The following is a 40,387-nucleotide window of genomic DNA, read 5'->3' on the forward strand; positions in this document are numbered from 1 at the left end:
CTCATAGCGTTCTTGTTGATTAAATACGGAAATAAGTGTCAGTACCGCTTCCATATATTCAGGATCTAAAGCAATGGCTTCTCGTAAATAATTTTCGGCTTCTTCTGGCAGAGCATTTTTTAATGCCATTTTACCCGCAAATAAGAATAATGATTTATCGTATTCATCGCGCTTCAAGCCTTCTTTAATGGCTGCGTAAGCTTTTTTATTGTCCTCAGTCATGGCATAGCTTTCCGCTAGCAATAAATAAGCTGAGAAATAGTCAGGGTCTAATTCTTTTAAGTCCTCTAATTGCTTAATAGCCAACTCATATTTTTGCGATTGGAACGCAGCATATGCAGCACCAAATAAAGTATCTGGCTTCACTTCGTCATCTAGCGCTGCTAAATAATAGTCTAAGGCTGTTTCATAGGCAGCGCCCGCACGATATACCTCGGCTAATCGTTCGACAAGACTGACGCCTGCAAATTCCTCTTGTTGTTCATGTAATTCTTCGTAAAGGCGTGCTGCCTCTAGAAAACGTCCTGTCTCAAATAATAACTCTGCTTTAGCAAAATGTAGTAGTGGTTCATCAGGTAAGATGGCTAACGCCTCATTAATACGTTTTTCAGCCACTTCAAATAAACCTTGCATTTGATAATAATCGGCTAGCACTAGTAATGCTTGCGGGTATTCGGGGGCTGTATCTTCGACTGCTAATAACATGTCTAATGCCTCGTCCTCATCGCCAAGCTCCATTAAGACGTTGGCACGGTCAATTTTTATTTGTGCCTCCTCTGGGAATAAAAATTGCAGATGCTCCAGTACACGGTCCGCTTCTTTCATGTAACCATATTGCATAAAAACTTCCGCTAGTGCGTATATTTCCTCAGGTAATTCCTTCATTAAAAAGGATTCGAGAAGCTGGTCTATTAAAGCTAAATCCCCTTGCTCAAGTGCTTGCATCATTTCCGTCATTGCATTATTCACAGTCATTCACCTATTCTTTCATGTATATCTTTATGCTACAAAATATTTTCTTTTGAAACAAGAAAAAACTCCCCAAAAGGATTGGGGAGTCTAGTGTTGACTATTTCTTCACAGATTCAACATGCTCGAAAAACGATGGGTAGGAAACCGCGATGCACTCTGCATCATCTAATGTCACTGCTCCATCCGTTATTAACGCTGCCACAGCGCCCATCATACCGATACGGTGATCCCCGTATGTTTTCAAGCTTGCCCCATGTAATGGCGTAGGCCCTTCGATGATCATACCATCCTCAGTTGCTTCAATATGCGCCCCTAATTTTTTTAGTTCATCCACTACTGCAGTAATGCGATCCGTTTCTTTAACCTTGAGCTCCTCAGCATCTCTAATAATTGTTTTACCGTGTGCCTGTGTTGCTAAAAGTGCAAGAATGGGAATTTCGTCAATTAATCTCGGAATCATATTTCCTTCAATAATAGTTTCTTTTAAAGTAGACGTTTCAACTGAAATTGTTGCAGTTGGCTCAGATTGACCGTCCTCATTTGCTACTATTGTAATAGAGGCCCCCATGTTCTGAAGAACTTCTATGATACCGTCACGTGTTGGATTAACCCCCACATTTTCTAAAACAATTTTACTATCAGGGCAGATGGCACCCGCCACTAAGAAAAATGCAGCAGATGAAATATCGCCAGGCACAGACACATGTGTGCCTGAAAGTGTTTGTCCGCCTTCAAAAGTAATCACACCATCCGCAACAGTTATTTGCGCCCCAAATTGGCGTAGCATACGCTCAGTATGGTCTCGTGATACTTCTGTTTCACGCACAACGGTTGTCCCTTGCGCACGTAAACCAGCTAATAAAATAGCTGATTTCACTTGGGCACTCGCAACAGGCATTTGATAGTCAATAGCTTGTAGCTGTGTTCCTTGGATAGCAAGAGGTGTATACTGACCATCTGCACGGCCTGTAATATGAGCACCCATTTGACGTAATGGGTCAATAACACGTCGCATTGGGCGTTTACCAATAGAGGCATCTCCCGTCATCACGCTATGCACTTTTGAACCAGCTAAAATTCCGAGCATTAAACGTGTTGTTGTACCAGAGTTCCCAGTGTAAAGCACCTCACTAGGTTCCTGCCAAGCTTCCATACCTGCGCTTTCGATTGTGACATTTGTACCATCTACATCAATCTTCACACCAAGTTTGCGGAAACAATCAATAGTACTTAAACAATCTTCTCCAAGTAAAAAGCCTTCAACTGTTGTTTTCCCTGTTGCAATCGCCCCAAACATAACCGAACGATGTGAAACAGATTTATCACCAGGAATTGTTAATGTCCCTTGTAAAGACGGCTTGTTATACTGCAATACTTTTTCACTCATAATTATCTCTCGCCTCCGTATGAAGATAGAAAGCGCCGATACATCGACGCTTTCTTCATTATATTTAGCCGTTTAACGCCTCTTAGAAATAGACGAACTAATCTATGAAATATATGTTTCAAAATTTGCTCGCTTTTGAATACATGCTGCTGCACGTTCACGATCACTTTCACTTTGCAGACTTATCACAAGAATACCAAAGACATCTTCACGTGATTCTACAATTCGTAAATTTGTAATGCTGATTGCTTCTTCAGCGAGTAGGCCTGTTACCTCAGAAATTACCCCTGGATAGTCAGGAACATCCACATACAAGTCAAACGAAGTAAACATTGCTCCAGCACTAATTGGTAATTCATCACGTAGCTCTTTGGCAATAGCAAAATAACTTTCAATATCTGCTGAGCTACCATTTAATAGCAGTTCCTTCACACGATCCATTTCAGCTTGCCAGCCTTCTAACTGTGCTACTAATTCATCACGATTTTGCAGTGTAATATCGCGCCACAAAATAGGATTAGAGGATGCAATACGTGTCACATCTCTGAACCCCCCTGCTGCAAGTGAGCGTGTCATAGGATATTCACCATTTTCCTCACCTAGTTGATGCACTAGGGATGCTGCAATAACATGTGGAAAGTGACTAACTACAGCTGTCATATGATCGTGCTCACGCGCGGATACACTAACTACTTTTGCATGTGTAAATTTTAATAGGCTTTCTAGCTGAGCCATATTGATAATTTCTTCGCCTGCAAGTGGTGTCAGCATATAATAAGCATTTTCGAAAAGATGCGCTTTCGCAGCTAATACACCACTTTTATGAGAGCCTGCCATCGGGTGTCCACCGATAAACGTAATACCGAGCTCACGTAACTCACCAGCTTTTTGCATAATCATTTTTTTCGTACTACCTGTATCTGTTACAATAACTTTATTTTTTAATGGCCATGTTTTTAATTGCTCCATCCATTCAAGCGTAGCGTTGACAGGCGTTCCAAAAATAATGATATCTACCTCTGCTGCAACGTCTTTTGGGTCTGTCACAATGTCATGAACAATATTTAATGTTTTGGCATGCTGGCGAGTTTTTTCATCCATATCATAGCCAATAATTTTAGTTTCAGGTGCTTTTTGTAAAGCAAGAGCAATCGAGCCCCCAATTAAGCCTAAACCAATAACGAGCACTTTGCGTGTCATGCAAAAACCCCTTGTTCTTTTAACACTTCTTCAAGATGCGCTAATAATGCTGCATTTTGAGCTTCTGTACCAATAGTGACACGGATAAAACCTGGCGCACCTAGAGCATTACCACTTCGAATAATAAATCCACGCTTCATAAGCTCTTGGAAAACAACATCACTATCAGCATTCGTGTTAAAGAAAATAAAGTTTGTATCAGATGGGTAGTATTTCAAATTATGTTTTTCACAAAAATCAACGTATTGTTTTTTACCTATTTCATTTGCTGCACAGCAAGATTTTAAAAAGTCTTGATCACTTAATGCAATAGCAGCAACTGCTTGACTTAAAATCGTATTGTTAAATGGAGCACGTACTGGATCTAGTTTTGCAATTACTTCAGGTTGGCCAATTGCATAGCCTACTCGGAACGCGGCAAGACCGTATGCTTTAGAAAATGTGCGCATTAATAGTACATTTGGATACTCATCAATTAAAGGTAGAGTTTCGTTATGACCTGGGTGTGTCACGTATTCGATGTACGCTTCATCTAAAACGACAAGTACATCGCTTGGTACTTGCGCTAAAAATGCACGTAAATCTGTATCTGCAATAACGACACCAGTTGGATTATTCGGACTACATACCCACACAATCGAAGTCTGTTCATCAATTGCTGCTGCCATTGCGTTTAGATCGTGCGCGCCTTCAATACAAGGAATTTTACGAACTTCCGCACCTTCAATTTCAGCATTATGAACGTATTGGGAGAATGATGGATCTGCCATGACTGTATTCACACCTGGATACAACAGAGCACGAGTAAGAATTGCAATAATATCATCTGAACCATTTCCAAAAAGAAGCTGTGTTTCTTTGACACCTACATGGTTGGCCACAGCTGAACGTAAATTTTGTGCGTAGCCGTCTGGATAAATTGCATAGTTTACTGCATTCTTTTGTAAATATGCTGTTACCTTCGGTGAGCATCCAAATGGGTTTTCATTTGATGCTAACTTTACGACTTCTTGTAAGCCAAATTCACGTTGTACTTCTTCAATTGGTTTACCTGGCTTATATGCTTGCATACCGTCCAATTGTTGTTTCCATTTCATCTTAAACATCTCCTCTCATTATTTAGCTTGGGCTAAATCTGGTCTTAATTTCACTGCATCATTTAAATAAATGTGCTGCACATCTTTCTGCGCCATTTCCACATTCGCATGGATTAACACACGAATACATAATGGCAGGGCACCTGGTACGTCCATTTCATGCATACACATAACAGGGACATACTGCCAGCCGTCCATTAACCTTACAGCACGCGCTGGAAACGCCGATGTAATATCTGGTGTCGTTGAAATAACGATTGAAGCAATGTCGTCAATCTCTACATGGTTTGCTGCCACCACTTCACGTACTAATCTCGCTGTCTCATCCCATACAAGCTCTGGCTTGTCCAATTCAATTGTAATTGCACCTCTAAGTCCACGAATCATACAAGCACCTCCGCTAATAACTGTCGGAATTCAGCATCCACTTCTTTGCATTCTGCTAACTCAATTGGTCGCACAAAAGGTTTTCCAATTTCTTCAAGTAATACAAATTGTAGAACTCCGTATTCCGCTTTTTTATCTTTCAATAAATACTCTATTAATTGTTCAAATGAATAATCATTTACCGCTTCAAAAGGATAGCCGTTTTTCAGCGCAAATTGTAAAAATGCTGTTGTGAATTCACGATTTAACTTACCATATCGTTCACTTAATAATAGACAATACACAAGCCCAATCATCACTGCTTCACCATGTGCAACTTTTCCATAACCCGCCGCTGCTTCAATGGCATGACCATATGTATGTCCTAAATTTAAATATTTGCGCACTGATTGCTCTGTTTCATCCTCAGATACGATTTTCGCCTTTACTTCAATTCCAGCTTTTAAGTGATTGGCCAATTCCGTAGTGCTAAAACGGATAACAGACTCTGCATCCATTAGCTGTTGGAGCCACGCGGCATTCGATATCATCGCATGCTTAATGACCTCTGCAGTTCCAGAACGTACCTCGCGCTCAGATAAGCTTTCAATAAAGACAGTATCGTAAATTACGCCTTCTGGTTGATAGAAAGCCCCAATCATATTTTTGCCTAATGGATGGTTAATAGCGGTCTTTCCGCCAACTGCTGAGTCATGAGCTAAAATTGTAGTTGGTATTTGTATAAAAGGCACTCCACGCATATATGTAGCTGCAACAAAGCCTGTTAAATCACCAACTGCTCCTCCACCAAATGCAAAAACAAATGATTTTCGTGAACATTTTTGTTCAAGTAAAAAGGTTTGTGCGGCATTGTATTGTTCAAATGTTTTACAAGCCTCACCACCTGGTAGCACAAATACCTCAAATGGATACGGAAAATTCCCCTTGAAATATTCCCCTTGAGCAGCCCAAACATTGGCATCTGTAAAAACAATAATCTTATCTGCTTTTTGCAGTTTCTCATCAAACGTTTTAACTGCTTCGGCTAAAAAATTATGTCCAAGCACTACCTCATATTGATGTGATTTTGTTGCTACTGGTACACGCATATATTAAAACTCCTTTGCGTAACGGCGTTGTTCTTCAATTTGTGCTTTTAATTGCGGCAGTTGATCTCCATGGAATTGATCCATAATCGCGCTTGCAATTTCCCAGGCAATAACATGTTCAGCTACTACTGAAGCTGCTGGTACTGCACAGCTATCTGAACGTTCTACACTTGCTTTAAACGGTTCTTTTGTCTCAATATCAATACTTTGTAATGGTTTATACAATGTTGGAATTGGCTTCATCACACCTCGGACAACGATTGGCATGCCTGTAGTCATTCCGCCTTCTAGGCCGCCAAGTCGATTCGTAGCACGAGTATAGCCTTCTTCTTCCGACCAAATGATTTCGTCATGCACTTCTGAACCTTTACGACGAGCCATTTCAAAGCCAATACCAAATTCAACACCTTTAAAAGCATTAATAGACAACATGGCTGCCGCTAATTTTGCATCTAATTTCCGATCGTAATGAACATACGAACCAACACCAGCTGGCATGCCTTCAACGATTACTTCAACAACACCGCCAATAGAATCGCCTGCTTTTTTTGCTTCATCGATCGCCTCTACCATTTTTGCCGAAGCAACAGGATCTACACAGTAGCATGGATCAGCTTCGACAATTGTACGAATTTCATCTACAGTTTTTCCTTCAATGACAGATGTGTCTGCTTTAATACCAACGATTTCTGTTACATGTGACACAATTGATATACCGAGCTCATTTAATAAAGCTTTTGCAACAGCTCCCACTGCAACACGGACAGTTGTTTCACGCGCAGAAGAACGTTCTAAAACATTTCGTAAATCTCGATGTCCATATTTCATGCCACCTACTAAATCAGCATGGCCTGGACGTGGGCGTGAAATTTGACGTTTGATATCATCAGGATTAACATCCTCTGCTAAAGGTTCCGCCCCCATAATTTTCGTCCAATGCTTCCAGTCATCATTCGTGACAACGAGCGACACAGGAGAGCCGAGTGTTTGTCCGTGGCGAACACCACCTACTATTTCTACCGTATCCGTCTCAATTTGCATACGACGACCACGGCCATGACCTCCTTGGCGACGCTTTAAATCATGGTTAATTTTTTCTGCTGTAATTGGTAAAAGTGACGGTAAACCCTCAATTATTGTAGTTAATTGTGGTCCGTGTGATTCTCCTGCTGTTAAGTAACGCATAAACGCTTTCTCCCTTCAACTCGCTAAAGTATGTATTTTTCACTATAACATATATTCTCTAAAAAAACAGTCCTTTTGCAAATGTCATAGTACGTATTCATAAATCAATTAAGAATAGCATGCATAGCATTATATGCGAATATTCTGAACGATTTATTTAAAAAAAGAGGTATTTAGCTCACCATAAACGCCATATAATAAGTCCAAGATTTTTGAACGTGAAACCGTTTTACATTAATAAAAAATACGCTTTTGCTTATGCAAGCGAAAAGCGTACGGTCATCTATGTCTAGTGTCTTGGCAATTTATGTACGTGACAGTCATCTGTTGACTGTACGAAAGCTTTTCATCATTTAATTAATTATTTTTTTCTATAGAAGAATGTATCTTCTACTTCAAATTCATAACGTGATGGATTAAAAATTTGCTCCGTTGACCCTACAAATAAAATGCCATCTTGTCGCAATGCTTTACTAAAGTTCGCATATATTTGATCCTTGGCTTCTTCGGTAAAGTATATCATAACATTTCTGCACACAATTAGATCATAATTCGAATCGTAATGATCGTTAAGCAGATTATGCTTTTTAAATGTGACACAGCGCTTAATTTCATCTTTAACTCGGTAGAAGTTTCCTTCTTGCTCAAAATACTTTGCTTGAATATCTTTTGGCACCTCTGCTAATGAACGCTCTGGATAAACACCTAGCTTTGCCTTTTGAATGACATTTTCATCTAAATCAGTGGCGATTATTTGAATTTGCGATAACGGTACTAATTGCGATAATACCATTGCTAATGAGTATGGCTCTTCTCCAGTTGAACACGCAGCACTCCAAATTTTCAAACGCTTATTGGATTGTAGTAACTTAGGGAAAATTTTCTTTTGCAACACTTCCCAACGCTTTCCATTTCGATAAAACTCAGATACATTAATCGTCATTCGATCTAAAAACTCATTCATCAAATCACGATCTTGCTCGAGTGCTTTTAGAAAATCAACAAAATTACGATATCCCTTTTTCTCGTACAGTGAGGTTAATCGTCTTTTCATTTGCGCTTCTTTATATAACGCTAAATCTATCCCAGTTTTGCGCTTAATACCTTCAACAAATTGTACATAATCAGACATACGGTCATCTTCCCCTCTAGCGTCGTATTTCCATTATAGCGGAAAAATGCCTTTACTGAAATAGTCTTTCCATGTATTCCATGTTACTTTGTTGTATTTTTCTTTTCTTCCAATAGTAGCACTTTGGAATGTTCCAATTCTAGTCGTAATTTTTCTGTTTCTTTTGTATAGGATTCTAATCTTAGCTTTTCTAATTCTACTTCTTGTTCAATTGTTTTTAATTTTAATTTTTGACCTTTTGTACGTGCATCAGTAAATATACCAGCTAAAGAGATCATAATGCCTCCAATAATAGCAACAATAGCAATTTCCATTTTTTCTCTTCCCCCTATCTATATAGATTATACGATAAAATAAAGGAATAGTTTCCATTTTCGAAAGTTCTTTACGCAATTTTCTTATAGCACTGCAGTACAGTAATTGCCGCAAATCCATTCTAAAAAACTAAAAGAAGGCATCGAGGTCTTCCTGATGCCTTCTATCGCCATTCTAAAATGCAGACGAACTAAAACACGCTTTCTTAGAAAGTTAAATTTCTACACGATAGTCTTTTAAATTTTCTCTTAGCTTTGCTTTCATAAATTTTCCTACAGATGTTTTTGGTACTTCATCTAAAAAGACTACATCATCAGGAATCCATGTTTTATGGAACTGTGACCGCAAACTGTCTTGCAGCTCCTCTTTTGTAATCGAGTCTTTATGTTCTGGTTTAGGGACAACACATGCCAAAGGTCGTTCTAGCCACTTTTCATGTGGAATTGCTACCACTGCCGCTTCAAATACTTTCGGATGTGACATCAAAGCATTTTCAAGCTCCACTGACGAAATCCATTCGCCACCACTCTTAATTAAATCTTTTGTGCGATCTGTAATTTTAATATAGCCATCAGGCGTCATCACTGCAATATCTCCTGTGTATAACCAACCATCTTTAAAGGCTTCTGTTGTGCGCTCATCCTTATAATACTCATTCGCAATCCAAGGTCCTCTTAAAGTAATTTCGCCCATTGTTTTGCCATCCCAAGGTACCTCACCGTGTTCATTCACTATGCGCATATCAAGAAGTGGCACTGTTATACCTTGCGTAGTGCGAATGTGCATTTTTTCGTCTGTCGTATAGTTTTCCATATGTGTTAAGTATGTCGATAAACTAACAAGCGGTGATGTCTCAGTCATACCGTAGCCTGTAAAATACGGAATGTTTTGCTCTTCCTCGAAGCCGCGCACAAGTCCAATTGGAGATGCAGACCCACCACAAATAATCGACCGTAGGGAAGATAAATCTCGGGGCTGTTGACGTTGCTCTTGTAAAACGCCGAGCCAAATAGTCGGAACCCCCGCTGTTAACGTTACTTTGTACTGCTCAAACAAATCGAGTAATAGCTGTGGTGTAAACATCGGCCCAGGTAACACTTGTGTTGCGCCAAATAACACACTAGCAAATGGTAACCCCCAGGCATTGGCATGAAACATTGGTACAACGGGTAACACTACATCTTGCTCACATATCGCGATGCTATCAGCAAGTCCCGCTGTAATACTATGAAGAACAATACTGCGATGTGTATAAACAACACCCTTTGGCATACCTGTTGTAGCACTTGTATAGCACATACCTGCTGGTGCATTTTCATCTATATCATCAGGGAAGACAAAATTATCATTTGCCACTGCAAGAAGATCTTCATAGGACAGAGCATTCGGTAATGGCGAATTTTCTAACTCAACAGCATCTCCCATAATAATAAAATGTTTTACCGTTTTGAGCTGTGACACAATCGGCGCAATAACAGGTACTAAATTTTCATCAATGAGTAAAATTTCATCTTCTGCATGATTAATGACATACACAATATGCTCAGGTGCTAGCCGAATATTAATCATATGTAGCACAGCACCTGCACACGGCACAGCAAAATATGCCTCTAAATGACGATGATGATTCCAAGCAAACGTACCAACTTTTACCCCACGATCCATTCCAAGTGTCGTAAGAGCATCTGCTAATTTACGCGTACGCTTGGCAAACTCTTTATAGGTAAACTCATGAATTGTTGTAGCGCTTGTCCGCGAATATATTTTCTTCGCATGGAAAAAACGCTCAGCTCGATTTAAAAAACTTGTTAGTAATAAAGGTGTATCCATCATATGCATAATATCGCTCCCTTTCGTTTTCACATTTAACTTGCCTTAATGCCAAAGCTGATTGCTGCTACAAAAAGATATTTACATTTAAGAATGAATCCATTTACTTCAAACACGAAAAACTTTTTAGCCCATTATTTTGGCTGCATTCGTATCGCACCGTCAAGGCGAATAACTTCACCATTTAGCATGACATTATGAATAATACTTTCCACAAGCATGGCATACTCGGACGGTTTGCCAAGTCGTTTTGGGAATGGTGTCATGCTAGCTAATGCTATACGAGCAGGCTCTGCTAATGACGCAAACATCGGCGTTTCGATTAGCCCAGGCGCAATGGTCATTACGCGTATGCCCAAATCTGCAAGCTCGCGTGCAATTGGTAATGTCATTGCAGCTACCCCACCCTTTGAGGCGCTATATGCAGCTTGTCCTATTTGACCATCAAAAGCGGCCACCGATGCGGTATTAATAATAACGCCTCGCTGTCCATCTTCGTCTGGTTCATTAAGCTGCATTTTTTCAGCTGCAAGTCGAATGACATTAAACGTGCCTATTAAATTAACAGAAATTACTTTAGAAAATAGCTCAAGTGCATGTACTCCGCGTTTTGAAATGACCTTACTAGCATCCGCAATCCCTGCACAGTTTACCGCCACATTAACAAAACCAAATGTAGCAATTGCATACTCAAGCCCAGCAGCTACCGCTGCCTCTTGTGTAACATCTACACGGACATAGCGAACACTTTCTCCTAATTGCTGTGTGATTGTTTGCCCTCTTTCATCATTAACATCGAAAATGACAGCTTTACCGCCTTCTTCTACAATTTTCCTTACAGTTGCTTCCCCTAAGCCTGATGCACCACCTGTTACAATCGCTACAACGTCATGACATTTCATATAACCCAACCCCTTTACATTTTTTCAATAATAGTGGCATTTGCCATTCCCATACCTTCGCAAATAGCGAGTAGGCCATAGCGTAAGTTTTCTCGTTGCATCCGATATAGCATCGTTGTTAATAGCTTTGTACCAGTTGCTCCTAGAGGGTGTCCTAAAGCAATTGCACCACCAGTAGGATTTAGCTTTGCAGGGTCTGCACCAATATCATGTAACCATGCAAGTGGAACTGGGGCAAATGCTTCATTCACCTCATACGTATCAATATCCTCAATAGACAGGTCTGAACGTTTTAAGGCTTGTCTTGTAGCTTCAATTGGACCCGTAAGCATAAGGGTTGGATCTGACCCTATAACTACGCGTGTCACTATTTTTGCAAGTGGTTGAATACCTAGCTCTTGTGCTTTTGCTAACGACATCAGCATGACAGCTGATGCACCATCACTCATTTGACTTGCATTACCAGCCGTAATAACGCCGTGCTCTTGAAAAACTGTTTTCAAATCATTTAAACGATCGATGGTCGTATCAGCCCGAGGTCCTTCATCGACTTGGAATGTAGTAGCGGTTCCATCCTCTTGTATGATTTGGACAGGCATAATTTCCTTTTGAAAATGCCCCGCCTCTATTGCTGCTAATGCACGTCTATGGCTTTCATAAGCATAGTTATTCAATATGTCTTTTGAAAACTGCCATTTTGCAGCCATTTTTTCAGCTGATAGTCCTTGATGAATAATATGATAATTTTCTTGTAAGCGTTTACCTTTATGGGCAGTTTGCATATTTGAAAACATCGGCACCCTTGTCATACTTTCAACACCACCAGCAATCACAACATCCATATCTCCTGCTAAAATAGCCTGTGCTCCAAAATGGACTGCTTGCTGACTAGAACCGCATTGTCGATCAATCGTTACTCCAGGAACCTTCTCTGGGAAGCCCGCCATTAATAAAGCGGTTCTGGCAATATTTGCACCTTGTTCTCCTGTTTGAGTAACACAGCCAAGAATAACGTCCTCTACTTGTCCTTTATCAATCTGTGCACGTTTTATCACTTCCTGTAGGACATCTGCTGCTAAATCATCTGCACGTACATCTTTTAATGCGCCTTTACTACGCCCTACCGCTGTACGAACAGCTGCTACAATTACTACTTCTCTCATGTAAATACCCCTTTTCTAAAACAATTCTGTCATACCCCATAATGCATTTACGTTTAAGTTTATTTGCTTGGTAGAAAATATATACCGCTTTATGAAACTATTTACTAGTTATTAATTATCAGAATATTACATTATTTATTTTACATGACGAATGCGTGATTAACAATTCTTTATGTATTTAAATAGAGTGAAAAGATAGCGAGTTTGGCATTGCGTATTCCCTCCTATTCAAAACTTTCAAGATGGTTTTAAGCAAAAAAAAAAGAGCGATTCCAAGTGAATGGATATCGCTCTATATTTTATAAAATTAAACTAAATCTTCACCGAAGAATAAGCCAATTTCGCGCTCTGCAGAAGCAAGAGAGTCAGAACCGTGGATGATGTTGTGAGAAACAGTTGTTGCGTAGTCACCACGGATTGTACCTGGGTTAGATTCTTCTGGTTTAGTAGCACCCATCATTGTACGTGCTAGTTTAATTACGTTTTCGCCTTCCCATACCATTGCGAATACTGGACCAGAAGTGATGAAATCAACTAATTCACCGAAGAATGGACGCTCAGCATGCTCAGCATAGTGTTTTTCTGCTAATTCTTGAGGGATTACCATTAATTTAGCGCCTTTTAATACAAAACCGCGACGTTCAAAACGATCAACGATATCTCCTACTACTTGTCGTTCTACGCCATCAGGCTTAACCATTAAAAAAGTTTGTTCGATTGCCATGTTTAAAACACTCCTTAAATTCGTCTAACAGGTTTTACACCTACCGATAAATATTAACAAAAAATGAGCTTTAGCACAACAAAAAGCTAGAATTTACGCTTGCCCATAAACAAAGCGATATCACGAAGCTTTTTCTTAATAGGATGTTTTGGTAAAGCATCTATTTCTTGTAAAGCTTTTTTTAAATACTTGTCGCTCATTTTATTAGCTTGTGTAATAGCATCAGATTTACGCACATATTGCAACATTTTTTGGCGCTCGGGCTCAGTTAATGTTCCAGCAAACACTTTTGCTAAATAAGGCTGCATCTGTTCATCATCTTTTAATAATAAAATCGGTAACGTAATATTACCTTGTAATAAGTCACTACCTGCTGGCTTCCCTAATTCTTTATCTGTCGCCATAATATCTAATACATCATCAATTATTTGAAAGCTCATGCCTACAAAGTAACCAAAGCGTTTTAAATGGCTTACCGTTTTTGCATCTACACCTGCTGCTACTGCACCAATCTCACAGCTAGAAGAAATTAGTAATGCTGTTTTTCGTTTAATACGTCTGAAATAATCCTTTAAGCCCTGATCCAATCTAAACTTGTCTTCGATTTGAATAACTTCACCGTTACAAATTTCCACCATTGTACGTGCTAAAATTTGATGAACTAGAGGATCCTCGAGTTTCGTGATGTATTCAAGTGCACGTGCAAAAATAAAATCACCCGTGTACATTGCTACTCTGTTATTCCATTGGGATTTGACAGTTGGACGTCCTCGTCGCATATCGGAATCATCAATCACATCATCATGTACTAGCGACGCCATGTGAATGAGCTCTAAAGGCACAGCCACATTTTTCATCTTTTCGATATCATAATCGCCAAATTTTGCGCCAAGCAACACAAAAATTGGTCGGATTCGTTTGCCACCAGCTTGTAATAAATGGAGAGAAGCATCGTTAATTAAATGCGAAGACGAATTCACCGCTTTTTCTAATTCTTGTTCGATGATATCAATATCTGACTTCAAATCGGAATAGAGTAGTTTTAACTTCATCTTTTCCACGCTTGAAAACCTTCCCCCATTAACGTATCTTTTTAAAGCCCATATGCATTGCCGCAGCACCGCCACTGTATGCTTTGTACGTTACTTTTTCTAAACCTGCCTGTTCAAACATTGCCGCTAGCTTCTTCATACCTGGGAAATTATTTGCGGACTCCTGTAACCAAGAGTATTCTTTATAGCTTTTCGCAAAAATTTTACCAAATATCGGCATGATAAATTTAAAATAAAATCGGAATAGTTGTCGATAGCCAGGAATTTCTGATTGTGACGTTTCTAAACACACAACCATCCCACCAGGTTTTACGACGCGCTGCATTTCTTTTAACACTTGCAAATAATCAGGAACATTACGTAGACCAAATCCAATTGTCACATAATCAAATGTATTGTCTGGGAAAGGTAATTCCATTGCATTCCCTTGTATAAGCTCGATTTGTGGATAAGGCGTTATTTTTTGCTCGCCTACTTTCAGCATGTTTTTACTGAAATCTAATCCCTTTACTTCGCCACTTTTTCCAACTGCCTCAGCTAAAGCAATTGTCCAGTCAGCTGTTCCACAACAAACATCTAGCGCTTTCGAACCAGGCTTGACAGCCATGCGCTTCATCGTATCGTTACGCCAACCAACATGCATTTGGAAGCTAATAACGCCATTCAATTTATCATAGTTTTCCGAAATACTTTCAAATACTTCGTGAACGTGCTCTTCTTTCGATTTAGCCATTTTAGTAAAACCTCTCTTATCCGTTTGTAGAAGCAATAGATGCCTCTACACGTGCTTGTAGAGCTTGTTTCACATCACTTTGTAAAAATGATGCTTGGTCTATCACCTGCAACAGCTCTGTTTTTAAGCGGGCAATTTTATCTTGTAAGACGCTATTAAATGTCGCGCCTGCTTGTAGGGCACTTTGTTCAAGTGCTTTACTCATTAAAGACTTTTGTCCACGCTGATACATAGCCCATTCTCTTTCTAATCGTAACAATAATAAACTCTTTTCCATTAACGGAATATAATGATGCCATGCATAAAGATCAAAAAATTTCGCAATTAAACCTGATTCTATATTGCTTATTGAAGAACACCATTGTTCAACAGTACGCTGTTCTGCTTCGTATACTTTGATTTGATGTTCGCAACGTGCCACAATTCCTTGTGACAAATTCCGAATCAATGCGACATTTCCCGACATTGCCAAAATTTCATAATATCGCCCACTATAAAAATCTCCAGCTAAAACGGTTAGCTGCTGTTCTTTTGAAGTGGCGTCTAGTTCTTTAATATGATCATGTGCCGCTAGAGCTGCATATACAATTCCAACAGTTATTGCAGCTTCCCTTTGCTCTTGTTGCCACTCTTCGCCATTCAAAAAGGGAACTAACAAGTAAAACAGTTGATTTTCATCGAGCACAGGCACTCCTGTGTATTTTTGCAAAGTTCTATGACGAACATCCATGAAAATCTCTGTTTTTAACTGTGCAATTGAATTTTGAATGTATGTTGCATTCATAGACCTTACTCCATTTCACTTTCAAATACGTTAATCATCTACATGACTTAACGCTTGCTCACTGAGTCATTATAGCATAAGCATCGATTCGGAATAAAAAGTTTTTACTTTTACCAACATGAACGGGCAGTAGATATCCCCCATCGTAATACCCAGAAAAAATTGGTAGGAAATCTACTTGCCCGTAAAAATTAGTTTCAAACACACACACTTATTTGTTCCCGTATGTGTTATGCATTCCTGCACAATATAACTAACAAGTCATCGGCACTCTATATGGATCTTACCGATAAAAGCTACAATACAATACCTACGTTACTTTTTTCCTTCACTTTGGATAACACCATGTGCTGTATGAATTTGCGCTTTGCCACGAATTTTCATTGCAGATGTGTGCTCAGTAAATTGAGCAATCATGACTTCCCCTGCATCTAATTTTTCAGAATGATGGAATTTCGTATCCGTACCACGTGTTAAGCCTATTACATGTACGCCATCCTCTTCTGCCTGAATTACTATATAATCTTGCGCCATTGTCTGTACACTCCTTAAATCCGACAAATTCTTAGTCCATCATAACATAATTAGACATGCAGTTTAAGACATTTGAATAAATGACAAGACTTCTCTCCGTTTTACCTCATCTTGTTCATAAATGCCACGAGCCACAGATGTAACCGTTTTAGAACCTGGTTTTTTGAGACCACGCATTGTCATACACATATGCTCTGCCTCGATTACTACGTAAACACCTTTTGGAGATAGCATTTCCATAATCGTATCGGCTACTGATGATGTAATACGTTCTTGTAATTGCGGACGACGGGCAATTGTTTCAACCGCGCGACCTAATTTGCTTAGTCCCGCTACGATGCCATCGTTTGGTATGTAAGCTACATGTGCTTTGCCATAAAACGGCACTAAATGATGCTCACACATTGAATAAAATGGGATATCCTTTACAAGCACTAATTCTTCATGATCCTCATGGAAAACGGTTTTAAAATAATCTTTTGCATCTTCATGTAAGCCACTAAACATTTCAGCATACATTTTCGCAACACGTTTCGGCGTATCGAGCAATCCTTCACGATTAACGTCCTCGCCCACAGCTTCTAAAATCATTTTGACTGCTTCTTCTATTTTCAATAAATCAACATTCGACATTCGTAAAAACCCTCCTGCGTATCAAAACATTACACATTTCCCTATGCATCGTAGCATATCCAAAAGTTAAGCGCAAAACGACTTACTTGATTTAAAAGAAATTCAACATATCTTCTTAAAGTTTACGTGTAACATGCTATGTAAAAGCCATCTTGTGACTTATTTTTCGTATTTTGTAAGTTGTTGCAAATCGCTTATTTTTAAAAATAAGTTAAAAAGAGCAGCCTTCATGCTCGTTTACATGAAGACTGCTCTATGTAACTACTAGACGTGTATTATTTTACAGCATCTTTAAGCGCTTTACCTGGTTTGAAAGCAGGTACCTTGCTAGCAGCGATTTCGATTTCTTTACCAGTTTGTGGGTTACGACCTTTACGAGCCGCACGTTCACGTACTTCAAAGTTACCAAAACCAATTAATTGTACTTTGTCACCCTTTGCAAGAGCATCTTGAATTGTATCAAATACAGCTTCAACTGCTTTAGAAGCGTCTTTTTTAGAAAGACCTGCAGCTTCAGCAACAGAGTTTACTAATTCTGTTTTATTCACACCATTCACCTCCTCTCAAAGGGTCATGAACCAATTCTGTAAAAAGAGTAACACATAGAAAACCGCTACGCAACTGTATTCATTCATGATTATAACCAAAATATGCGTTTTTCACCCAAAAAACAAAAATAACAGGACTTTTCGCATAAAAACGAATAGCCCTGCCCTATTTTTTTGCTCTGTAATTTCCATTTTATCTCTATAAAATAAAAGTAACCAATCCTCTATCGCCTTCATTCACCATACGCTCAATAGTTTGGCGCATACGTTTTTTAGCTGTAGTTGGCACTGCATTCATTTTGTAGCGGATTCCTTCTTTTAAGACCTCATGCAACGGAGTTCCAAAAAGTTGTGTTTGCCAAAGCGCATCACGATCATGTAAATACGCATGATTTAAATCTTTCAGCAGTTGCTGACTGTGGAATTCAGAGCCAATAAGTGGCGCAAATTCTGATTCCATATCAACTCGAATAATATGATAGGACGGTGCTGTTGCCTTCATACGAACACCATAGAAATTATTTTGCTTAATAAGTTCTGGAGCAGTTGGTTCAAACTCTTGCATCATCGGCAATGTCACACCATAACCACTTGAATCCGCTTCACTTATTGCATCTTTAAAGCGTTTTTGTGCTTCTTTTGCTTCAGCAGCCTCTTTAATAAATAGCAACCAATCACGCTTTGTTTCAATCGGCTCATCTAACCATTCATTACAAACTGCCTTATATAATTCTCCTTGTAAAGACACACGAATGACCGCCGTACCGATTCCTGAATCTACATGAATCACTTCACTTTGATCAATAAAATCAATCTCTTTAAAGGCATCAGATGCTTGTTGTACATCTCTAATTTTCATGACAGATGAAAGTACTTCTTCCATCGAATCAATTAATGCTACGTTTAATGGGTGTGTCGCATCAAGGACATCAAGCCAATCTGGTTTCTCAACTTCAATCGTCCGAATCGGAAACTCAAATAACGCCTCTTGCAAAATATATTGAATATCTGACGCACGCATTTGATCGATGGAAATCGCAATTACAGGAACGTTATAACGTTCAAATAGCTCATTACGAAGCTGTACAGTTTCTTCTCGCGCTGGCATTTGACAATTTAACACGATAACAAACGGTTTTCCAATTTCCTTTAACTGTGCAACAATTTCTTCTTCTGCTTTTTCAGCTGCCCGACGACTAATACCATTAACTGTTCCATCAGTTGTCACAACAATACCGATATTCGCATGATCTCGAATGACTTTATCCGTACCTATTTTCGCGGCTTCTTGGAAAGGAATTGGCTCCGTATGCCAAGGTGTATGCACATATTTCGGCCCATTCTCATCCTCATAGCCCTTTGTACCTTCAATGACGTAACCGACACAATCAGCTAAACGAATTTGGAATGTCATTTCATCTTCGCCGACCGCAATACGTGTGGCTTGAGCAGGCACAAACTTCGGCTCAGCAGTCATGATTACTGAGCCTGGCGAGCTTTGTGGCAGCTCGTCCTGTGCTCGCATTCTTTCTGTTTCATCCACAATATTCGGTAACACTACAGCTTCCATTACTTTTTTTACAAATGTAGATTTCCCTACACGAACTGGACCTACAACACCAATATAAACATCGCCATTTGTGCGCTCTGCAATTTCTTTAAATACTGCTTCACTCAAGGTTTCTGCCTCCTTTATCTACGCTTTTTCACTATATGCATAAGCAAAGATAAATATGAAAAGCTCCTTGATAGCAAAGTGAACACAATTTTTATTTCCGCAGGGTGAGCATTCCGCGGAATGGGCTGTGAATTCCATGGGGTGAGGTGTAATTCCGCGGAGTGGGGCATTGATTCCGCGGTTCGGAGCTTGAATTCCGCGATGTTGAGCCTTAATTCCGCGATGCGAAGCCATAATTCCGCGGTACGAAACCTTTATCCCGCGGTGTAACCATAATTCCACCATGCGAGGCCTTAATTCCATGGGGTGAGGTGTAATTCCGCGGAGTGAGGCATTGATTCCGCGGTTCGGAGCTTTAATTCCGCGATGTTGAGCCTTAATTCCGCGGGGCGAAGCCATAATTCCGCGGTACGAAACCTTTATCCCGCGGTGTGGTCATAACTCCGCAGGGCGAGGCCTTAATTCCATGGGGTGAGGTGTAATTCTGCGGAGTGAGGCATTGATTCCGCGGTTCGGAGCTTGAATTCCGCGATGTTAAGCCTTAATTCCGCGGGGTGAGGCTTGAATTCCGCGGTACGGAGCCTTAATTCCGCGGTGTGGCCATAATTCCGCGGAGTGGGGCATTGATTCCGCGGTTCGGAGCTTGAATTCCGCGATGTTGAGCCTTAATTCCGCGGGGTGAAGCTTGAATTCCGCGATGCCGTGCCTTAATTCCGCGATGCGAAGCCTTAATTCCGCGGGCAACCCTTTATCCCGCGATGCCGTGCCTTAATTCCGCGGTACGGAGTCTTAATCCCGCGGGGCGAAGCCATAATTCCGCGGTACGAAGCAATTATTCCGCGGTGCAAAGCAATAATCCCGCGATGCGATGGTTCTTCGTGCGCAGCCGCACACCTCACTGTCGCATCAACAGTGCGTCCCTTCAAGTATTGCTGGCATGAGAATTGTTTGTGTGCCAGGCACTAAAAGGGAGCTAAAAAAACCTCAATCATTAGATGTTCACCTAATGATTGAGGTAGAAAAAATTTAATTTGATTCGGTAGCTTTGTTTTCGTTTTCTTGAGCCGCTTCAGCTTCTTCCTTCGCCTTTTTTGCATCTGCTTTATAGGCGTCCATCATATAAGTGGGCTCGCCATTTTCATCTACAGTGTATGGCACTGAATAGGCTGGAACTACGGGATATTTATCGACAAGTAATTGACGAATATCCTCGCCTGGCTTTACATCTGGCTTGTCCTCTTTTAACAGCTGACCTAAATCGATTGAATAATCCACATGCATTTCGCCATCGCCTGTCATAAATATCGGTAATTCTGCACCTGAATATGGACTTTTGACAGTCACTTCTGATTTATAGCCTAATTTTTCAAAGTTAATTTGGTAGACATTATCAGCAATTGCACCCTTTGTCGGAATATACTGTGTGCCCAATTTGCGAATATTAATTTCTCGCATACGCTCTGCAGAGTTTAAATCTACTAATTTTACTTCTGCACTGTTTTCTGGATCCCAAATAATATATTGATAAATACCGCCTTTTTCATATGCATTTCCAGGAATTTGCGCAATATATTTTGGCATAAGTTTTTCAAAATCAATTAAATATTTTATATAGATATCCGTATCCAATTCGCTGTTTTTAATTGGTACTAGTCCACCTGTTGCTTCACGATATTCATTAACAGCCCGTTGAACAGATGCTAATTGATCGACATCTGGCACTTGGTTTGCGGCCTTTTCCTCCTCAGGATATGCGCAACCACCTAGCAAAACGGCTATTGCCACTGTTAAAAGAAAAGCATTTAGTTTTTTCATTTCACGTTTTCCCTCCTTTTTATGGCCATGTGGCAACGATCAGTACCATTAAAAATGTTCCAAGTCCAAACAGTATGTATGCTAATAAATTTACGATTGTACGTAGAAAACCATTTGAAATTTTATTGCGACCTAGATAAATTAAACCAACTGAAATAATCATAAAGCCGATACAATAAAAAGACACCCACATGACATCCAGTGCGGGCATATGTGCTAACGGACCCATTTACGTCTACCACCTTTCTTCAATGACACGAGACAATCAACGTTAATTATACTATGGGCTTCCTTAAAAAAGAAGGCGCTTTCCCAAAAGGAAAAATGGAGTGCTACAAGGTGCTTCAAATGATATTTTTTTGATATACGAAAAAAAATAAACATTGCAAGATTATACAAATTAAGGTGACCGCTACTATATATAACGCTCAGTGGAAATCATATCATATTTTTACTATAGATAGGGAAATCCATTATTATAAAAATAACTTTTTATGCAAAAAAAGCGTTGTCATCACCTATTACTTTCCAATTTGTTCAAAAAGGAGACACTTCAGATCGTTCTGAAGTGTCTCTTTTGTGTCCATTTCATGACAAATTTTATAAAATTTCTATTGCTAGCTACTATACTAACATAAGTAATTAGTTCATCAGTTCATCGATTTCACGTTTTTTCACACGCATCATTAATGCGTCCACTGCTACTTTTGGCTCGACATCATTAAATAATACGCCATAAAGTTCCGTTGAAATCGGCATAGCAACATCATATTTTTCGGCCAGTTGATAAGCTGCCTTTGTTGTCCGTACACCCTCTACAACCATACCCATTTGATCGAGTACTTCTTGTAGCTTCATGCCTTTCCCTAACATATTTCCTGCACGCCAATTTCGTGAATGCACACTTGTACACGTCACGATTAAATCACCCATACCTGTCAGCCCTGAGAACGTAAATGGATTTCCACCCATTTTGACACCGAGACGGGTAATTTCAGCAAGTCCACGAGTAATCAGTGCTGCCTTCGCATTATCACCATAGTTTAAGCCATCTGTTATGCCAGCAGCTAACGCTATAACGTTTTTTAATGCACCACCCATTTCCACGCCGATAACATCCTCATTCGTATATACGCGGAAAAACTGATTCATAAACAAGTCCTGTACCTTCTCAGCTGCCTCAATATTGGCACAGGCTGCTGTAATCGTCGTTGGGGAATGCAATACTACTTCCTCTGCATGACTTGGCCCTGAGAGCACTACAATGTCTTCTACAAATTCAGCCGGCAAGCTTTCAGCTAAAATTTCAGATATACGTTTTAATGAATCTGGCTCAATTCCCTTTGAAACATGGACAAATAATACTTTTTTGTCTAAAGTAGCAGTCATCTTTTCACAAGTTTCTCGTATAGCCTTCGTCGGCACTGCTACAACAATCGTATTGGAATGTGCTACAGCCTTTGCAATATCATCAGTGCCATGTAAATTCGTTGGTAGCACCGTTTCTGGTAAATACTTTTTATTTGTATGATGTGTATTAATTTCTTCTGCCTGATCAGCTCTATGCGTCCACACAAGCGTATCATGTCCATTTTCAGCAAGTACCATCGCAAGTGCTGATCCCCATGAGCCCGCTCCTAGTACACAAACTCGTTCCATATCATATTCCCCCTTTTATTCCCTTTAGGTAAAACTTCATCGGCAAATGCTTGTCTAAAATGCGATTTAGCCTAGCCCTTTGAAAAAAGACGCCACCCAACAATAATAGTCGGGTTGGCGTACTAAATGAGTTATATTTTAGATTATGCACGCGCACGTGTAATTAAACGAATTGGCGTACCTTCAAAATCAAATGTTTCACGAATTCTATTTTCTAAAAATCGCTCATAAGAGAAGTGCATTAATTCCGTTTCATTTACAAATACCACAAACGTCGGTGGTTGAATCGCCACTTGTGTTGCATAGTAAATACGTAAGCGACGACCTTTGTCAGTTGGCGCTGGATTACGTGCAACCGAATCTTCAATCACTTCATTTAGAATTGATGATTGTATACGCATCGCGTGATTTTCACTTACGCGTTGTACAATCGGTAAAATTTGATGAACTCGTTGTTTTGTATTTGCTGATACAAAAATAATCGGTGCATAGTCTAAGAATAAAAAGTGCTCACGGATTTGCTGTGTAAACACATTCATTGTTTTGTCATCTTTTTCAATTGTATCCCATTTATTTACAACAATAATAATTGCTTTTCCAGCCTCATGTGCATAGCCCGCAATTTTTTTATCTTGTTCTTGAATGCCTTCTTCCGCATTTAGAACAACTAAAACAACGTCGGAACGTTCAATAGCACGTAGCGCACGTAAAACGGAGTATTTCTCTGTCGTTTCGTACACTTTCCCTTTTTTACGCATTCCGGCAGTATCGATGATTACATATTCGTTCCCATCGTATTCGTAAGGCGTATCAATAGCATCTCGCGTTGTTCCCGCAATGTTACTTACTATGACACGATCTTGACCTAGGAACGCATTCACTAATGATGATTTCCCGACATTTGGGCGACCAATTAAAGAGAATTTAATAACGTCATCTCCGTATTGATTTTCATCTTCTTGTGGGAAGTGCTTAGCACACTCATCTAATAAATCTCCTAAGCCCAATCCGTGGGAACCAGAAATTGGCCAAGGTTCACCAAATCCAAGTGCATAGAAATCATAAATCATTTCACGCATATCTGGATTATCAATTTTATTAACTGCTAAAACGACTGGCTTTTTTGTTTTGTATAAAATTTTTGCAACTTGCTCATCTGCGGCTGTTACACCTTCACGACCATTCGTCATAAAAATAATAACGTCTGCTTCTTCAATAGCAATCTCTGCTTGTTGACGAATTTGTTCTAAAAACGGCTCGTCTCCAATTTCGATACCACCTGTATCAATAATATTAAAATCATGTGTTAACCACTCTGCCGAACTATAAATACGGTCACGTGTTACTCCCGGAATATCTTCTACAATCGAGACACGTTCTCCAACGATGCGATTAAAAATCGTCGACTTACCTACGTTCGGACGACCTACGATGGCTACTACTGGTTTCGTCATCTGTACTTCATCCTTCCAACTTCTTGTCTTTCGCTATTATACACGAAAAATGCCATTATATCATAACATATCCATCGTGGAGAGTACTTTTTAGCTTACTCTTTAACATTACCATTATTTTTCGTTCCAGACGCACTCTTTTTAGCAGGTCACAAGACAAGCGAAACTCCTTAAGACAGTTCACGCCCTTGAGGGTGTCAGGCACTCAAACAATTCAAAAAACTCGAACATTAGTAAGCCCACCTGCAATAGACATCAACGGCAGTAATTCAAAAATGACTGTAAACAAACTAAAACGAGGATACGATTGTATCCTCGCTGTTGATGATTATTTAAAGTTTTTCAGTTGGTCGCCAATTACATCACCGAGAGAGAAACCAGTGTTTTCTTCTGGTAATTCATAATCGATTACTTCTTCAGCCTCTGGATTTTCTAATAAATCTTTAATACTTAATGCTAGGCGGCCTTCGTCAACGTTGACATCTAGCACCTTCACTTGTACCTCTTGCGCTTCTTTCAACGCTTCATGTGGCGTATTAATATGCTTATGTGCAATTTGTGAAATATGCACTAAGCCTTCCACTCCAGGGAACACTTCTACAAAAGCACCAAATGACGTAAGGCGTTTTACTTTCCCTACAAGCACTGTGCCTTTCGCAGCACGCTCTTCAATATTCGACCATGGTCCAGGAACGGTATCCTTAATGGATAGCGAAATACGCTCATTCTCTGGGTCTACAGAAAGAACCTTCACTTTTACTTCTTGTCCTTCTGATAATACCTCACTGACATCACTCACATGCTCATGTGATACTTGTGAGATATGGACAAGTCCATCGATACCACCAAGATCAATAAATGCACCAAATGATGCTATACGCTGTACTTTACCATCTAATACGTCGCCAGCTTTAATTTGGTTAATTACATTTTTCTTCTGAGAAGCTTTCTCAGATTCTACTACAGCTCGATGTGATAAAATTAAGCGATTTTTTTCTTTATCAAGCTCGACAATTTTAAAGCTTAGTACTTTCCCTTTATAATCTTCAAAATCATCGACAAAATAATCTTCTACTAGGGATGCTGGAACGAACCCACGTACTCCTAAATCTACAACAAGACCACCTTTAACAATATCCTTTACTTCCGCTTCGAAAACTTCCCCAGCAGCATATTGTTGTTCTAGTGTATCCCATGCTTTTAAGGCATCTACTTTACGTTTTGATAATACATAGTTTTCCTCTTCAACTTTTGTAATCATCAATTCTAACTCATCCCCAACGGAGATAGCGTCAGACGCTTTTTCAATGTGTAAGCTCGATAATTCACTTATTGGTACTATACCGTCAAACGGTGCACCCGGAATTGAAACAGTTACCGCTTTTTCATCAACCTGCTCCGCAATACCTTTGACGATATCACCTTCGTTAAACGTTTGTTCTGCATAGTTCATTTCTTCAGACATATGTAACCCTCCTTCGCATCTTCCCTTACTATTTTATTCGATATTGAAGACAAAGACAAAAATAAATCCTTTAAATTCTAAAAATGTCTGAAATTTTAGGATTTATACCATTTTTTCTTGTGCTAATTTTAAAATGGCTTGCGCTGCTGCATCAATTGATAGCTCCGTTGTGTCTAGATAAATGGCATCCGCTGCTTGAATCAGTGGTGAAGCTTCACGCTCACTATCCATTTTATCGCGTAAAGCAATATCTTCTTGGAGCTTTTCTATAGAAGACGCAATTCCTCGTTTTTCATTGTCAATATAGCGGCGTCTTGCACGTTCTTCAACAGTAGCAGACATAAAGATTTTCAGCTCTGCATTTTTTAATACATGTGTCGCAATATCACGTCCATCCATGACAACACCACCATTAGCGGCAAGTTTTTGCTGCTGCGCTACTAACAATTCACGCACTTTAGCATGTGCCGCTACTTGCGAAACAGATGAAGTTACTTCATTGGAGCGAATTGCATCAGATACATTTTCGCCATCTAAAAAAACAAGTTGACCTTGAGGAGAAGGCTTTAATTCAATTGAGCTAGCTGCTAACATTTCTGCTAATTTTGCTTCATCATCTAAATGTATGTTTTGTTGCATTGCTTTATACGTAACTGCTCGATACATTGCTCCCGTATCGATATACGTGAATCCTAGTGATTCTGCAACGATTTTGGCGATTGTGCTTTTTCCAGCGCCTGCAGGACCGTCAATCGCAATTTGAATGTTTTTTTTCATTATGCTCCCCTACTTTCTTTCACACCATATTGTAACATACTAATAAAAAAAAGCCCTCCACGAGCAAGAGGGCTACTGTCAATTTAATCATCGAATGGGTTTATTTCTTTACGGCGATTTAATAGCTGTCGTTCAAAGCAAAAACGTACAATATGTTGTTGATCAATATCATCCGTATCCGTTAATTGAATGGTAGCAATTGTCTTGTCATCTTTTTCAAATATTCGAACAACTGTTGCATCTGTAACGACGTAATTCACGTCGCCATTGGCAAATGGCAAGACAATCGTTAGCTTAATGTCATCGCCATCTTGAAAGGCTATGTTGCCTTTTAAAATAAGTGCCAGTCCGCCTGCACTAATATCTGTTGTTACAAGCTGGTATTTATTATCTTTAAATTGCACTGCCACATCGACAGGTGTTTCCACACGAACGTATTCGCGGCGTTGAATTTTGATAAACTCATCCTCTTGAGGGCAGTGCAACATAATCATCGGTATATTACCAGCTTTGCGACCGATTACTTCTGTATTGAAGGCGTAAGATTGTTTATCTTCTGTTCGAAAGGTTGCCCTAAATTCAGAACCATCTATTAAAAAGGCTGTTTTTTTAGTTATTACATTTGTTGGATAATCAATATAAATTATATTGTCTCTTTGTTCAACTACTTTACAGCGGAATTTTTCAATACGTTCTGTATAAGTAGGTTCAAGTTGTAGTAGTGTACCAATTTTAATTTCCATGAGCATCTCCCCGAACAATATATATACCCCTATTATTGCATGGGATGTAAATTTTGGCTATATGAACTGGGAGCTTTTTCTAGACTTAAGTTAAATATTCTACTTTTAACACATTGTGATTTTCAGCATCTACTACAATTCGGAACGTTTCTTGGACTTGTTCGTCTCGAACGGCAATGACTTCATAGCATAGACGTTGTTCGAATTGTCCGTTATCCGTATATATATTTCTTACTTCTTCAACACGTACATTGTCGTCAAAGAAAGTTTTCCAATCAATTGGATTAGCTTTTTGTGGCTTTATCGATTCTTCTTGTATATATTCCATTGCATTTGCACCAAGTAATTCTCCAGTATCTTTTGCAATTTTTAATTGTACACCATCTGCATAAATTAATGCATTATCACCAGGATGAACGCGTGCAAATGTAACATGCCAAGCTAAATGGTTTTCACGTGACTCAACAAAAGCAACATCTTTCATCTCAAGTCTCTTTAAATGTTCTTCCGCTTTTTTAATAACTTCCTCTTGTGAAAGCTTAGCCTCATCTACAGGACGTTCAACTAAATAGGATAGTAAGTGTCCTCCCTTTTCAGTTACGTCGACATAGCCTAAACGAATACCTTGATGGAACTGTATGTGATAAAACGGATATGGCGCTGTATCGCTACTTTTTGTAACAGTAAACGTAGCATCTTTAATAATTGGGAATAGTTTTTTCACTTTTTCTAGCGCTTCTTTTTCTGTAATGACTGAATCTTGTAATGCTTTTAATTCTAATTTTTTCTGCCAATCTGATTCACTTAATGTAAGTGGGAAATCACTCTCACCATAATCTTTTAGTGTCTTCTTAATATTATCAAATGATGTATTAGGATTTTTATTGTCTACTTGGCGCGTCCAAACATCCATATTTCCATCTTGTTTATAATAATCAACAGTTGCAGTTGTCCATTCGTCAGATAAAGCTTGCAAATTAGTGGAGATTTGCGGCATTTTTTTACGCCACTCTTCATAATCTCCCGACTTCGCGGTTTTTTTCGCTTCATCACCAAGTCTTCCTAAATAACCTAGCCACTGACTAGAAAGCTCTTGCCCAATGGGAATATTTGAAATTGATGAACGTACTTCTGAGCTTAGTCGCCAAATAGAATCTAGCTCACTGTGGATAGCCTGTTCATCCTTAAATAATAAGGATTGCGAAACTGCTCTTTGTAAGTACGATAATTTTTCAGAGGCATCCGTTAGTTTTTCTGTATACTGCGCATGTACTGTACGTTGTAAACTTTCTTTATCTCCATGTAAATCAATACTATATGCTCCTAAACCGATAACGGCTACTGTTAAAATAACGAGCATTGTTCTCATCTATTTTCCTCCTTTCTTATGAACAGAAAATATGCTCACCTATTTGTTTTATTTGAGGACGAGACCAAATCCACTTACTTGTTGCTGTTTTAGGGTTAAAATAATACAGTGCATTTTCTGATGGATCCCAGCCATTCATTGCATCGATAACTGCTTCTTTTGCACGCTGGTTTGGTTCTAGCCAAATTTGACCATCTGCTACTGCTGTAAATGCTAAAGGTTGGAAAATTATTCCTGATATTGTGTTCGGAAAATCTGGACTTTCTAATCTATTTAAAATAACAGCGGCTACGGCTACTTGGCCTTCATATGGTTCTCCCCTAGCCTCTCCGTAAACTGCATTGGCAATAAGCTGTAAATCACGTTCCGTATACTTTGGTGGAATTTGTGTATCTGTCCCATTATTATTACTACTACCAGTGCTTTCATTATTTGCTGTACCGCCACCGCCACCGCCAGCGTTTCCACCAGCATTACCAGTACTTTTCACCTGCTGATCAAGTGGAACACCACCATAATAGGTAAACTGATTGCCTGCTTTTAATTGCGCTTTCACCCATTTTTCATCGTAATCTGAATATCCTGCTAATGCTTTTTTCGTCTTTGTGCCTGCTATACCATCTACTGGTATTCCATATTTCTCTTGGAAATTTCGTAATGCCCAGTAAGTGTTGTAGCCAAATTTCCCGTCAATTTTACTTTTATAAAATCCTAAGTATTGTAGTCTAGCCTGTAATTCAATGACATCATCTCCATACGCACCGCGGGTAATTTGTTGATCGCTAAACGCTGTTGCGTTATTTTGTGGAATCGAGACTATACTAATCGCAAGAATGAAAGCAAAAAGTATACTTAATAAACGCACAATCATCACTCCTTTTTTTATAGCTTGAAACAAACAGCACTTTTTATACATTCATAAAATAGAAAAAACGTAGAAATCCTTTTAAGATTTCTACGCTTTTATATTTTTTTATGCATATGCAAATGTTGGATAAGATGATAATGCGCAAGCTTTACTTTACGTAAACCAAACCACCATAAAAATAGCATAAACGGTATCATTAAATATACCCAATGTCCTTTAAATGATAATATTGTATTGTATAAAATGTGTAATACGACTGGTGCGCAAATTGCCATCGCAATCATTTCTTTTGTCTTTGCATGCTTTGAAAACTTTGCACGACCATAATAATAGCCCATTACTACACCAAACAGAGCGTGACTTGATACGGGTAGTAATGCTCGCATAAATGCTGTATTCAAACCAAAAGAAAATAAATACAATACATTTTCAATCGTCGCAAATCCAAGAGATATACTTGCACCATACAATATACCATCATAAGGATCATCAAATTCTACATGATTGTAGATAGCTATTAACAGTACAAACCATTTAAAAAACTCTTCAATGACACTGGAAAAAAGGACATCTTGTAAATACAGATATTGAAAAACCCCTTCTTCTGTTAATACATACTGTAAAAACAAGATAGGGAATGTTAAAAAAGCACCATACAAAAACGTTTGAAGTAGTGTTTTTCGTGGCTCCGTTGCCATTTGATTGCGCAAATAGAAGTAACTAAAAAGCGCTAGACCTGGAGCAATGGCAGCTGATAAAAGGATGATCATGTTGCCGGCTCCTTTCAACAATAGACTGATATCATTATACCATGTAATGACAAAAAATTTTTTAAAAGGAGATTTATTTTTTATGAGAAAAACAATTTTATTAATTCATACTGGCGGAACAATTTCCATGGCAATGAGTGAAGAAGGGGCGGTTATGCCAAATAAGGAAAATCCACTAATAAAAGAAAGTAAAAAACTTGATACACTTGCATCTATTAAAGAAGTGGAGGCATTTAATTTACCTTCACCGCATATTACACCACAAGAAATGCTTAGTTTACGTAATTTAATTATGGAAAAAACTTCAACTGAGCAATTCGATGGTGTTGTCATTACACATGGCACGGATACTTTAGAAGAAACAGCTTATTTCTTAGAGTTAACAACCAATTTATCCATTCCTATTGTCTTGACGGGTGCAATGCGTTCCTCTAATGAGTTAGGTGCAGACGGCATCTACAATCTAGTTGAAGCAGTTCGCGTAGCTGTAGATGACGAAGCACGTGACAAAGGAGTGCTTGTTGTAATGAACGACGAGGTTCATCTTGCCGTTAACACTACGAAAACAAGCACTAGTTCAGTCAATACGTTTCAATCGCCACAATACGGCCCAATCGGACTTATTACAAAATCGCGTATTTTGTTTCATCATGCCCCAATTCGCCGCCAATATGTAGACATACAAGGCTTAGAGAAACGAGTAGCCATGCTGAAGGTCTATGCAGGGATGGAAGTAGATTTACTTGACGTAGTGCTTGCCTGTCAGTACGACGGTGTTGTACTTGAAGGCCTTGGACAAGGGAATGTTCCACCAACCGTTGTCAAAGGCATTGAAAGTCTGTTGGAACGTGGTATCCCTGTTGTTCTTGTCTCTCGATGCTTCAATGGCATTGCTGAAGGCGTATATGGTTATGTTGGTGGTGGTAAGATGCTAGAAGACTTAGGCGCAATTTTTGCGACAGGTATTAACGGGCAAAAGGCACGATTAAAATTACTTATCGGTTTAAACAAAGAAGGAAATCCATTGGACTTAAAGGAATTTTTCCAGTAAGTCCTATGAATTTCTCGTTAACGCCACTTAAACGGTGAATAGCCGATAAAGCATAATTTATCGCTTATACATTTACAGTTTGCTCATAATAAGTTAACAGCTCACGTAGGCGACCTAGCGCAAACTCAAAATCAGGTTGGATTATTGATAGCTGGATAAAATTTCGCTTACGTAAATATTCACTATCTCCATGGACATATAAGCCGTTCAATTTTAAATCAGTTGATAAATTAATGAGTTTCCTTGGACATTGAATGGTTAAAATCATTGGATACGCTGTAGTTGGTAAGCGATAGTCCATAAATGGTAGCTGCAGCAGCGCTTCAAAGTGCTGTTGTAGTTGACTATAGCGCGCTGGATAAGCTTGTAAAGCATCTACTACATTGCCAATCAGTACTGCTGGTAGCGTAGAAGGAATAGCACCTTGCTGATAATTAGCTAAATCCAAGTAAGCAGGAATAGTTGTGGATGGCTCCACAAGTTCTTGAGAAAAGACAAATGACAAGCCACTAAGTGCTCCTAACGCTTTACCACTCACCGCAGTTGCTAAGTAGCACTCAGCTAATGAAAACGGCATAGCTCCAAATGAGCTAATACAATCAACACAAAGCTTTACATTATAGTGCTTAACCAGTTGTAAAATTCCTTCTAAATCATTACATGTACCTGTTGAAGTTTCCCCATGCACCATTAGTAGCCATTGATAGGAACCTGCTTGCAATAAAGCCTCCAATGACCGCAAATTAAATGCGCTTCCCCACTCTTGCGTCACGACATCGAAATCTAAGGACCAGCGCTCAGCCTGCTTATGAAGACGTTCTCCAAATTCTCCATTCGTTAAAATAAGTCCATGCCCCATTTTTTGTGCCTTGAGCTGTCCGAGCATCACTTCATTCGCTAATGTCCCTGTTCCTACTAATGTTGCGATATACTTTGCATTTGATAATTCCAATAACTTGTTACGCATGTATCCATATAATGATTGAAAGGCTTGAGATCGGTGCGATATGTCCGAATACAAAATAGCCCCTTGCTGTTTAACTGGCCCTGGGTAAAATGTATAACTTTCCTGTGCCAGTTTTTGTTGTAAGGACTGTTCAAATTGTTGCCTTGTTAATACCATTGGTAAAAACATAGCTTCTGCTGTACCTACTGCTGGTGCAAATTGGGTAAAGCCCATTTGCTTATACAATTTTTCTTCACGCGTAGTTCCTGAAATTACAGCTGCTGAATAGCCTTTTTCATATGCAAAAGCATTTAATGCCTGTGTCAATCTTAATAATACACGGCCTGTACGATATTGCTTTTTTACTGCAAGCAAACGAATTTCACAAAGTTTTGTACAAATTTCCTTAGGTAAATACTGCTCCACTTCACCAATTTTTTCATCAATTGAAAACGGTCGTTGATCTCGAAAAGCTAACATGCCAATCAGCTCAGTTCCTTTATAAACAACTAAATACGTATTTTCTTGATGGAAACGATCTACTTTTCTTTTCATCGTATTTGGTTCATGCTGTGGAATTTCTTCAACAAAGGTTTCATAATTCAACTGCGCGATCGCATCAAATTCCTTTTCTGTCTGTGCGACTTTACACCAGTACATACAATCACTTCCCTCTTCTTAAAGACTCCTTAATATTCGATGTATGCTTAATCAACATACAAATAATCGCAACAAGCAACGGTATGTATAGCGATAAATGACCTGTTAGTCCAATCGCTCCAATGTAAAACACGAAGCCACCTAACATGCCAAGCGTAAGGCTTCTCGTTATACTAAACACTAGTGCAGTGCCAACAATCATCATGGTAAATAAAGTCGGTGATAAGGCAAGCCCAACACCGATAAATGTTGCCACACCTTTGCCACCATGAAATTTCAGCCACATAGGATACATATGTCCGATTATAACGAGACATCCACCTACAACAATTGCCGACTGTTCTAAATTCCAAAAATTACCTAACAACACAATAAGAACACCTTTTAGTGAATCACCCAAAAACGTCCACATAAATGCAGCCTTTCCTAGTACACTCCCTGCATTTCGCGCACCTAGGTTTTTACTACGCTCTTGTTGCAAATTGACACCATATACTTTTCCAACGAAAAAAGCCGTCAAAAAGTTTCCAATAAAATAGCTAATTATCCAATATAACCAAGTCATTTTCCCCCACCTTTTATAGACACACTATTCTAAAAGAAGCTGTATAAGCAGTCACGCCTATACAGCTTCTTTATTTATCTTCTTTCTGCAATTGTTTGTGCGATACAATCACCATGGAAACGTCCATTTTCAATAAAAATTTCATTGGCGTTATTGCCTGCTGCGATGACCCCAGCAATAAATAGGCCTGCTACATTTGTTTCCATTGTGTCAGGTTGACAAAATGGTCGGCCTGTTTCCTCGTCTATCGTCACACCCATCGCTCGGATAAACGAATGATCTGGATGGTAACCAGTCATAGCAAAAACAAAGTCATTTTTTAATACTTCTTCACGACCGTCAATATTTATTACCACTTCATGCTCCCGTATTTCAACTACATTTGTATTAAAGTGCATTGTAACTTCTCCGTTACGTACAACACCGTCAAATTCAGGTAAAACCCACGGCTTAACGCTTGGTGAATATTCACTGCCACGATATACAACTGTGACACGTGCTCCAGCCTTGTTTAATTCTAACGCTGCATCTACAGCTGAATTTTTCCCACCGATTACAAGGACATCCGTATCAAAAAATTCATGCCCTTCTTTAAAGTAATGGTGAACTTTTGGTAATCCTTCACCAGGAATATCCATATAGTTCGGATGATCATAGTAACCTGTCGCTACTACAACATATGGTGTTTCATATACATCCTTATCCGTCGTTACCTTAAAAATCTCTCCATTTTTCACAACACTTCCGACTTTTTCAAAACGGTTAACTTGAATTTTTTTCAAGCGTACTACCTCGCGATAATAAACAAGTGCTTGATTTCGCTTTGGCTTGCGCCCCTCAATAATGAATGGTACGTCACCAATGGCTAAACGTTCACTCGTACTAAAAAAAGTTTGATGTGTTGGATAGTTGTAAATGGCATTAACGATATTTCCTTTTTCGATGACAATCGGTCGTAAACCAATTTTTTGTAAAGATATTGCTGCCGCTAAACCACAAGGGCCTCCTCCAACAATAATTGCATCAACTTGTTGCATTGTTTGACACTCCTATCAAATAGACATCCGTGTATAAACCACAGATGCTTTGCTTTCATGCAGATTATATTCCTATTTTGGAACTCTACATTTTAAAAAATAACGCTCGTTTCCATTATACGCCTTCTGCGCATTATTGGTTGTTTATTTACCCGAAATGTCAATATCAATTATATGACATTCAGGTTTCGCGCCTAAACGGAATGGCAATAGTGTTGTGCCATAGCCGTTACTCACAAGTGTCATCACACCCTCGCGTTCCCGATAAGAACCAAGTGGATGAACACCATAAGGTCCTACTCTTATTTGACCACCATGCAAATGTCCACCAATCATTAAATCCGCTCTAAACTTCGCACGTACTCTAGCAAAGACACCAGGATTATGTGAAATAAAAACGACTAAATCATCCTCGCCAACTTTTTCAAAAGCAGCATCAAAACTATATTGCATCGTAGAAGTATCTTCAATAGCACTTATCCATAAGCGATTCTTATTAGGTAATAGAATTGCATCATTGGCGATAATTTTAACATTGTGTTGTTGTAAAATATCTCGAAACTGCTCCTCGCCTACTTCTCTATCATTATTCCCCCAAACAAAATAAGTAGGTCCTAGCGGTGTCAATAAATCTAGATTGTCATGAATACGTTGAATAGGTGTGCGGCTATCTGCAAAATCCCCACCGATTATTACCGCATCGAATGTGCCTGATAATCGTTCTATCATGGGACGATTAATTTTCCGTAAATGCGTATCTGAAATAAAAAATAAACGAATCGTTTCTTGTTCACCTTTGAGTGATAATTGATGATGCAACACATTATTTTCGTGCGCGACCTTCCACATATAGAGTAGGAAGGCGATAACTATTAAAAGAAATAGTCCAATATATATCATTCCCTCACTTCTCCTTATGACAACAAAAAGACGATTCATTATGCTGTAGAATCGCCTTTTTGCTAATCAGACGTTTGCCTCAACCATTCATTGGTGTTGACGTTTGTCCTTTATTTTATACTAGAAAAACATCATTGCCAAAGAATGACACCATTTTTCTTACGGTAGTTTAATGACTTGCCCAACAAATACAGTGTCATTAGGCATGCCGTTCGCCGCTCGGATTTTCGCTAACGTTGCTTCACTACCATCACCGTAGTAATTTAATGCAATACGATATAGATTTTCATTTGCTTTAACTGTATGTGTTTTTGCTTTTGCAGCATTTTGCTTTTCTTGTTCTGCTTTACGTGCTTGCTCAGCTTTTTTCGCTTCTTCAGCTTTCTTAGCTGCCTCAGCCTGTTGCTGTGCTACCTTAGCTTCTTCAGCTTTTTTTGCCTCTTCGGCTTTTTTCGCTTCTTCTGCCGCCTTTTGTTGTGCAGCTAACTTTTCAGCGTCTTTTTGAGCCTGTGCTTTAGCTTCGTCGTTTGCTTTATCATCTTTGTCTTTATCAGCTGATGTGGATGCTTCCGCTTTACTACCAGTCTTATCAATTTCTACAACAGAATCCATCGTATCTTTTTCGGCTTCTTCAATCGTTTTACCAGGATCATAGAATTGCACGAAATAAATTAATATAGTTAATGGAATTAAAATAAATGTAACAAAAAGTATCGTCATTAACGGTGATTTACGTTTTGTATTTTTCGGCTTTTTGTTATTGCTTCCATTTTTATTCATTCTTGAAACTCTCGATAGATTTTGCTGTTCTTGTTGTTCTTCTTCAAATGACTGACGATGTTCTTCGATTTTATCACGATAGTCTTCTTTACTCATTCGACTTTCCTCCAACCTTGCTACGCATTCTTCTATCATTCTATTATGACGAATTTTGCGAAAAAAGTAAATGACCGTCAATTACAGTCTACTCGCTTAATAAAAGCTGTTTTAATCGACTTTCCCATGCAACCATTTCTACTTTTTTCGGTTCCATAACGCGTGCTATATTGATTTCATCATAATGGATTCCACAATTTTCACAACAGATTTCAGGTTTTTTCTGCAATTTTTGCCCAAAATACCCGACAAGCTGCTCACGAATACAGTCTTTTGTCTGAGTAATTTTTAACATTTCATCAACTGCCTGATATTTTTCAAGTGCAAAATAATTAAGTCGCGCTTTCACTTCCTGAACAGATTCCTGATGGTACCAATAATCAAGCACACGAAAAGCAGTTTCACTCAACTCACCATTTTTCAACATTTGTGCTGGCTCGATATGTTGCATCACAAGTTCTTGATAACGATCCACATGACTTGCTGACGGTAAATCGCCTGTTACAACAAATTTCGCAAGCTCCTCGTCACCTTCACTATAAAGTAAAATTGCTAAAGCTGGATTTCCATCACGTCCTGCGCGTCCAATTTCTTGCATATAATTAGCGACATTCGCTGGCATGGATTCATGTATTACTTGTCGAATATCCGCCTTATTAATACCCATACCAAATGCATTGGTCGCTACAATCCAATCTAACTCCCCATCAATAAATTGCTGTTGAATAAATTGACGATCCTCCGCACTATACCCCGCATGATAAGCGGCAGCCCGAATACCTGCTTGTATAAATGTTTCACAATATTGCTCTGCTCGCTTACGTGATGACATATATAAAATCCCTGGACCAGCTGTTTTTTTGACATGGTCTAAAATCCATCTTGCTTTATCCGCCCTATCCTCAAATCCAACACGTCCAAGATGAATATTAGGACGATCCACATTATACATAAATTCAAATGGGGCGTTTAGCGCAAGTGTAGTACGAATATCCTTAATTACTTTTTGCGTTGCAGTCGCAGACAAAGCTAACACTGGCGGGCGATTGCTTTGCGAAAACCATTCTCCAATACGCAAATAATCTGGACGAAAATCGAAACCCCATTGCGAAATACAATGCGCTTCATCCACTACAATAAGACTTAATGACATGTTTGCTAACTTTTCCTGCACCTGTTGTTGTAAAAGCATTTCTGGAGACGTAAAAATAAAGCGATATTGTTCTAAAAAATGCAGGGCATATCGTTTTTCATCTGCTGCTAAAAATGAATTTAATGCGACTACTCTTTTTTCACCAAATCGTTTAAGCTGCTCTACCTGGTCCTGCATTAAAGACAATAAAGGAGACACAATTAATACAGGCTTTTGCAATAGATATGCTGGCAATTGATAGCACAGCGATTTACCCATGCCAGTTGGTAATAACGCAATAACATCTTTTCCATCTAAAATTGCTTCGATTACTTCCTTTTGACCTGGTCTGAATGTCGTATAGCCAAAATGCTTTGCTAATGTTTGCTCTAGTTCCATTTATACTTCCCCTTTCGCGAGGACAAGTCTCAGCTGGAAATAACTCATATCTTTTACTACATCATGCAATGCTTTTAATTTTTTTGTTTGGTATTTCTTAGAAGCCTGCCAAACTTTTTCCGCCTCTTCATATGAGACGAATGGGCCAATCGAAAAGTTCGGTTCATTCATCGCTAATTCAACTAAATGGTCCTCAATCGTACTTTGTTTCAATTTCCTTATTTGCACTATTTGTTCAATTGAATAACCTTGTTCATATAAATAGGCGGTTTGTTGTGCAGAATCAGTCAGTAATGCCTTCACTCGAAGGTCTGCAGCCATTTGACCAAGTAACGGGTAGTTATTTGTTGCATGCACTTCATTCATTAATGTATGTAGTAATTCAATAAATGCTAATTGACTATCTAGCACAGTTTCCTTACGTTCACTAGAAAGCTGCTGCCATGTCCAACCAGGTAGACTATGGCCACTCAATCGATAAAGAACAAGTTGTTTATTGCTATCTGATACAGGTAAAACAGCAAAAATACGAAGACATTCTTCATGTAAGTGTTGCTGTAATTGTCCTAATTGATACTGATTGTCCTGTAGAAAAGTACGTACCCATGATTGAACTTGTACATCCTTACTAATAGGAGAAAATGAGCGAATCCCCTCTTTTTGATAAGATAGACTTTGGACGATTAAAGATAGACGAGCAAAAAACACATGCTCATTTCCTCGATAATGCCAGCCGTCAAATAAAAAAGTAGATGTTTGCTCCGCTCGTTGTAAACCTAGCTTTTTCATGGAATAATGACCAGATTCCTGCATACTTAACCAACTATATTGCAAAAAGGTTGCTACAGCCTCGTCAAATGTCGCACGGGGTAGTTTTGGGAGTAAGCCAAAATAGTTATGGAGCTGAAACAGTCCAACATCTTGAATTGTCTGGCCTGAGCGCTTTCCTCTTAGGATATGATAAGCTGCAGAAACGGTTCGCTCATTATTAAGTTTTTGAAAGATTTGCAATAAAATTTGATAAAACATTGAAGCAAATTCCTCCAATTTAATAGTATTAGGTTGAAATGTAAGTTAAACATCTTTAAAATGAGTATGAAGCTTTGTAGGACCATCGTAAAAGGAGAGAAAGAAATGGCTAAATACACAATTGTTGATAAAGATACATGCATCGCTTGTGGCGCATGCGGAGCCGCAGCACCCGATATTTATGATTATGATGATGAAGGAATTGCCTTCGTTATTTTAGATGATAACATGGGAACTGCCGAAGTTCCAGAAGATCTACTAGAAGACATGCAAGACGCTTTTGAAGGTTGCCCAACAGATTCTATTAAAGTGGCTGAAGAACCTTTTGATGGCGACTCTTTAAAATTCGAATAGTAAAATCCTTACTAAAAAAGGCATCCTACTTAGGGTGCCTTTTTGTATCGTTTTGTTTTCTATACGGTTCATCATTATTTATCAAAGGCAAATAAAGGCAAATACAAATGAAGTTTTATGCTCTTTTCATCTTGTTATTGCAACCATAATTTATGTATGCTAAGATTTTAGTAGTTGGTACTAATAACAGATATTATTTCGTAAAGGGGTTCTTATAAATGATGGACAATTTATTACAATTAAAAGATAAAAACATTGTCGTTATGGGTGTTGCAAACGACCGCAGTATTGCTTGGGGGATTGCAAAACGTTTATTCGACGTAGGCGCTAATGTTATTTTTACATATCGCCAAGAGCGTTCATTAAAAAAATTACAAAAACAACTTGAAAACTACGGGCAAGCAGATGCATTTGTCGTACAATGTGATGTTAACAGCGATGACAGTACAAAAGCTGCCTTCGATACAATCGGTGCAAAAGTTGGCGTTATCCATGGTATTGTTCACTCTGTCGCATTTGCCAATGCGGAAGACTTACACAATCGCTTTTTAGAAACAACACGTGATGGCTATGCATTCGCGCAAGATACAAGTGCGTATTCACTTATTTCAACTGCAAAAGCAGCACACCCATACATGACAGAAGGTGGCTCTATTGTAACGATGAGTTACTTAGGTGCTGAGCGTGTACTTGATGGCTATAACGTAATGGGTGTTGCCAAAGCTGCATTAGAAGCGTCAATGCGCTATTTAGCTGCTGATATTGGTCAGGACAATATCCGTGTAAATGCTATTTCTGCAGGTGCTATACGTACACTAGCTGCAAAAGGTGTTCCTTCTTTCAATACGATTTTACACAAAATCGAAGAAACTGCGCCGTTAAAACGCAATGTTCAACAAGATGAAGTAGCTGATATGACAATTGTAATGCTATCTCACCTATCACGTGGGGTAACAGGCGAAACAATTTACATTGATGCTGGCTACAATATTATGGGTTAATAAAAGACAAAAGTGTTGGATTGACGACAATCAATCTAACACTTTTTTTGCGTACCATGGATGTCCGCTACGACGCGTGCTTTCCGCGGGCACATCGTAAGCCACAACCGTCGCTGTCGCGCCGCCTGTTGCGGCTTACGTTTTGTGCTGTTCCCGCAGGAGTCACTCGTCTG

Annotated in this window: 40 protein-coding genes (1 of these 40 only partly in view); 3 read left to right on the plus strand and 37 right to left on the minus strand. The window is 39.0% G+C overall.

Annotation, left to right across the window (positions count from 1 at the left end):
• The 30 genes from ACIQ1H_RS09910 to prsW form a co-directional block, all read right to left on the minus strand.
• A protein-coding gene (locus tag ACIQ1H_RS09910; protein WP_402888461.1) for a tetratricopeptide repeat protein crosses the window boundary here: on the minus strand, positions 1–975 show its 5' portion. It extends 294 nt beyond the left edge of the window; 975 of the gene's 1,269 nt are visible here — the first part of the coding sequence; the start codon lies at positions 973–975; the stop codon falls past the left edge of the window.
• A 94-nt stretch (positions 976–1,069) separates the two neighbouring features.
• Complete coding sequence (gene aroA, locus ACIQ1H_RS09915; RefSeq protein WP_402888463.1) at positions 1,070–2,359, minus strand: 3-phosphoshikimate 1-carboxyvinyltransferase; 1,290 nt, start codon at positions 2,357–2,359, stop codon at positions 1,070–1,072.
• A 102-nt stretch (positions 2,360–2,461) separates the two neighbouring features.
• Positions 2,462–3,559: a prephenate dehydrogenase gene (locus ACIQ1H_RS09920; protein WP_402888465.1), complete on the minus strand. Its 1,098-nt coding sequence runs from the start codon at positions 3,557–3,559 to the stop codon at positions 2,462–2,464.
• A complete protein-coding gene (gene hisC, locus ACIQ1H_RS09925) occupies positions 3,556–4,656 on the minus strand; it encodes a histidinol-phosphate transaminase (RefSeq protein WP_402888466.1) in 1,101 nt (366 codons plus the stop codon). Before hisC ends, ACIQ1H_RS09920 begins: the two co-directional genes overlap by 4 nt.
• Positions 4,657–4,674: 18 nt before the next feature.
• Entirely contained in the window at positions 4,675–5,043 is a 369-nt protein-coding gene (aroH, locus tag ACIQ1H_RS09930; protein ID WP_173478464.1) for a chorismate mutase, read from the minus strand.
• Positions 5,040–6,131, minus strand: a complete 1,092-nt coding sequence (gene aroB / locus ACIQ1H_RS09935) for a 3-dehydroquinate synthase (protein ID WP_402888467.1) — start codon at positions 6,129–6,131, stop codon at positions 5,040–5,042. Before aroB ends, aroH begins: the two co-directional genes overlap by 4 nt.
• A 3-nt stretch (positions 6,132–6,134) precedes the next feature.
• Complete coding sequence (aroC, locus tag ACIQ1H_RS09940; RefSeq protein ID WP_402888469.1) at positions 6,135–7,316, minus strand: chorismate synthase; 1,182 nt, start codon at positions 7,314–7,316, stop codon at positions 6,135–6,137.
• Positions 7,317–7,677: 361 nt separating this feature from the next.
• The gene (locus ACIQ1H_RS09945; RefSeq protein ID WP_173478461.1) at positions 7,678–8,448 is read right to left on the minus strand and encodes a CheR family methyltransferase; all 771 of its coding nucleotides are present in this window, start codon (positions 8,446–8,448) and stop codon (positions 7,678–7,680) included.
• A gap of 83 nt (positions 8,449–8,531) precedes the next feature.
• Positions 8,532–8,762 (minus strand): hypothetical protein, encoded by a 231-nt coding sequence (locus tag ACIQ1H_RS09950; RefSeq protein WP_402888471.1) that lies wholly within the window; start codon positions 8,760–8,762, stop codon positions 8,532–8,534.
• Between the two features lie 214 nt (positions 8,763–8,976).
• A complete protein-coding gene (locus ACIQ1H_RS09955; protein ID WP_402888473.1) occupies positions 8,977–10,602 on the minus strand; it encodes a long-chain fatty acid--CoA ligase in 1,626 nt (541 codons plus the stop codon).
• A gap of 125 nt (positions 10,603–10,727) precedes the next feature.
• Positions 10,728–11,495, minus strand: a complete 768-nt coding sequence (locus ACIQ1H_RS09960; RefSeq protein WP_402888475.1) for a 3-hydroxyacyl-CoA dehydrogenase — start codon at positions 11,493–11,495, stop codon at positions 10,728–10,730.
• Between the two features lie 14 nt (positions 11,496–11,509).
• Positions 11,510–12,658 (minus strand): thiolase family protein, encoded by a 1,149-nt coding sequence (locus tag ACIQ1H_RS09965; RefSeq protein ID WP_402888477.1) that lies wholly within the window; start codon positions 12,656–12,658, stop codon positions 11,510–11,512.
• Positions 12,659–12,965: 307 nt separating this feature from the next.
• A complete protein-coding gene (ndk, locus tag ACIQ1H_RS09970) occupies positions 12,966–13,382 on the minus strand; it encodes a nucleoside-diphosphate kinase (RefSeq protein ID WP_173478456.1) in 417 nt (138 codons plus the stop codon).
• A gap of 86 nt (positions 13,383–13,468) precedes the next feature.
• Entirely contained in the window at positions 13,469–14,443 is a 975-nt protein-coding gene (gene hepT, locus ACIQ1H_RS09975) for a heptaprenyl diphosphate synthase component II (RefSeq protein WP_173478455.1), read from the minus strand.
• A 19-nt stretch (positions 14,444–14,462) separates the two neighbouring features.
• Complete coding sequence (locus tag ACIQ1H_RS09980; RefSeq protein WP_402888479.1) at positions 14,463–15,167, minus strand: demethylmenaquinone methyltransferase; 705 nt, start codon at positions 15,165–15,167, stop codon at positions 14,463–14,465.
• 16 nt (positions 15,168–15,183) lie between these two features.
• Entirely contained in the window at positions 15,184–15,951 is a 768-nt protein-coding gene (locus ACIQ1H_RS09985; protein WP_402888481.1) for a heptaprenyl diphosphate synthase component 1, read from the minus strand.
• Between the two features lie 315 nt (positions 15,952–16,266).
• Positions 16,267–16,485, minus strand: a complete 219-nt coding sequence (gene mtrB, locus ACIQ1H_RS09990) for a trp RNA-binding attenuation protein MtrB (RefSeq protein ID WP_010858802.1) — start codon at positions 16,483–16,485, stop codon at positions 16,267–16,269.
• Between the two features lie 63 nt (positions 16,486–16,548).
• A complete protein-coding gene (folE, locus tag ACIQ1H_RS09995; RefSeq protein WP_173478452.1) occupies positions 16,549–17,118 on the minus strand; it encodes a GTP cyclohydrolase I FolE in 570 nt (189 codons plus the stop codon).
• Positions 17,119–17,393: 275 nt separating this feature from the next.
• Positions 17,394–17,666, minus strand: coding sequence for an HU family DNA-binding protein (locus tag ACIQ1H_RS10000; protein WP_004232618.1), 273 nt, complete (start codon positions 17,664–17,666; stop codon positions 17,394–17,396).
• A gap of 199 nt (positions 17,667–17,865) precedes the next feature.
• Entirely contained in the window at positions 17,866–19,344 is a 1,479-nt protein-coding gene (spoIVA, locus tag ACIQ1H_RS10005; protein WP_402888483.1) for a stage IV sporulation protein A, read from the minus strand.
• Positions 19,345–20,370: 1,026 nt separating this feature from the next.
• The gene (locus ACIQ1H_RS10010) at positions 20,371–21,159 is read right to left on the minus strand and encodes a hypothetical protein (RefSeq protein ID WP_173478450.1); all 789 of its coding nucleotides are present in this window, start codon (positions 21,157–21,159) and stop codon (positions 20,371–20,373) included.
• A 19-nt stretch (positions 21,160–21,178) separates the two neighbouring features.
• A complete protein-coding gene (locus tag ACIQ1H_RS10015; protein ID WP_173478449.1) occupies positions 21,179–21,388 on the minus strand; it encodes a DUF2768 domain-containing protein in 210 nt (69 codons plus the stop codon).
• Positions 21,389–21,801: 413 nt separating this feature from the next.
• Entirely contained in the window at positions 21,802–22,818 is a 1,017-nt protein-coding gene (locus tag ACIQ1H_RS10020) for an NAD(P)H-dependent glycerol-3-phosphate dehydrogenase (RefSeq protein ID WP_402888485.1), read from the minus strand.
• A gap of 143 nt (positions 22,819–22,961) precedes the next feature.
• Positions 22,962–24,272 carry a ribosome biogenesis GTPase Der gene (gene der, locus ACIQ1H_RS10025; RefSeq protein ID WP_402888486.1) on the minus strand — a complete coding sequence of 437 codons (1,311 nt, stop codon included), beginning with the start codon at positions 24,270–24,272 and terminating at the stop codon, positions 22,962–22,964.
• 328 nt (positions 24,273–24,600) lie between these two features.
• Positions 24,601–25,737 carry a 30S ribosomal protein S1 gene (gene rpsA / locus ACIQ1H_RS10030; RefSeq protein ID WP_173478446.1) on the minus strand — a complete coding sequence of 379 codons (1,137 nt, stop codon included), beginning with the start codon at positions 25,735–25,737 and terminating at the stop codon, positions 24,601–24,603.
• Positions 25,738–25,839: 102 nt separating this feature from the next.
• Entirely contained in the window at positions 25,840–26,514 is a 675-nt protein-coding gene (cmk, locus tag ACIQ1H_RS10035) for a (d)CMP kinase (protein WP_402888487.1), read from the minus strand.
• 83 nt (positions 26,515–26,597) lie between these two features.
• Positions 26,598–27,257: a flagellar brake protein gene (locus ACIQ1H_RS10040; RefSeq protein ID WP_402888488.1), complete on the minus strand. Its 660-nt coding sequence runs from the start codon at positions 27,255–27,257 to the stop codon at positions 26,598–26,600.
• Between the two features lie 85 nt (positions 27,258–27,342).
• A complete protein-coding gene (locus ACIQ1H_RS10045) occupies positions 27,343–28,626 on the minus strand; it encodes a PepSY1/2 domain-containing protein (RefSeq protein ID WP_402888489.1) in 1,284 nt (427 codons plus the stop codon).
• 16 nt (positions 28,627–28,642) lie between these two features.
• Entirely contained in the window at positions 28,643–29,491 is an 849-nt protein-coding gene (gene sleB / locus ACIQ1H_RS10050; RefSeq protein WP_402888491.1) for a spore cortex-lytic enzyme, read from the minus strand.
• 98 nt (positions 29,492–29,589) lie between these two features.
• Complete coding sequence (prsW, locus tag ACIQ1H_RS10055) at positions 29,590–30,264, minus strand: glutamic-type intramembrane protease PrsW (RefSeq protein ID WP_173478441.1); 675 nt, start codon at positions 30,262–30,264, stop codon at positions 29,590–29,592.
• 82 nt (positions 30,265–30,346) lie between these two features.
• On the opposite strand from prsW, the gene ACIQ1H_RS10060 reads away from it, so the two are divergent.
• The gene (locus ACIQ1H_RS10060) at positions 30,347–31,315 is read left to right on the plus strand and encodes an asparaginase (protein ID WP_402888493.1); all 969 of its coding nucleotides are present in this window, start codon (positions 30,347–30,349) and stop codon (positions 31,313–31,315) included.
• Positions 31,316–31,379: 64 nt separating this feature from the next.
• Here the strand turns inward: ACIQ1H_RS10060 and ACIQ1H_RS10065 are convergent, their stop codons facing one another.
• From ACIQ1H_RS10065 to ACIQ1H_RS10095, 7 genes are all read right to left on the minus strand, one after another.
• Positions 31,380–32,921, minus strand: coding sequence for an aminotransferase class V-fold PLP-dependent enzyme (locus tag ACIQ1H_RS10065; protein ID WP_402888494.1), 1,542 nt, complete (start codon positions 32,919–32,921; stop codon positions 31,380–31,382).
• A gap of 4 nt (positions 32,922–32,925) precedes the next feature.
• The gene (locus tag ACIQ1H_RS10070) at positions 32,926–33,486 is read right to left on the minus strand and encodes a glycerol-3-phosphate acyltransferase (protein WP_402888496.1); all 561 of its coding nucleotides are present in this window, start codon (positions 33,484–33,486) and stop codon (positions 32,926–32,928) included.
• 74 nt (positions 33,487–33,560) lie between these two features.
• The gene (locus ACIQ1H_RS10075; protein ID WP_402888497.1) at positions 33,561–34,523 is read right to left on the minus strand and encodes a YpdA family putative bacillithiol disulfide reductase; all 963 of its coding nucleotides are present in this window, start codon (positions 34,521–34,523) and stop codon (positions 33,561–33,563) included.
• 144 nt (positions 34,524–34,667) lie between these two features.
• Positions 34,668–35,423, minus strand: a complete 756-nt coding sequence (locus ACIQ1H_RS10080; RefSeq protein WP_173478436.1) for a metallophosphoesterase — start codon at positions 35,421–35,423, stop codon at positions 34,668–34,670.
• Positions 35,424–35,582: 159 nt separating this feature from the next.
• Positions 35,583–36,299 carry a LysM peptidoglycan-binding domain-containing protein gene (locus tag ACIQ1H_RS10085; protein WP_402888499.1) on the minus strand — a complete coding sequence of 239 codons (717 nt, stop codon included), beginning with the start codon at positions 36,297–36,299 and terminating at the stop codon, positions 35,583–35,585.
• 88 nt (positions 36,300–36,387) lie between these two features.
• Positions 36,388–37,830, minus strand: coding sequence for a RecQ family ATP-dependent DNA helicase (locus ACIQ1H_RS10090; protein ID WP_402888501.1), 1,443 nt, complete (start codon positions 37,828–37,830; stop codon positions 36,388–36,390).
• Complete coding sequence (locus tag ACIQ1H_RS10095; protein WP_402888503.1) at positions 37,831–38,859, minus strand: YpbB family protein; 1,029 nt, start codon at positions 38,857–38,859, stop codon at positions 37,831–37,833.
• 105 nt (positions 38,860–38,964) lie between these two features.
• Between ACIQ1H_RS10095 and ACIQ1H_RS10100 the strand changes: the two genes are divergently transcribed.
• On the plus strand, positions 38,965–39,213 hold the full coding sequence (locus ACIQ1H_RS10100; RefSeq protein ID WP_173478432.1) for a ferredoxin: 249 nt from the start codon (positions 38,965–38,967) through the stop codon (positions 39,211–39,213).
• Between the two features lie 218 nt (positions 39,214–39,431).
• The gene (locus tag ACIQ1H_RS10105) at positions 39,432–40,214 is read left to right on the plus strand and encodes an enoyl-ACP reductase FabI (protein ID WP_173478431.1); all 783 of its coding nucleotides are present in this window, start codon (positions 39,432–39,434) and stop codon (positions 40,212–40,214) included.
• Positions 40,215–40,387 lie beyond the last annotated feature (173 nt).

The sequence above is a fragment of the Lysinibacillus sp. NPDC097279 genome (assembly GCF_044761745.1).
Lineage (GTDB): Bacteria > Bacillota > Bacilli > Bacillales_A > Planococcaceae > Lysinibacillus.

Excerpts from the sequence above, each read along its gene's own strand:
- aroA (WP_402888463.1), bottom strand. The coding sequence starts at position 2,359 with ATGAGTGAAAAAGTATTGCAGTATAACAAGCCGTCTTTACAAGGGACA.
- ACIQ1H_RS09920 (WP_402888465.1), bottom strand. The coding sequence starts at position 3,559 with ATGACACGCAAAGTGCTCGTTATTGGTTTAGGCTTAATTGGGGGCTCG.
- hisC (WP_402888466.1), bottom strand. The coding sequence starts at position 4,656 with ATGAAATGGAAACAACAATTGGACGGTATGCAAGCATATAAGCCAGGT.
- aroH (WP_173478464.1), bottom strand. The coding sequence starts at position 5,043 with ATGATTCGTGGACTTAGAGGTGCAATTACAATTGAATTGGACAAGCCA.
- aroB (WP_402888467.1), bottom strand. The coding sequence starts at position 6,131 with ATGCGTGTACCAGTAGCAACAAAATCACATCAATATGAGGTAGTGCTT.
- aroC (WP_402888469.1), bottom strand. The coding sequence starts at position 7,316 with ATGCGTTACTTAACAGCAGGAGAATCACACGGACCACAATTAACTACA.
- ACIQ1H_RS09945 (WP_173478461.1), bottom strand. The coding sequence starts at position 8,448 with ATGTCTGATTATGTACAATTTGTTGAAGGTATTAAGCGCAAAACTGGG.
- ACIQ1H_RS09950 (WP_402888471.1), bottom strand. The coding sequence starts at position 8,762 with ATGGAAATTGCTATTGTTGCTATTATTGGAGGCATTATGATCTCTTTA.
- ACIQ1H_RS09955 (WP_402888473.1), bottom strand. The coding sequence starts at position 10,602 with ATGCATATGATGGATACACCTTTATTACTAACAAGTTTTTTAAATCGA.
- ACIQ1H_RS09960 (WP_402888475.1), bottom strand. The coding sequence starts at position 11,495 with ATGAAATGTCATGACGTTGTAGCGATTGTAACAGGTGGTGCATCAGGC.
- ACIQ1H_RS09965 (WP_402888477.1), bottom strand. The coding sequence starts at position 12,658 with ATGAGAGAAGTAGTAATTGTAGCAGCTGTTCGTACAGCGGTAGGGCGT.
- ndk (WP_173478456.1), bottom strand. The coding sequence starts at position 13,382 with ATGGCAATCGAACAAACTTTTTTAATGGTTAAGCCTGATGGCGTAGAA.
- ACIQ1H_RS09980 (WP_402888479.1), bottom strand. The coding sequence starts at position 15,167 with ATGGCTAAATCGAAAGAAGAGCACGTTCACGAAGTATTTGAAAGTATT.
- ACIQ1H_RS09985 (WP_402888481.1), bottom strand. The coding sequence starts at position 15,951 with ATGAATGCAACATACATTCAAAATTCAATTGCACAGTTAAAAACAGAG.
- mtrB (WP_010858802.1), bottom strand. The coding sequence starts at position 16,485 with ATGGCGCAAGATTATATAGTAATTCAGGCAGAAGAGGATGGCGTACAT.
- folE (WP_173478452.1), bottom strand. The coding sequence starts at position 17,118 with ATGTCGAATGTTGATTTATTGAAAATAGAAGAAGCAGTCAAAATGATT.
- ACIQ1H_RS10010 (WP_173478450.1), bottom strand. The coding sequence starts at position 21,159 with ATGAAAAAACTAAATGCTTTTCTTTTAACAGTGGCAATAGCCGTTTTG.
- ACIQ1H_RS10015 (WP_173478449.1), bottom strand. The coding sequence starts at position 21,388 with ATGGGTCCGTTAGCACATATGCCCGCACTGGATGTCATGTGGGTGTCT.
- ACIQ1H_RS10020 (WP_402888485.1), bottom strand. The coding sequence starts at position 22,818 with ATGGAACGAGTTTGTGTACTAGGAGCGGGCTCATGGGGATCAGCACTT.
- der (WP_402888486.1), bottom strand. The coding sequence starts at position 24,272 with ATGACGAAACCAGTAGTAGCCATCGTAGGTCGTCCGAACGTAGGTAAG.
- rpsA (WP_173478446.1), bottom strand. The coding sequence starts at position 25,737 with ATGTCTGAAGAAATGAACTATGCAGAACAAACGTTTAACGAAGGTGAT.
- cmk (WP_402888487.1), bottom strand. The coding sequence starts at position 26,514 with ATGAAAAAAAACATTCAAATTGCGATTGACGGTCCTGCAGGCGCTGGA.
- ACIQ1H_RS10040 (WP_402888488.1), bottom strand. The coding sequence starts at position 27,257 with ATGGAAATTAAAATTGGTACACTACTACAACTTGAACCTACTTATACA.
- ACIQ1H_RS10045 (WP_402888489.1), bottom strand. The coding sequence starts at position 28,626 with ATGAGAACAATGCTCGTTATTTTAACAGTAGCCGTTATCGGTTTAGGA.
- prsW (WP_173478441.1), bottom strand. The coding sequence starts at position 30,264 with ATGATCATCCTTTTATCAGCTGCCATTGCTCCAGGTCTAGCGCTTTTT.
- ACIQ1H_RS10060 (WP_402888493.1), top strand. The coding sequence starts at position 30,347 with ATGAGAAAAACAATTTTATTAATTCATACTGGCGGAACAATTTCCATG.
- ACIQ1H_RS10065 (WP_402888494.1), bottom strand. The coding sequence starts at position 32,921 with ATGTACTGGTGTAAAGTCGCACAGACAGAAAAGGAATTTGATGCGATC.
- ACIQ1H_RS10070 (WP_402888496.1), bottom strand. The coding sequence starts at position 33,486 with ATGACTTGGTTATATTGGATAATTAGCTATTTTATTGGAAACTTTTTG.
- ACIQ1H_RS10075 (WP_402888497.1), bottom strand. The coding sequence starts at position 34,523 with ATGCAACAAGTTGATGCAATTATTGTTGGAGGAGGCCCTTGTGGTTTA.
- ACIQ1H_RS10080 (WP_173478436.1), bottom strand. The coding sequence starts at position 35,423 with ATGATATATATTGGACTATTTCTTTTAATAGTTATCGCCTTCCTACTC.
- ACIQ1H_RS10085 (WP_402888499.1), bottom strand. The coding sequence starts at position 36,299 with ATGAGTAAAGAAGACTATCGTGATAAAATCGAAGAACATCGTCAGTCA.
- ACIQ1H_RS10090 (WP_402888501.1), bottom strand. The coding sequence starts at position 37,830 with ATGGAACTAGAGCAAACATTAGCAAAGCATTTTGGCTATACGACATTC.
- ACIQ1H_RS10095 (WP_402888503.1), bottom strand. The coding sequence starts at position 38,859 with ATGTTTTATCAAATTTTATTGCAAATCTTTCAAAAACTTAATAATGAG.
- ACIQ1H_RS10100 (WP_173478432.1), top strand. The coding sequence starts at position 38,965 with ATGGCTAAATACACAATTGTTGATAAAGATACATGCATCGCTTGTGGC.
- ACIQ1H_RS10105 (WP_173478431.1), top strand. The coding sequence starts at position 39,432 with ATGATGGACAATTTATTACAATTAAAAGATAAAAACATTGTCGTTATG.